We start from the raw sequence: 57222 nt of genomic DNA, 5'->3' as shown, positions 1-57222 counted from the left end.
TCCGTTGCAGCCGATCGATTTTCTGACAAATGCGAAATTGGCGGCGACGACCCTGCCCCGTCAGGAAACGATCCGCGAGGACATCCGCTCGATCATTCAGATCAATCGTCGCCTTGAACGCCTTTACAATCTGCAAAAACGTTTCAAGGATGATGGTCGGATTCTGCCTAAGCATCGCCCGCCGCGAAATGACAATCTGGAACGGCTTGATCTGCTGGAACTGATCGAAAGCGATGAGCTGGCTTACGGGCGCGGGTATCCCTATTACCATCATCTGCGCATCTACGATGCGACAGACAAGTTCGCAAATTATGTCGCGCATCTTGCAGGCTATGACCCGCAATCAGATGAGTTCAGCTTTATGCGGCTTTTCATCCGGGAATGGCGTGATGCCAAGTTCAAGACATACAAGACCGATGGCCGCTTTCCAGTCGGGGCGGAAAGCGAATTCGTCTTTCTGAACCGATACGACATCGGATACCGGCACCGCAGACTGGTGCATCTGCGCGCCCAGATCGACCAACGTCTGGCCGAAACCAGAACAAACCGGCCCGGACTGGTCCGGTTGCGCAAAACCGTCGAAACCGAGTTGCGTCGGCTGCGCCATTTGTCGCAGCCGCCGGAAAGACAGGACAAAGGCGCAGATCAGACTTTGCTGAAGGACGTACTGTCCAAGCATTTCGAGAATATCATGAGCATTCCCGGTCTTAACCAAAGGCAGGATGCGGTCAATAAACTGTATCTGGGCCACGGGCTGCCAATGAATGCGCAGATTGCCATTGATCGGGTTCTTGATGGTATCGGCAAGGAATTCTGCGCCTTGCTGGACGCCAGCAGCACGGTATTGCGCAACGCCCTGGACAATGCTGGTCAGGGTGCGGATGATCTGAATGACGTCTATCACGAATTTCATTGGCATGACGTCGATACGTTCCCGTTCCTTGAGGGGACGCCCGCTGAAGAACATGCCGAGGTCCAGATATTCCGCATCAGTCCAGCCGATAGCAGCCTGAACAAGGATCCCAAGAAACTGATGGGCATCAATCTGCACGCATTCGGCGGGTTTCTTAGCCGGGAATGGCGTGAACACGACATTCTTTGGGGGCGGCTGGATGGTGCAGATCAGATCATCAACGCCCTTCTGCCCGGCGCAGACCGGCAGGCCGAGCGCGCGGAATATATCGAACGCCTGCATACGGCGATCCTCCGGCAGGAATTCGGTGCCGCCGCAGGTGGCACACGCCAGCTTGCGCTGTTGAAGGCGAAGCTGCAGGATCCCAATTTCGATGAGCAGGCGCGCGCGCAACTGGCGGCGGCGGCCTTGGGGGCTGCAAATCCGCGCCCCATGGATCAGCGACGGTTCGTCGAATATTACCGCGATGTCAGGCCGGTGAACCCGCTGCGATCCGATCTGACCGCATGGGCAAGGCGCGCATTCGGGATTCTGTCGCGTATGACGCATGACCTGGTCAATGATGGCAGCGGCTCCCCCGGATGGCTGGCCAAGGTGGGGATGATATCCTTTGCGCTGGTTCAGGCCGACAAGCCGCGCGCATCCGGTGATCGGATCGCGGTGTTCTTGTATCTCATGCTCATTATGACCGTGGTGGGCGGTGTGATCTGCATCCTGTCACGCCTGAACCTGACCGCCATTCCGATGTGGCCCGGCGTCATCCTGTTCGTCGTCGGCGGCACGCCGCTGCTGGCCGTCACCATCGCACGCCGCTTTCTGAATCGGGCCGTGGCGAATACGCTGGAGAAGATGCAGCTTTCCGCACCAGGCATCGCCCCGGTCAGCACGGCGTCGCGGTTGCAAAGATATGGGCGTGCCATTGCGGTCGGCGCGGTGCTTGCGCTTGCAGGTCTGGGGGCGCTGACCAGCTACAAAGCCGTGACCGCCGTGATCATTGGCCCGGCGCAGGCACAGGCTGACGATCCACCCGACGCAGCCGTTGCCGCGCGATAGCGGGCGGTTGGTGGTCTGGCCGCACCCTGCCCGCGCCACAACTGGCCAAAAGGACAGCCGGGCCTTTGTCGAATCGCGTTGCCATCCCGCTCAACGATCCGTGAAGATGCGCGTGTAATCAGTTCCCGCGGCCTCGCCGCGATTTTCACGCGGAGAAGTCAATGCCCTCGATCACGATCGAAAGCGGCCGGGCGACCGAGGCCGAATATGTCATCTTTACCCTGCGCCTTTCGGAGCCGTCGCTGGATGCGGTGACGGTCGATTACGCCACGTTTTCCGGCACCGCCGACCGCAGCGAGGATGTGGGCGATCTGTCGGGGGCGCCGCAATTCGGCACGGTGACATTCGCCCCCGGCCAGACGGTCCAGACCGTCGAAATCTTTGTGAACCGCGATTATGTGGACGAACGCGACGAAAGCTTCTTCCTTGAGCTGCGCAACCCCAGCGGTGCGACGTTCCAGGGCCGCAATGCCACGCTGTCGGCCGTGGGCTGGGCGCTGGACAATGACGGCGTGGGTAGTGACCGCGCGATGGCCGTGTCCCAACCCGTCGTAACCGAAGGCACGGGCACCGCAAGTTTCACCATCAGCCTGTCGGAACCCTTCGACACGGACCGCACCTTCAGCTTTGAAACCTATGACGGCTCGGCCCGCGCGGGCAGCGATTACGTCGCGCGCACCGGGACCGTGACCTTTCTGGCCGGGCAGACCGAGGTGGTCGTCACCGTAAACCTGATGGACGACGCATCGCCCGAGGCGACCGAAAGCTTTGGCCTGCGCGTGAACGGCGCCCATGGCATCACCGGTTCGGCGGGCACGGCGCATATCCTTGATACCGACGCGGCCCAGCCCGTGATCTCGATCGAGGGCTCGGGCGCGACCGAGGCGGAATATATGTTCTTTACCGTCCGGCTGTCCGAAGCCTCGACCGATGCCGTGACGATGGATTACGATGTCCGTTCGGGCACGGCTTTGCGTGACGACGATCTGGGCGATCTGTCGGGCGCGCCGCTAAGCGGCACGGTCACATTCGCCCCCGGCGAAACCGTGCAGACCGTCGCGATCTATGTCGGCCGCGATTACGAGGACGAGATCGACGAAAGCTTCTTTCTGGAACTGCGCAACCCCAGCGGCGCGACCTTTGGTCCCGGCAATTCCAGCCTGACGGGCATCGGCTGGGCGCTGGACAATGACGGTGTGGGGCTGAACCGCAGCGTGGCCGTGTCGGGCGCGGAAATGCGCGAAGGACCGGGCGGGCGGGCAGCGGTGTTCGCGGTCGAAATCTCGACCCCTTCGGATGTGGCGATCACGCTGAATTTCCAGACGGTGGCCGGGACGGCGCTGGCGGGCAGCGATTTCGTGGCCCGCAGCGGCCAGATCACCTTTGCCCCCGGCCAGACCCGGATCGAGATTCCCGTGACGTTGCTGGGCGATCTGGCGCTTGAAGGGACCGAGCAATTCTACCTGCGCGTCGCCCCGCCCTTCCCCGGTCAGATTTCGTCGCGCACCTCGATTGCGACCGGCACGGCGACAATCCATGACGGCACGCTGCGCGGCACGGCGGGCAATGACGTGCTGCAAGGCACCGCATGGGCCGAGCGGATCGAAGGATATGCGGGCAACGACCTGCTGATCGGCGCGGGCGGCAACGACCTGCTGGCGGGCGGCGCGGGCAATGACACGCTGAACGGCGGCGCGGGTCGCGACCAGCTGATCGGCGGCACCGGCAACGACACCTATCTGGCCGATGCCAGCGACATCATCATCGAGACCGCGAATGGCGGCATCGACCGCGTGGCCTCTTCGGAAACCATCAGGCTGGCGGAATTCGTCGAAAATCTGGTGCTGACCGGCACGGGCAACATCAACGGCACCGGAAATTCGCTGGCCAATATCCTGCAGGGCAATGCCGGGCGCAACGTGCTGACCGGGGGCTATGGCAACGACACCTATATCCTTGGGGCCGGCGATACGGCGGTTGAACGAGTCACGGCCGGTTACGACACGGTGCAAAGCAACGTCTCGCAGGTTCTGGGTGCCAATATCGAGGCGCTGCAACTGCTTGGCATCGCGAATGCCAACGGCACCGGAAACGCATTGGCGAACCGCCTGATCGGCAATAGCGGCAACAACGTGCTGGACGGGATGGCCGGAAACGACGTGCTGCTGGGTGGGCTTGGCAATGACGCGCTGCGCGGCGGCGACGGGGCCGACATCCTGCAGGGCGGCGCGGGGGCCGATCTGCTGTCTGGCGGCAACGGGGCCGACAATCTGCAAGGCGGTGCCGGGCGTGACAACCTGCAGGGCGGCATGGGTTCGGACACGCTGGTCGGCGGGACCGAGGCGGACGTGCTGACCGGCGGCGCGGATCGCGATGTCTTCGTCTTCAACATGGCGGCTGAAAGCCGTCTTGGCCTTGGGCGCGACCGCATCGCGGATTTTCAGGTCGGCGTCGACGATATCGACCTGCGCGGCATGGACCCCTTCCCCGGCATCGCGGGCAATCAGGCATTCGCGTTCAGCGGCACGACGGCGGCGGCGAATTCCGTCTGGTTCGTGCAGCAATCCACCGGCGCGCTGGTGCGCGGCGACGTGAATGGCGACGGTTATGCCGATTTCGAGATCATGCTGACCGGCGTGGCACGGGTCACGGCGAACGATTTCCTGCTGTGACGCGCTGATCGTGGGCAGGCTTATCGGCCTGCCCGCCCCCCCCCTCATGTCACCCCGGCAAAGCCTGAATCAGTATAGCGGCACGGCAACGCGCAGGCGCAATCCGGCGGGACCGTTGCGGATGATCGTCAGCGATCCGCCATGCGCCTCGGCAAGGTTGCGAACGATCGAGAGACCCAGCCCCGCGCCGCCCGTGTCGCGGCTGCGCGAAGTTTCGCCCCGCACGAAAGGCTCGCCAAAGGTTTCGGTCACATCGGGCGGCAGTCCGGGGCCGTCATCCTCGACATCGACGCAGGCCATGCCATCTGCAATCAGGGGCGTGACCCGCGCGGCATGTCCGTATTTCACCGCATTTTCAATCAGGTTGCCGATCATGCGGCGCAGGGCCAGCAGATCGCCAAGGACCGGCATGGCGGGCGGGCTGCCATGCAGGGTGACGGGCATCCCGGCCCGGTCCTCGACCTCGCGCCGGGCGATGTCGGACAGGTCCAGCAACTCCTCGACCAGATCGCCCGCACCGACACGAGAGGCCAGCAGCGCGTCGTTCAAAAGCTGGATCATGTCTTCGATGTCGCGCACGGCGCGGGCACGCTGGTCGGGATCGGGGATCGCCTCGACCCGCAGGCGCAGGCGCGTGGCATAGGTCCGCACGTCATGCGAAATGCCCGCAACCAGCACAAAGCGGGCGCGCAACAGCCGGGACAGCCGCGTCTGCAGCCGGTCAAAGGCCCGGATCAGCCGGGCCAGTTCGGGGCTTTTGCGGCGCGGATCGGGCAGCACGGCGGGCGCGCCCGTCAGATCGACCCGATCGACTGCCCGCGAAAGCCCCGCCAAAGGGCGCAGTTCCAGATACATCGCGATCAGCGCGATCAGTGCGATGGCCGTGCCGATCAGCCCCGCGACCAGCCCCAGCGGCGCACCAAAGGGCGTCGTCACCAGATCAGCCATGCGCCGGATCACCAGCGTCTCGTGCTTGGGCAAGGGGATGCGCAGCTCAATCACCTCGCGCCTGCCCCAGCCGACGCGGGGCACGGTGGTGGCCGGATAGTCGGCCATGAAACGCAGCGCCTGAAAATCCCTGTCCGGCAGGGCCGCGCGATAGGCCTGCATCAGACGTTCATCCAGACGGCGGGCCTGTGGCGTGGGTGCAGCGCCGGGCGGATCGATGCGCACCTGCTGGTTCGGGCCGTTCAGCGCCGCCAGCAGCGCGGCGCGTCCGGCGGGCGGGGTCCGCGTCACCGTATCGACGATGCCCGCGACCTGCGCGGGCAGCGGTCGAAAGGTCAGGATGCGGCTGTCGCTGGGACTATAGCCCGCCAGCAGCACGCCCAGCCAGACCAGCAGCAGCATCACCACCGCCAACAGCCCCAGACGGCGGGCAAGGGTCAGCGCCATCATGCAGCAAGCGGCTGCACGGGCACGGTCAGCAGATAGCCGCCATTGCGCACCGTGGCGATCAGCGCCGTGCCGGGGCTGGCCGCATCCAGCTTGCGACGCAGACGCGAGATCAGGACGTCGATCGTCCGGTCGAAGGGATCCGCGCTGCGCCCGCGCGTGCGGTCCAAAAGCTGTTCGCGCGTCAGCACGCGGCGCGGCTGGCTGACGAAACAGGCCAGCAGATCGAATTCGGCACTGGTCAGCGCCACCGCCACGCCGTCGCGGTCGTTCAACTGACGGGCGTCCAGATCAATGACAAAGCGGTCGAAACCATAGCAGCGCCGCGCGGCGGCCCCCGGTGCCTCCATCCGGGCGCGGCGCAGCAGGGCGCGGACGCGGGCCAGCAATTCGCGCGGGCTGAAGGGTTTGACCACGTAATCATCGGCCCCGATCTCCAGCCCGACCACGCGGTCGATTTCATCGCCGCGTGCGGTCAGCATCAGGATCGGCACATTGCTTTCCGCCCGCAGGCGGCGGCAGATCGACAGCCCGTCCTCGCCGGGCAGCATCAGGTCAAGGATGATCAGATCGGGCGGCTCGGACGCACGCAGGCGGTCCATCGTGGCGGCATCCTGCGCCTCGGTCGGGCGCAGGCCGTCATTGCGCAAAAGCGCCGCGACAAGGCTGCGGATTTCGGGATCGTCCTCGACCACAAGGATGGTTGCGCCGTTTTCCATGCGGCCATTCTGCGGCAGGCCGCCACGAAAGCAAGCACCAGAGGCCGGATTTTACCTGCCCGCAAGCCCCGTTCACAAAACGCAACAATTCGACGCGCGCCGTTCGAACCGGGTTCACCGCGCCCCGCTAGAACAGCCCCATGCCGGTCGGCGGGTTTCCCACCACGCCGCCCCGGCATGTTCCCAGCGGCCGGGCGTCTTTGCATGGCGCGTCCGGCCGGGGGCATCGCCGCGATGGGGTGCCGCAAGTCGCGGGCTCACGGTTCCTTGCCGGGCGCTTCGGCCCGCATCGCGGCGATGTTCCGACCAATGACAGTTGAAAGGACAGACGCATGAACCGATACGGCCTTATCTTGCTGGCTTTGACCAGCGCGACCCCGGCACTGGCGCAGCAAAAGCTGACGCGGGACGAGGCGCTGGCGATCAAGGCGAACTGCACACAGGATGTCAGGACGCTTTGCCCCGGCATCCGCCCCGGCGATGGTGAACTGATGGCCTGCATCCAAGCGCAGGAATCGCAGCTTTCGCAGCCCTGCACCACCACGCTGGACGCGATCCGCGCCGCCAAGGCGGAATAGGGCATGCCGACCCCCATCCTGCGCAGGCGGGATGCGGGGTCGGTGCCTGCCAAGGTGATCCATGACGCATGAACCCAGACAAGCGCGCGGCCACCGCCTGCGCAACATCCTGATCCTGCTGCTGCTTTTCGGCGGAGCGGTCGCCCTGACCGTTGCGGTCCGCCCCGGTGATGCGCCGCCCGAAACCAAGGTCGCGCCGCCGATTATTCAGGTGGCCCGCCCCCTGTCCCGGCCCGTGCCGCGCTATCTGCACGCGACCGGCTGGGCCGATGCGCTGGCCCGTGTCACCGTGACCGCGCGGGTCAAGGGTGCGCTGCGGTCGGTCGAATATCGCGACGGCGCATCGGTGCAGGCGGGTCAGCCCCTGTTCCGCATCGAGGACGATCTTTACCGCGCGCAGGTGGCACAGGCCGAAGCCAGCGTGGCCGAGGCGAACGCCGCACTTGTTCAGGCGCAGCGCGATTACGACCGCCAGCGCCGTCTGGTCGAAACCTCGGCTGCGGCGCGCGCCACGGCCGAGGACGCGCAGACCCGCCGCGATGCGGCCCGCGCCCAGCTTGACGCGGCAAAAGCCACGCTGGACACCGCGCGCATCGATCTGGGCTATACCACCGTCACCGCACCTTTTTCGGGCGTCGTCACCGCGCATAGGCAGGATGTCGGCGCGCTGGTCGGCGTCGAGGGCGCGACCGAACTGGCCGAAATCATGGTGCTGGACCCCGTTCACGTCACCTTCGCGATCCCCGAAACAGAAATGCTGCGCATCCGCGCCGCGCTGCGCGGCCAGCAGATGCCCGATCTTGCCGCCATCACGGTGCAGGCCGGGACGCAGATCGACGCGGATTTTCCCCTGACCGGGCGGCTGGACTATGCCGCGCCCGCGACCTCGACCGATTCCGGCACGCTGGAATTGCGGGCGGTGTTCGACAATCCCGACCGCGCGCTTGTGCCGGGCATGTTCCTGCGCCTGCGCATCCCGCTGGACCGCCAGCCCGCGCTGATGGTCCCGGTCGCGGCCGTGGGAACCGATCAGCAGGGCCGATATGTGCTGGCCGTGGGCCCGGAAAACAGGCTTGAGCGGCGCGCCGTCACGTTGCTGGAAAAGACCGGCGATCTGCAGCCCGTGACCGGGGCGCTTGCCGAAACCGATCTGGTCGCGGCCAACGTCCTTGCGGGTGTGGCCGCAGGCCAGCAGATCGCGCCGCAGGAAAGATAGACCCATGTTCTCGCGCTTTTTCATTCAGCATCCGGTGCTGGCCAATACCATCGCGCTTGTCACCCTGCTGATCGGCATTGTCGCCGTGCTGCAACTGCCCGTGGCGCAATATCCCAATGTCGTGCCGCCGACCGTGCAGGTCACCGCGCGTTTTCCCGGCAGCAGCGCCAAGGCGGTGATGGAGACCGTGGGCCTGCCCATCGAGCGGCAGGTGAATGGCGTGCAGGGGATGCTTTACATGCAATCCACCAGCGCCAGCGATGGCAGCTATAACCTGACCGTCACATTCGACATCGGCACCGACCCCGATCAGGCGCAGATCCTGGTGCAGAACCGCGTGGCCGCAGCGCAGGCGCAATTGCCCGCCGCCGTGCAAACGCAGGGCGTGAACGTGCGCAAGCGTTCGACCTCGATCCTGGCTTTCGCGGCGCTGAATTCGGCGGATGACCGCTATGACAGCCTGTTCCTGTCGAACTATGCCAAGATCAACATGGTCGATTCTCTGGCCCGCGTGCCGGGGGTGGGCGATGTCACGATCTTCGGGGCGGGCGATTACGCGATGCGGGTCTGGCTGGACCCCGACCGCCTGCAATCCCTTGGCCTGACGCCTGCAGACGTTTCGCGCGCCATCGAAAGCCAAAGCCAGACCGCATCCGGCGGCCAGATCGGCCAGCCCCCCGTCGCCAGCGGGCAGGGCTTTCAGACCGTGCTGGATATTCAGGGCCGCCTGTCCGAACTGACCGAGTTTGAAAATATCGCCGTCAAGACCGACCCCGACACGCAGGCCGTGGTCCGGCTGGGCGATGTGGCCCGGATCGAGCTTGGCTCGAAATCCTATGGGCAGGTGTTCCGGTTGAACGGCCGCCCCTCGGCCGCGATTGCGATCAGCCAACTTCCCGAAGCGAACGCGCTGGAGGTCTATGCGGCGGTCGAGGCCGAGATCGACCGGCTGGCACAGGACTTTCCCGAAGGCCTGAGCTATTCGATCCCCTTCAACACCACCGAATTCGTCGATGCCTCGGTCCACACGGTCTACAAGACGCTGATCGAGGCATGTCTGATCGTGCTGGGCGTCATCTTGCTGTTCCTGCAGGACTGGCGGGCGATGCTGGTGCCTGCGACCACCGTGCCCGTGACGCTGGTCGGCGCTTTCGCCGCCATGGCCGCGATGGGGTTCACGATCAACATGTCCACGCTTTTCGCGCTGGTGCTGGCCATCGGCATCGTCGTCGATGATGCCATCGTCATCGTCGAGGGCACGGCGCGGCATCTGGAGGACGGGCTGGACGGCCCCGCCGCCGCCGAAACGGCGATGGGGGAACTGTTCGGCCCGATCATCGGCATCACGCTGGTCCTGATCGCGGTGTTTCTGCCCGCCGCGTTCCTGCCGGGGCTGACCGGCCAGCTATACCAGCAATTCGCGCTGGTCATCGCCGCGACCGCGCTGATCAGCGCCGTCAACGCGGTGACGCTGAAGCCCGTGCAGGCCGCCTTGTGGATGCGCCCCATCAAGCCGGTGGCGCAGCGCAACATCGTCTATCGCCTGTTCGAGCGTGGCTTTACCCGTCTGGAAAACGGCTACGCATGGTTGCTGGGCCGGTTGCTGCGCTGGCGCTGGGTGGTGACGGGGGCCGCGCTTTTGCTGGTGGCGCTGGCCTTTGCCGGGCTGTCGCGCGTGCCCGCAGGCTTTCTGCCGCCCGAGGATCAGGGCTATTTCGTGGTGACCGCGCAACTGCCGCCCGGCGCATCGCTGGAACGCAGCGACACGACCCTGCGCGAAATTCAGACGCGGCTGCAAGACATCCCCGAGGTCGAAAACGTCATCACCGTCGCGGGCGTGTCGCTGATGGATGCCAATGCGCCCGTCTCTCATGCCGGGATGGCCTATGTCGTGTTGAAGCCGTGGGACGAACGCAAGGAACGCGGCTTTCTGGAAACCTATCAGGCGCTGTCTGGCGCGTTGCATGGCCTGTCCGACGGAACCGCGACCGTGCTGCCGCCGCCGCCCATTCAGGGGATCGGCAATACCGGCGGCTTTACCATGGCGGTCGAGCTGACCGATGGCAGCGCCGATTTCGCGCGCCTGACCGCCGCTGCCCGCCAGATCACGACCCGCGCGCTCGAAGACCCGCGCATCCAGATGGCACAGGTCAACGCCAATACGGAAACGCCGCAGATGTCCGTGCAAATCGACCGCACCAAGGCCGCGAATTTCGGCGTTGCGACCGATGACATCTTCGGCGCGCTGTCGGGCTATCTGGGCGCGTCCTATGTCAACCAGTTCACCCGTTTCGGGCAGACCTTTCAGGTCTATCTGCAGGCCGATGGCGATTACCGCGACCGGATCGCGGAAATCGCGCGGCTGCGCGTGCCCAATGCGGCGGGCAATCAGGTTCCGCTGGGCAGCCTGATCACCATGTCCGAGGCGGTGGGACCATCGCTGATCTCGCTATACAATCTGCATCCTGCGGTGACGATCAGCGGGCGGGGCGCTGCCGATATAGGCTCGGGCGAGGCGATGGCGATCATGGAACAGATCGCCGCCGAAACCCTGCCCCCCGGCATGGCCACGGAATGGACCGCCATGTCCTATCAGGAGGAGGTCGCGGGCGGGCAGATCTACATCGCCTTTGGTCTGGCGCTGCTGCTGGTCTATTTCGTGCTGGCCGCGCAATATGAAAGCTGGCTGGGGCCGGTGCCGGTGATCCTGTCCGTGCCTTTGGCTTTGGCGGGGACCGTGGCGGTGATGCTGCCACTGGGGCTGCAAAACACGCTATATACCCAGATCGGGCTGATCCTGCTGATCGCTTTGGCCGCCAAGAATGCCATCCTGATCGTCGAATTCGCGCGGGATCTGCGCATCAGGCAGGGGGCGGGGCTGATGGATGCCGCGCTGACCGCAGGGCGGCTGCGCTTTCGCCCGATCCTGATGACCTCGTTGGCGTTCATCCTTGGCATGGTGCCTTTGGTGCTGGCGACGGGCGCGGGTGCGAATGCCAGCCGGTCGATCGGCATATCGGTCGTGTCGGGCATGGCGATTTCGACTGTGCTGTCGATCTTTGTGGTGCCCGCGATGTTTCTGATCGTGCGGGTGATCGAGGAACGATTGGCCGCACCCAGGAACCGGGCGGCATCAGCGGGCTAGCCCATATCGGGCCGCCCCCCACCTCGCGCCCGGATCACGAGGTCGTGCCCAGCTTTACGTCGCAATTGTCATCTGGCAGCGCTACAATTCGACTGTAATCGCACCCGCCTGATCGTGACCGAACCCGCCGTTTTCAGGACGCGGGTTTCCAGAAGCCATGGGGACCAGATGACAGCCATGCAATCCACCCGTCGCCGCTTTCTGTCCATGGGCAGCGCGTTCACCGGCGCCGCAGCCATCGCCGGGACGACCGGTCTTATCCGCCCGGCCGTGGCGCAGGGGCTTGCACCGACGCCGACCATGCGCGGGGGCAGGAATAATTACCTGCCCGGCGCGCCGATCGTCCAGCGGATCGGCGGCGGCGGTTTCTGGATGACCGGCACGGTGCGTCGCGCGGGCGACGGTGCGCCCCTTTCCGGCATCCGCATCCAGATCTGGGCCCATACCACCGAAGGGCGCGAACGTGATCCCCAAAGTCAGGGCGCGACGCTGACGGCTGCGGACGGCTCGTTCCGGCTGGAGATGCCGCAGATCGTGCCCGTCTTCGGCCAGCCGCATGGGCATCTGGCCTATGACAGCGGCGATTTCGAAACGGTCTTTCTGCGGCCCGTCATGTCAAGCGCCCGCGATACCACGTTGAGCGCGGATTTCGTTCTGCAGCCGGCCTGATCTTGCTGGATCGTTTGCGCAGAAACCTGCTTTGGCCGCTGCTTGCAGCTGCGATAGCGGTGCCGCTGGCAGTTGCAGCAACCAGTCCGCTGCTGGAATGGCGTGATCCCGTCTATATCGCCGCCGGGCTGGCGGGGGTGCTGGCCCTTGCCATTCTGCTGATCCAGCCCCTGCTGGCGGCGGGCTATCTGCCTGGTCTGCCCCGGCCACGCGGGCGGCGCCTGCATCGCTGGATCGGCGCGGCGCTGATCCTGTGCGTCGTCGTCCATGTCGGCGGCCTTTGGCTGACCAGCCCGCCCGATGTGATCGACGCCTTGCTGTTCGCCTCTCCGACGCCGTTTTCGGTCTGGGGTGTCGTTGCGATGTGGGCGTTGTTCGCGGCAGCGCTGATGGCCGCATTGCGGCGCCCGCTGCGGATGCGACCGGGCATCTGGCGGCTTGGCCATACCGCGCTGGTGTCGCTGACCGTGATCTGCACCGCCCTGCACGCAATGCTGATCGAGGGAACCATGGGAACGGCATCAAAGGCCGCCCTGTGCGCGCTGGCCATCGCCGCAACCGCCAAGGCCGTCATCGACCTGCGATCATATGCCGTGCTGAAACGCCGCGACCGTTGACGCAGCGTCAGTTTGGGCGGGGCGCTGATCCCTGACCGCCCTGCCCCGATTTTCTTACGCTTTAGGCAGGTGGCAATAATGCCCGCCGCATGTTTAAAGACGTTTCATGCATTTACATTTGTTAGAAGTTTCAGGGTCCTATGAAAGCCGTGACAAGCTTAGACCGCGTTTATCAATTTGCCCCCGATCGCGCCGATCAGGCGCTTGCCGATCTGAACCGCAGGCTTGAACGCCGCGGCAGGACCGCGATTTCCCCGCAGGAGGGCACGTGGTTTTACGACTACTCGATCGGGATCGGTGGGGATTGTGCGGAAAACGGTAACATCTGGGCCGCGCTGGCCGTCGAGGCGGATGGCCTGACGGGATATGCGCCGCTGTCGGACCTGCGCCAGCCCCTGCCCCCCGACCGCATCCCGCCCGAGATCCGTTCGGCACGTGTCCCGCCCGTCGTCGCGCGCGAAACGACCGACCATATCGCCGCCGTGCCCTATCGCCAGCTGGATGGCAACATCGCCACTTTGCTGGTCCATGCGGGCTACAGCTTCAAGAAAACCCGCTATGTGCTTGGCTTTGTCGAGGGCGAGCCGAAACCGGAAACCGCTGTGACGATCTATCGCAAAGCCAGCGGCGCGGTGATCTATGCGGGACGGATGCAGGGCGAAGGGCAGAAACGGTTTACCGCCACGCCCGAAGGCGGCACCTTTACCTATCAGAACAAGCGCATGACGCGGATGACCGCGGCCGAGATCGCCGGAATGTTCAACGCCGCCTGACCGGCACGCAGGCGCGCGGCCCCGTGTCAGATGATGCTGAGATTGCGGGCCATGATGATGGCTTCGGCGGTGGTCCTGGCCCCCAGCCGCTCTCGTGCCGAGGCAAGGCGGGCGCGTATGGCGGCCTCGGATATGCCCAGCTCATGGGCTGCCAATGCCTGCGACTTGCCCGTGGCGATCAGGCTTAGCGCCTGCCGCGCGCGGGGCGTTATGTCGCGGTCCGTCCGGTCGTGAAGCCGCGTCGTGGCCGAACGAAGCCACTTCACCTCATCGGCGGCAAAGGCGCGGTCGTCGCGGGCAAAGCTGGCGATGGTGCGCGCACCGATCGGCCCCATGGCAAATGTGACGCCATGCGCCAGACCGTGACGCGCCGCATCGGCAAATATGCCCGCGCTGTCCAGTTCGGCCAGCTCATGCCAATGGGCCGTGCCGATGTTTTCATAGGCCCACCCGACCGTCGGATCGCGCAGAAGATAGGACATGGCCGCATAGCGTTGCTGCCACAGCGCGGGATAGGCATTATACACCTTGTCCGCGCCGCCTTTGCCGATGCGGATACCGATGTAATACCCAGCGGTCGCCAGTAATGAGATTGCGCGTAAATCGCTATCGACTGAAAATCTCATTACTAAACCTTTGATATGGAGCATGTCTCCTAGCCAGCAAGACCCGTATAGATTGTCGAATTTTCAACAATTTCGCGCCAAACACGAGATAAACGGTTCACTTCGCAACCTCCGGTAGCGTCCCCTGCCCGCCCGCAGGCGCGGCAAGGCGCGGCGCTATATCAGCCGGTGCGCAATCGACAGCGCCACGGCCTGCGGACGGGTCTGCGCGTGCAGTTTGTTCATCGCCCCCGTGATGCGCTTTTTCACCGCCGATTCCGAGATTTCCAGCGATGCGGCGATATCGCCCTGCGCCAGACCGTCGCGCAGATACCGGATCGCTTCGATCTCGGCCTCGGACAGAATCGGGCGGGACTGCTCAAGCGTATCGACCCAAAAGTGAAAGGTCGCGCCCAGCACATCCATTTCGCCATCGGTCAATTCCCGATCGCTGCGCGCCACGGTCATGAAGCTGACGGTCAGCTTGTCCACCCGGCGGGTGAATGCCGCGCCGTATTTCAGACCGAAACGGCTTGCCCCCTCCATCACGCCGCGCACGTCGATGATCTGCGACATCTCGGACCAGCGGGTCGAGCGGAACTCGCGCATATGCGGTTTGCAGATCCAGAAAACCACCGGATCGCAGACCTGATAAAGATTGCTTTGATACTTGTTGATCCAGGCCTGCGGATAGCGGCTTTCAAAATGCATCGGCCCCGACCAGTTGTAGCGATGCGCAAAAGTCCAGCCAGATTTGGCAATGTCTGCGATGCGCTGCACGTTCTCGTCATATGAGGGGATAAGTGTTGGGAGCATCGGGATTAATCCTTGCACGTGTCTTTTCGGCCTGTCCCATAAGACACCCTGAAAGGATTATACTTCTCATTTTTGCTTGCCCAGCCCTAACTTAAACTGAGCTAGGAGACAGGTATGCGAGGGAAGAAACCGCGAGTACTGGCCGTTGCCAAGTTTACAAGGGATATGGCCGACAGCCTGACCCGCCATTTTGATGATTTTTCGGTTGATGGCATCGTAAGTGTCGAGGTTGTCGAGCATCGCGGCTTGTTCCTCTCCCGTCCGCCAGAGATCAGGGCCTTTCTGGGCCGCGCATCGCTGGCGGACGGCCTGGACGCCGATGTGGAAACCCCGCCCCCCGGCGCAGCAAGGCATTAGCCGCATGACGAATGCAGCACAAAGCGCGCCCTGCGATTATCAGGTATCGGTCCTGCGGTTTCCCGAAGACGTTCCCCGGTGGAATCTGGTGCATGGTTTTCTGGCCTATCGAAAACAGATCTTCGTCGATCGCATGGAGTGGGATCTGCACAATCACGAAGGCATCGAGTTCGAGCAATATGACGCCCCGAACCAGACGATCTATGTCATCGCGCATCGCGACGGGGTGATCATCGGCGGCGCACGTCTGCGCCGCACCGATGCCGAGTTCGGACAGGGCGCGATCCGCTATTCCTACATGATCCGCGATGCCTGCCGGGGGTTGCTGGACGGTATGCCCACGGACCTGTGTTGGAACACTCCTCCGGTTGATCGCGATGTCTGGGAACTGACCCGCTTTGCCGCCGATCAGGAACCGGGACTGGCCGAGGCGATCCTGCGCGCCGCAAACGACTTTATCCATGGCAAGGGGGGCTTTGACTGCCTGTTTCTGGGTCCGCCAGCATTTATGCGAATGGCAAAGAAACTGGGATGGGCACCCGAAGCGCTGGGTCCGATCAGCGGCAACCATGACGGGCGTTTTCTGGCCTTCAAATGCGCGGTCATGCCGCCTGCCGCGAACTGATCCGTTTTCGCGTTCAACAAATGGTAAGCCTGATTTGCCCCGATTGCTGTCGAAACTATACTTGGATAGGTTATGGCAGAATCGTGATGGAGGATGCTGATTTTCGTCCCCTGATTCCCCAGGCGGGAAGCCGGAACCGACAGGTTTCTTTGTCATAGCGTTGGGCAGACGCTGCTGCTTTGCCCCCTGCAAAAATCAATACAAGCTTGACTGATACGGGCCGTTTTTCCGTGTAACCGTGTGGTTCGTTGTGCCCTTGGAACCGCATTTTTGACTTAGTATCGCCTTGTGTTGGTCCCTTTAGGAAAGGGATGACGAATTTGATTACTGTGTCCACGTTCGATCAGGCCAACATTGCGCTTGTCGCATTGTCGCCGTGCTATACCGATGACGGCACCCAGATCGAGCCCGGCCCCATCGAATTCGAAGGCAGCGATGTCGCGCCGCTGATCAAGGCCATGAAAGAAACCCGCCTGCTTGAAAAGCTGGTCGCGGGTGGTTTCGGCTTTCAGCGTTTCGTGCGCCCCGTCGATGGCAAGGCCGCATTCCGGGCGTTCACGCAGCCCGTCATCGGCGAGGAAATCGTCCGGCTTGCACCGTCAAGCGAACATGACAAAGCCCTGATCCGGTCTTGGCCGCAGGGTCAGGATGCCTATGTCGCGGTAGAGTTCGTCATTGCCGATATGGCCGATGCCGATCACCGTGATCGGGCGCCGCGCGGCACCAGCCGGCTGACGCGAGATAGCTGACCACGCTGGCAATCGGCTGAGTGCAACCTATACTTTAGGATAGGTGCTTCAGCTGATCCATGACGGTCGCCATGGCAACGGCCTGCGTCGTGTTCGTGGCACCCAGCTTGGCATGAATCTGCTTCAGCCTTGCCTTGATCGTGGGCAGGCTGACATTCAGCTTTGCCGCGACCTCGGTCTGGGAAAGGCCGTCGCGCAGCAGGAACAGCACGGCACGTTCGTTCGGGGTCAGCCCGGCATCATTGTCCAGCAGGTTCGACCAAAGCGTGAATTTCGCCGACATCTCGGACATCTCTGCATCTAGAAACTCGCGATCCTTGCGAGAGACGGACAGAAACGACTGCTTGCCGCCGATTTTGCTTTGGAAGGCCGCACCATAGACCAGGCCGTGGCTGCGCGCGGCGGCCAGAATGTTCAGTTCATCCGGGATGGTGATTTCCGACCAGCGGATCATGCTGTCACTGGTCTGTGCGATCCATTTCCAGACCGGGTCATGCTGGAATGTCGGCCCCTGACCATAGATCTCTTGCCATTTTTTCGGGAAGGTATTGTCCATCAGCTTGGGGCCGAACGGCGTCAGGTTGAACGCCAGAACCCATCCGGACGGGGCAAAGGCGGACAGCCTTGCTGCCTCGGCGTCATAGTTCGGGATGAATGCGCGGATCACCGACTGCTCCCTGTTCAGCTGTCGTGAAACTTATGGATTATTCTAAAGTATATTTTCAACCCCAAGGGGCTAGCCAGATCGACCGAATCCTGTAGTTCAGTCTGCGTTCAGGCACGGAAAACCATTTACCGCAGAAAGCCAAGCTTCGCAGGATCGTCCAGATTTCCCGGCAACAGGCTATGATTTGCCAGAGGTTTAGACGGTCTTTCCAAAGCGCCGACCTGCGGAACGTGGCCCGGCGCCCGGCGCGTGTTTCATCGTCTATGCCATCATTGGCTTGGTTATTGTCGGGGTAAATTACGGTCTCTGACGTCCGAACGGCGTTCGGTGTCAGGTCTGGGATCTGACCTGACGTGTTAGAGGGAATTTCATGAAAGCCGCAAATTTCGAAACCGTAAGCCATGTCGTGCCAACAGTTGCTGACGACGACCTGAGTATCCGGATATTGCAGCTTCCGGGCGACGCCCCGCACTGGCAGTTGGTCATGAGATTTCTGGAACTGCGCAAGCAGGTCTTTGTCAATGACATGAAATGGCAGTTGTTTCACGACGAGGGCATCGAGTTCGAACAATACGACACCATCGGCACCATCTATATCATCGCGCATCGCGGCGAAAAGGTCGTCGGAGGCGCCCGGCTGAAGCGCACGGACTGCCTGATCGGCCATGGCAAATACGTCTATACCTACATGATCCGCGATGCGTGCTACGACCTGCTGCCCGGAATGCCCAACAATCTGTGCTATGACGAACCCCCGGTTGACCATGACATCTGGGAACTGACGCGGTTCACCGTATCGGGAGAGCCGGGCGTCGCTCCCGAAATCCTCAAACGGACCAATGCCTATCTGCACGGTCTGCAGGGCAAGGCATGTCTGTTCCTGGGCCCGCCCGCCTTTATGCGCATGGCCAAGAAGCTTGGATTCATGCCCGAACCGCTGGGCCCGATTTCCGGAAATGAGGACGGCAGGTTCCTTGCCTTCAAATGCGCGGTCATTCCGCCGGAGCTGGTCCCCTGATGCTTTGATCGCCGCAGGGCCCCTGCCCTGCCTGCTACCCGATGCGATAAGGCTTGGCGGCAAAATGGCCGCCGAGCCGGCAAGGCGTGTTCCGCATTCGTTCCAACACTGCCCGGCGGCCAAGCAGCTGGCCAGGCATTCCCCCTGCCCTTTCGGTAAGCATCCGGGATGGATCGAAAACATAAAGCTAGCTTAGATAGCAAAATGACGGTATTTGGTGGCGTAGAAATCAGCCCTGAATCGCCGATCTGTGGTTCTGGCCAACATTCCCGAAACGATGGTTGTGTGACCTATGGCGGCTGATGCCCCATGGGTTCATTCGCCATGCCGATGCATCATGAGTAATACCGTGCACCAGAACAGCTTGATTACCAAATGGCAGGAATGCGAGGACGCCGTTCAGGCCAAGATCAAAGAGGCGACGTTGGCCGCTGGGCTGAACCGGCGTTATTCGGATGATTGCATGCGTCTGATCGTGCCGTTGATCATGAAAAAGTTTTTGGAAAGCCACAGCTATGCAGACCGCAGCAAGCCGTCCCCTGCCCCCAGCGTGACCGACTCTGCCGCGAGCCACAGACAGCTCCGGGGCTGATGGCATCGGGATCACCACAATAGTTCACAGCTGTGAACCTGTTTGGCGGATCATCAAAGCCACCGAAAACTCATGTCGCGCTGCCTTTTTCGCCAGCTCCCTTAGATATGCACCGGGCACCCGTATCTGCGAGAATCGTTGAAGGATCGCCGCCAAGGTAACCGCCGCTACGACATGACCCATGTTGTCGATAGCGGCCCTCCAGGCCGAGGCGCAGATACCCATCATCGGGCGAACCTCCTCGGCAGCGCGGACCAAGGTTTGCCAGTCCTGAACTGGCTGGGAAGCGAATTGCTGAATCTGATCGCAAGTCGCAATGACCTCGGCAAATTCCAGATCGGCATCACCGCCCGATTTTTCTCCGCCACTTTCAGATTCAGGAATATATTTATCTTTACTGTATTGGTGCTGCTCATTTTGGATGTCAGCGGTGCTCGTATCATCTGCGATACGCAGGTTTTCCACAGCTTGCGACAGCGCAGCATCCAGCGCCTCTAGCTGTGCGATGGTCAGTTTCCGGCGCAAGGCTTTCGTCACCAAGGCAATCAATTCAGCCGTTTCGGTGTCCTGAGACAGCGACAGCAGATCGCGGCGCATCAGGCTAAGCTGTTCGCGCAGGTTACGTATCCGCAGCTGGTCGCTGCGCACGGTATTGGCGATGGCGGTGATCTCGGCAAAGCGGCACGCCAGGGGCGTCAGGTCAAAGCCGTAAGCCTGACCTTCGCGGCGGCAATGCCGTTTGCCATTCGGACTGTCGCGGCGCGCAATCAGGCCGGTCTCGACCAGCTTCGCGATATGACGCCGCATGGTGGAACAGGGCATCCCATTCAGCCGCTCGCAGATGGTCGCATTCGAGGGGAATACGACCAGCTTTGTCGGGTCGTCCAGCTTGGTGCCGGGGTGAAAGCTCAGCAAGCCCTGCAGGACCGCCAGATCGCGGTCAGACAGGCCGAAATGCGTGCGTGCGACGGCCAGTTCACGCAAAGCGTCCCATTTATCGACGGCATGTGCGGGCAGGGCGCGCGACATTTGACGCTGCACAGGCGCAGCATCCATCGCACGCCGGAATGACGTGATCGGCTGATAGAACATTTTTTATCACGAAGACAAAGAAATCCCGTTCTGCGAATCGCGATGGACTTGCAGATGCCGCGTCAACCGACTACCCTGGATTTGCTAAGATCGAAGGGGTCTCGTGAGGTGTATGCTTTGCGGGACCTTTTCTTTGGCTTGTCCGTGCCTCCTGTATGGTTTCGACTGCTCTCTCCTCAGCGCCTCTTGTAGCGGGCGTGAAGCTCTTCAAGGGCGGGGCCGGCATGTTCCAGCAGCCATTCCGCCCAATTCTCATCCGTTGTCTGCAGGTCCAGCCGCAGCCCGTCCTTTGTCCGTGTCAGCCGCGCCACGCTGTCCTGATCCAGCGTCACCTTGCGCGTTTCACGGCGCGGTGTGGGCAGCATCAACGCCTTTCGTAAACGAAGGCTTACCGCATCGAACGCAGCAACCGACGGATCGGCAACATCCGCCGCTGTATTGGCGCGGGTCTGCATGGCCAGATCGATCAGCTCCGGCTGGGGCAGGGGGCTGGCCTGCAGGTCTTTGACCAGCGATTCCCACCGCGGTCTGCCAATGCCATGCGCGGGACCGATCGCGCTGGCCAGATCGCGGCCGACCGCGCGGGATACCGAAAGCGCCATCGAGATCGCGGATTTCGTCAGGTTCAACACCTCGGCTACTTCGGCCTGCGTGCCGAAATCCGTGTCCATAAGCTCTTGGGCGAACAGCGCCTTTTCGATAAAGCTAAGATCGCGCCTGCCCGTGTTTTCAGAGGCTTGCGCCATAATGGCCGCACGGTCGTCCATGGCTGCGATCATGGCGCGCACCTTGCCCACATGGCTTGATCCGCGCACGGCCTCAAGCCGGCGGCGGCCATAGACCAGCTGATATCGGTCCGCCCGCACCGGGTCGCGCCGCACAAGGATCGGCACGGTTTGCCCCACCGCTTCGATCGAGGCGCGCAGATCGGCCACATCGGCCGGGTCCAGACGGTCGGCGCTGCGGTCGTCGGTGATCGTGTCCGGGTCCAGATCCCAGATACGGTGCGTATCGACCGCATCACGGGCCGAACGCAGTGCGCGGTTTGCCATCATGGGGGCCGCAGGGGCTGCGCCCGCCATATTGTCCAGCATCGACATGCGGCGTTTCTTGCCGTCGCTCATCCGCGCCTCCAGGTCTTTTGGATCAGGGCCGCGATTTCGTCATTCACGGCATTCAGGCTTTCCACCGCCCGGTCATAGGTTGATCGGGTGAATGCGCTGCGGTCCACCTCGTAAAGCGTCTGCTTGGTCAGTCCGGCGTCCGAAATTGCGGTGGATTTCAGCATCGGCGCATTCAGCACGTTTTCGCCATACATCGTGCGCAGGAACGCGACGATCCGGTTTTGCGGCGCGTCCGAGGGTTCATATCTGGTCAGCAGGTATCGCATCCAGTCATGCGACATGTCGGCGCCGCTATCCGCGATGACGTCCATCAGATCGGCCGTCATCCGCAGGAACTGGCTCATGGACATCACATCCAGCATTTCGGGATGGATGGTGACCAGCACCCCTGTTGCCGCAGACAGCGCCGACATGGTCAGAAAGCCCAGTTGCGGCGGGCAGTCGATCACCACCACGTCGTAATCCGCATCGACCTGAGCCAGCGCGTCGCGCACCCGAAAGAAAAACAGCCCGGCATTTCCCTGCGCCAAGGCGCGCGGGGTTTCGTGCTCGAACTCCATCAGCTCCAGATTGCCGGGAATCAGGTCCAGATTCGGGATATAGGTCTTGCGGATCACCGATCGGATTGGGGCGGGCGAATCGTAACGGATGGCGTCGTAAAGCGTCCCGCCTTCGGGCAGGTCGAATTCCGGCTGCACGCCATGCAGCGCCGTCATCGACGCCTGCGGGTCAAGATCGATCGCCAGCACGCGGTATCCGGTCAGCGCCAGTCGCTGTGCCAGATGGGCCGAGGTCGTGGTCTTGCCCGAGCCGCCCTTGAAATTCATCACGCCGATGATCTGCAGATGGTCGCCATCACGGCGTCCGGGCAGATAGTCCCCCGGTTTTCGCGCTGTCTTTTCAAGCAGTTCGCGCAAGTCCTGCAAATCCTGGGCCGAATACAGGCGGCGGTTTCCGGCGGTGGTTTCGGGCGACGGGCCCTTGCCGTCCAGATGCAGCTTGCGCAGATAGCTGTCGTTCACGCCCAGCAGGGCGGCAGCCTCGCCCGAGGTGAACTTGCGCATCTGCTTTTGTGCATCGGGTGGGAACAACGATTCACGCTGTGCCAACAGTTGCTTGGCAAGCGCCTCGGAATGTTGCCTGATGACCGAGTTGAGATCCTCGGTGAAAAGGTCGGATGTCATTCTGCCCGCTCCGCGTGTTCACGCTTTTTGTCGTTTGGATGGTATTTTTCGTGACTATTGCGCAACCCCATTCGACTCGCAAGCTTTTTCGGTCCGGGCAGGCTTGGGGTCGGGCGGCGTTTCCAATATGTTTGAAATCAATGCCGCGTTTCGCGATATGGCCGTAATTTTCCAATACATTGGAAATTCCTTGCCTGCCCTGCAGAAATCGGCGATATTTCCAATATATTGAAAACGGATGGCCATGGCCGATACGCTCGCGCTTAGACTTGGCGGATTGATCCGCGACACACGCCGCGCCCAAGGGTTGCGGCTGGTTGATCTGTCGCGCCTAAGCGGCGTCGCGCTGGCCACGCTTTCCGATCTGGAAAACGGCACACGCGACACGCGGCTGTCATCCTATCAGCGGGTGTTCGATGCTTTGGGGATCGATGCAGCCACGCTTTCGCCCGCGCCGGGCACCGATGACGGCACCAAAGGCTATGACCTGGGCGAGGCGCTGTGAAAATCCCCGTCTTTTACGACCGTTTCGAAATCGGACAGCTGGACGTGGACGGGCAGGGGGCGGTGTCATTTGCATATGATCCGCGTTGGCAGGCGGCGGCAGGGGCCTTTCCCGTTTCCTTGACGATGCCGCTGTCACGCCGCGACCACGCGCCCGAACTGGTGCATCCGTGGATCGCCAACCTGCTGCCCGAGGAAAGCCAGCTTGCCACCCTTGCCCGCCGTCTGGGCGTGGCGCGCGGCGATACCGTGGCAATCCTGCGCGAAATCGGCGGCGATACGGCCGGGGCGCTGTCCTTTTCCGCACCGTCGCTTCGCGAGGCGTGGGACTGGCTGCCCCTCACGCGGCATTACCAGACGGACGACCCCGAACTGGCCTTGGTGCGCCATTTCAACGACTTGCGCCAGCGCCCCTTTCTGATCGGAGAGGATGGCGTCCGCCTGTCGCTGGCGGGCGGCCAGCAGAAATCGGCGCTGGCGGTTCTTGGGCCGGACGGTCCCCGCCTGGGTTTGCCCGCGCCGGGCGACCGGCTGGTGATCCCCCGCAACGGTGCGCCCTCGACCGTCATCATCAAGCCCGACAATGCCAATCTGCCCGGCATCGTCGAGAATGAGGCCTATTGCCTGACCCTTGCCCGCCTGATCGGCATTCCCGCCGCGCCTGTCGCCATCGAAAGGGCAGGGGACCGCAGCGCCCTGATCGTCGCGCGATATGACCGGGCGCTGCGCGCCGACGCCACGATCCGCCGTCTGCATCAGGAGGATCTGGCACAGGTCCGCGCCATTGCGCCGGAACGCAAATATGAACGTGGCACGTTGCCCGGACCGTCGCTGAACGATCTGCTGACGGTCGGCAGCCCCGACTGGCGCGAGGCTTTCCATGCGGATGCGACCCTTGGCGGGGCGGAACGCGCGCGCCTGCTGGATCAGGTGATCTTCAACATTCTGGTCGCGAATACTGACGCCCATGCCAAGAACTATTCGCTGCTGTTGGACGGCACGCCGCGACTGGCGCCGCTTTACGATGTCTCGACCGTGCTGGGGTGGGATCACGTGAACCAGTACCACGCCCAGAACATTGCGGGGCGCAAGCGCAAGCCCGGCGACATTGCGCGCCGCCACTGGGATGCGATCGCCGAAAACGCCGGACTGAACCCCCGGCAACTGCGCCTGCGCGTGCAGGAACTGATCGACGGCATCGTCCATCATGGCCACGCCGCCGCGCGTCTGGTCAGCGAAAATCCGGCCGCCAGTCGCCCGATGGTCGAACATTTCCGCGACTTGATCGAGGTCAACGCGCTGCGCATCGCCGGTCGTCTGCACGACTGATACGCCGCTGTCGATGTGATCCGCAAAATCGTCAGGAAACGCGGATAATATCGGCTGCGCCTTGGCGTATTGATCTTAGCCGGAAACCCGCCTGACGCGCCTTTTCCGGTCGCAAATGCGCCCGTCATCATCGTCGGAGAAATAGCTTGCACAGTGGGCCCGCAGCACGGCCCGTTGCCGTTCAGCCCGGTGCCAGTTGCTCATAGCCATAGGCCATGTTCAGCAGCGCCGGTTCCGACCACAGCCTGCCAAGAAAGATCAGCCCGAACGGCGCCCCCGAGGCATAGCAGCCTGCCGGGATCGTTACCGCCGGGATGCCTGCGATGTTCAGCTCGCCCACCGTGGTTTCCCGGATCGCAAGCCCTGAATGCAGGTCGGGCAATTCGCATTGCATCTGGGGATAGACAAGGCCGTCAAGCGCGTGATTTGCAAAGACCTGATCTATCAGCCGCAGATAGACCGCCTTGAGTGCCGCGAAGGTGGGCAGGGCAGGCGGCGTTTCCGGGTCTGAAAGGGCGGCGGCAAAATCGGGCAGCTCGTGCAGATAGCCAAGGATTGCCCCTTTCGCCAGAACGTCATGGGCTGCCGTGGCCTTTATGAATTCGTGCCAGTTGCGGATCGCGGCATTCGGCCCAAGGCGGCGCAGGTAACAGGTCATGTCGTGGGGCAGGGATTCCAGCCCACGCCCGTCGAAATGCGGCGTGCCGGGGGTGATCTGGCGGTGTGTGCTGAAATCGGTTCCGGCAAACGGGTCCTCGATCAGGATTGCGCCCGCCGCCCGCAATTGCTGCTGCGCCTGTTCATAAAGCGCGCGCGTTTCGTCGCAAAGCGCATCCTTGCGCCAGCCCGGACCGTAAAGCCCCAATCGCTTGCCCCGCAGCGCGTCGGGCGACAGCCCAGCCGCAAAGCCGCCAGCCGGAATCTGGCCGACCGATGCCAACGTCTTGGGGTCTTCGTTCGAAAAACCCGAAATGGCGTCAAGGCAGACCGCGGCGTCCCGGACATTGCGGGCAATCGGCCCGACCACATCGCGATTGGACGACAGCGGCACAACGCCGGTGTTCGGGACCAGCCCGATGGTCGGCTTGATGCCCACAAGCCCCTGCGCCGCCGCCGGGTTCTGGATCGAGCCGCCGGTCTCCTCGGCCAGACCCAGCACGCATAGATGCGCGGCGACCGCTGTGGCCGTGCCCGCGCTGGACCCGCCGGGCAGGCGGTCGGGCATGGCGGCGTTCAGCGTGGGCCCGGCCCAGCTGTCATTGGCGTGGCTGCCGGTCCAGCTAAGGATGGGGATATTCGTCTTGCCCAGAATGACCGCGCCTGCGGCCTTCATCCGGGCGGCGACCGGCGCGTCGCGTTCCGGCATCAGGTCGATGCCGCCGGTGCCTGAATACAAAAGCGACCAGCCCGCCGTGGTCGGGAACCCCACCATGTCGATGGAATCCTTGATGACCACCGGCACGCCCGCCAGCGGCCCCAGCACCTCGCCCGCCGCGCGGCGACGGTCGATGTCGCGTGCCTGATCCAAGGCCGAGGGATCGGCAAAGATGATCGCGTTCAAATGCCCGTTCACCGCCTTGATCCGCGCCAGACAGGCGCGGGTCAGGTCTTCGGCGGTGAACAGGCTCTGGTCGAACGCGGCATGGATGCCCGCGACCGTCAGGCCGGGCAGATCGTCCAATGAGGCGGGCTTATCCATGATCCCGCCCTTACTTCGCAATGCCGACGATGGATTTCAGGACCGATGCGCCCAGCGTGTATTTCGGGTCCACCATATTGCCCAACCGCACGCGCCCGCATTGGGTCAGCAGCATATAGGCGTCGATTTCATCGAAGCCGAAATCGGCGGCCAGCCAGCGGATCAATTCGCGATAGGCACCGCGCGCCGCGTCCTCCATCGGGCGCGAGGAACCGACGGTCATGTAGAAATCCGCGTTCTCAAGCCGGGGCGTGCGAATGGTCCAGCCTTTGATCAGATCGACGCGGACGGTGGTGACGGTCGGGTGTTCAATGGCAACGCCGCACAGCTCGCCATCGCCCTGCGCGGCATGGCAATCGCCCAGAAACAGAAAGCCGCCCTCGGCCTGCACCGGCAGATAGACCACGGCGCCGGGCGCCACGTCCGGCAGGTCCATGTTGCCGCCATAGTAGTCGGGCACCAGCGAGCTGATCGCCTCGATCTGCGGGGCCGTGCCGATGGTGCCGATAAAGGGTTCATAGGGCAGCGTGATGCGGTCGTTCCAGACCGTGCCTTCCTCGGCGGTGATGTTGACCTTGCGCACGCGCTCGGGCAGCGGCGCGGTCAACAGCGCAGTGTCGGCGGTGGGAACCAGCCCACCGAATTCCGGCATGATGACGGTGGTGCCGCGCGGCTGCGGCCCACGCGGCACGATGCTTTCGATATAGACGGCGACGGTATCGCCCTTTTCCGCGCCATTGATCCAGATCGGGCCGTTCTGCGGGTTCAGGAACGGAAAGTTCAGGATTTCCGAAGGCTTGTCGCTTTCCGACCGGATCGCGCCTTCGAAAGCGTCATGGGTTTCGCAGGTCACGACCGTGCCGGGGTCGATGCGCAGCTTGGGCGTGATCGCGGCGCTGTAGACATAGGGGTAATCGCCCTGCTCCGCCTCGGTCAGCGAGGCTTCGGCCCGCGTCTCGCCACGGGCTATGGCCTTGCGGGCCATGATGCTGTCGTCAAACCAGCTCATTGGATGGTTCCTTTTCATGTCGGGTTCAGACGGAAAGATAGCTGCGCAGCCGGTCCTGATCGTCCAGATCGGCGCGGGTCAGCGAAGCGGTGATGCGGCCCTTGTCCATGACGTAGCAGCGCTGTGCCATGGCGCGGATCATGTCCAGGTTCTGTTCGACAAAGACCACGCCAAGCCCGGTGCGGGCGTTGAGATCGACCATGATGCGGGCGATGCCCTGGACGATATTGGGCTGTATGCCCTCGGACGGTTCGTCCAGCAGGACCATGGACGGCCCGCCCATCAGCACCCGACCGATGGCAAGCTGCTGCTGCTGGCCGCCCGACAGGGTTCCGGCGCGTTGGGAGGCGCGTTCCTGCAGGATCGGGAAATGGCCGTGGACCTGTTCCAGCATCCCGTCGATCTTGCGCCCCGATATGGACTGCCCGACCAGCAGGTTTTCCAGAACCGTCATGCGCGGGAACACGTCCCGGCCCTGCGGCACATAGCCGATGCCCAGCCGGGCGCGGCGATGGGCCGACAGGTTGTCGATCTGTTGGCCGCGCAGGTGGACGGTGCCGCGCTGGTTCGGCAATAGCCCGATCAGCGTCTTCATCAGCGTCGATTTTCCAACGCCGTTGCGGCCGATGATGGCGACGATCTCGCCCTCATTCACGTGGAAATCGACGCCTTGCAGCACGGGCTTGCCGCCGTAGCCGCCATTCAGACCGGTGACTTGCAACAGGGGGGTGTCAGGCATCGACCTCTCCCAGATAGATTTTCGCGACGCGGGGATCGGCGGTGATCTGGTCGATGCTGCCTTGGGCGAAGACCTTGCCCAGATGCAGCACCGTCACGCGCTGCGCGATCTGCCGGACAAAGGCCATGTCATGTTCGACGGCCAGCAGCGTCATCCCTTCGGCGTTCAACTGCTTCAGCATTTCGCCCGTCGCGTGGGTTTCGTCGGGCGTCATCCCGGCGGTCGGTTCGTCCAGCAGCAAAAGCCGGGGTTTCAGCCCGATCGCCATGCCGATTTCCAGCCATTGCTTTTGCCCGTGGCTAAGGTTGCCGGCCAGTTGTGCCTGCGCATGGGACAGGTTCAGGAATTCCAGCAGCCGGTCGATTTCTTCCGCCAGCAGACGCGGATCGACATGGTGTTGCAGCGCGATGACCAGATTTTGCCGCACGCTGAGTTCCTTGAAGATGCCGGGCACCTGAAACTTGACGCTGATGCCCTGACGGATGCGCTGAAAGGGCTTGGCACGGGTGATGTCCTGATCCTGAAACAGGATCTGGCCGCTATCGGGCAGGTGTTCACCAAGGATCAGCCGGAAAAAGGTGCTTTTCCCGGCGCCGTTCGGGCCGATCAGGCAGTGCATTTCCCCCGCGTCCAGCGCGAAATCCACATTGCCGGTGACGTGCAGGCCGCCGAAGCGCTTGTTCAACTGGCGGGTTTCAAGGATGTGCGTCATCAGCGTGCCTCCTTGCGGCGGGTCAGGCGCATCGCGCCTTCGACCAGCGCCATGACGATGCCGCGCGGTGCGACCAGCACGGTCACGACCAGCAGCGCGCCCATGACGACCAGCGCATATTGGCTGCCGTGGATGGTCAGCATCTGAAAGACGATCAGCACCAGCAGCGTGCCGACCAGCGTCGTGGTCAGATCGCCCCGCCCGCCGACCGCGACCCAGACAATGGGCAGTGCCGCCGCCGTCATCCCCATCGAGGCTGGGGTGATGTAATTCCCCCACGATGTGTAAAGCACCCCCGACAGCCCCGCCAAAGCCGAGCCGATGACAAAGGCCATCAGCTGATAGCGGCGAATGTCATAGCCCAGCATTTCCGCCCGCAAAGGGTTTTCGCGGATCGCGACCAGCACATTGCCAAAGCGCGAATTGACCAGAATGCGCAGGCCCAGATAGATCACGACCAGCAACGCCAGCGTCAGGTAGTAAAGCGGCAGATCGGGATATAGCACGATGGGACCACCCGGCCACGGGATCGTCAGCGACGGCATCCCGCCCATGCCGTTGAACCCGTTCAGCCGCGCCGCCCCGATGGCCCATTCCGGCCCGGCGGTCTGGGCCATGAAGCGTTCCAAGACCAGCGTGACGGACAAGGACACGATGCCCAGAAACACGCCGTTGATGCGGCCATAGAACATGAAATAGCCCAGCACCGCGGCGAACAGCGCGCTGCACGCCACCGCCAGCACCAGCGAGAACAGCGTTAGCCCATAGGCGTCGCCCAGATTGATCGTCAGGACGCCATAGCAATAGGCGGCCACGCCAAAGAATGCGGTCTGCCCAAAGCTTAAGCTGCCGCCATAGCCCCAGATCAGGCTAAGCCCCAGCGCCATGAACAGCCAGTTGAAGAAATAGACGTTGTTGCCCACGTCATAGCTGTCGGCGAACATCGGATAGGCGCAGGCCAGCGCCAGCACCACGGCGAACCCGGCCCAGAAGCGGCGGCCACGGCCCAAGGTCTGCGGCCCTTGGATCAGGGCCAGCGTGCGGCGCAGGGGGGAGGCGTTGTCCATGTCAGCCCCTTTCCCGCAGGATCTTGCCGCTGATGCCGCGCGGCAGGATGCGGATCACGATGATGACCGCGATCAGCAGGCCGATCTGTCCGGCCAACTGCCCCTGCCACGAGGTCAGCCCGGCCTTGATGACCGCAAGGATCAGCGCCGCAGGTGCGGTGCCAAGGAAGATGTCCGCGCCGCCGACGACGACGGTGACGAACGCCTCGACCATGAAGGACGCGCCCATGGTGGGAACCAGCGTCATCGTGGGGGCGTATAGCCCGCCCGCCAGCCCGGCCAGTGCCGCGCCAAGGCCGAAGGTCACGCTATAGACAAGGTTGGTGTTGACGCCCAACGCCTCGGCCACATGCGGCACCTGGATCGTGGCGCGCGACAAAAGGCCAAAGCGGGTGCGGGTGAACATCAGCCACAGCACGGCCAGCGTGGCCACGGCCGACAGCATCAGGATGATGCGATAGACGGAATAGGAATAGCCCCCCACCACGAAGCTGCCAAAGGGCGTGCCGACGCCCTGCATCGACGGCCCCAGCAGGATCAGCATCCCCTGCGTCACGATCATGGAAATGCCCCAAGTCGCGACGATGGTGTCCAAGGGGCGCTGGTAAAGCCGCCGGATCACCAGCAGCTCGACGATCATGCCCGCAATCCCCGCGCAGGCCGCGCCCAGCAGGATCGCCAGTGGCATCGGCACGCCCGCATGGGCGGCGCGGGTCGAAACATAGGCGCCGCACATGATGAATTCGCCATGCGCCAGATTGATCACGCCCATCATGCCAAAGATGACGGCCAGACCGCAGGCGCTAAGCACCAGAAAGGCAAAGGCATCGCCGAACTGGTAAAGGAAACTGAAAACAAGGTTGAGGCTGTCCACCATCCATCCCTTCTTGTGACCGTGCGCGGTTGGGCCGGGCGTGACCCGGCCCTTGCCGCATCAGCTTTTCGGCGGCGGGTTCGACGGCGTATATTGCGCGCTGGGATCGTCCTTGGTCAGATCGCAGCCGGCATCGCCCAGCCAGTAAGGCTTGATGCCGTCCCATTTCTGCGGGAACTCGATCGAGTGGTCTGCCGTGACATGCGCCAGATGGATCGTGTGGGACACGTGCTGGCTTTTCGGGTCGATGCACATCTGGCCGCCGGGGCCCTCGACGCAGACATCGCCCGCGGCGATCACCTTGCGGATCTCGGCCAGATCGGTGGATTTCGCGCGTTCCACCAGCTGCTTATACAGATAGACCGCGGCGTAGGAGTTGCTGGCTTCCTGATTGATATAGGGCTCATTCGGGAACTTGGCGTGGAATTTCTCGACGAATTCCTTGCTGGCGGGGGTGTCCAGCTCCTCGATATAGTTCACGGTGACATACATGTCTTTCAGGCTGGGGGCCTTGAACCGCTTGTGTTCATAGCCCTGTCCCACGTTCACGGATGACGCCATGGGCAGGTTCACGTTCGCCGCCCCCGCCTGTTCGTAATAGGACGCCTGCGCCGTGCCGACCAGCAGCGTCACCACGAAGTCGGGCTTGGCCCCCTGAATGTTCTGGATCGTCTGCGAGAATTGCGACACGCCCAGCGGGATGAATTCCTCACCCACCATCTTGCCGCCGTTTTCCTCGACGATCTTGCGCACCCATTCGGCCGAGATCTGGCCGAAATTGTAATCGGCGGCGATGGTATAGACGTTCGGGCCGAATTTTTCGATCATATAGGGCAGCAGCGTGGAAAACTGCTGTTCCGGCACCGCGCCGGTCACGATCATGTTGGCGTCGCACACGCCGCCTTCATACTGGTTGTTGTAAAAGGCCAGCCCGTCGAACTGGTTCACGATCGGACGATACGCCTCGCGCGAGGCGGACGAGAATCCGGCAAAGACCGCATCCACCTTGTCGCGCTGCAAGACGCGGCGCATGAATTCCTGAAAGCGGGTATTGTCGGACTGGGTGTCGTATTCGACCAGTTCCAGCGGGCGACCGTCGATGCCGCCTGCGGCGTTGATTTCCTCGGCGGCCAGTTGGATCGCATGGACCTTGCCGATGGTCGCCAGGGCGAAATCGCCCGACTGATCCTCAAGCACGCCCAGCTTGATGGGCGTGGTATCCTGCGCCAGAACGGGGCTGGCGGCAGACAACAGCAATGCGAACGCCGAAACGGCGCCTGTCAGTTTCCGGGTCATTTCTCTCTCCAATGTTGGGGGGAACGGAGGGCTTGTGGCGCTATGCCTGCCTTCTTCTGTCGTTCGTCGAGGGGTCTTCGTCGTCGTCACCAGCCGCGTGCAGCGACTGGCAATAGGTTTCCACGCTGACACGGGCACGCATCGCCTCGCGCCGCAGCCGGTCATAGGCGGCATCGCCGTCCAGACCTTCGCGCTGGACCAGCCGGACGACCGCGCGCAGCACATGGGCGCGCTTGCGGCGACGGTCGTGCAATTCGTCCAGCATGGACTGCATCCGGGTCGTCAGGTTGAATTCATTGACCGCCAGAAACAGCGCGGAATAGACCGAGCCGCCATGAACGGGCTTGGGCAGAAACGACTTGGCCCCAAGCTGGGCCAGCGCCCGCAAGCGGCTGGGGGCCTCGGACCCGACCAGACCCACGACGGGGCAGGGCGGCGGGACTTCGGTGCCGTCGGGCGATGTCCAGCCATCGGGCAGCACCAGATCGCCGTCCAGCAGCAGGATGTCTCCGGTCCGGGCATCGGGCAGCACCAGCTGCTGACCTGGCTGGACCGGCACGATTTCGGGCACCAGCGCCAGCTTGGGCAGGATCGCCGTCAAGGTGGCGACCGACGGGCCCGGCGCCGCACAGACCAGCGCGCGCGAGCCACGGAAATTCTGAACGAAACGTGTCTGCTTCATCGCACAATCCTTAGGACAGGGCTGTTCAGCGCGGGTTCGGTTTCACGCGCCCAACCGACCAGATAGGGGTCGGGGCGCACGGGTTCGGCGGCTTCGCGCAGGATGTCGAACCCGAAATCCTTGCGCGACAATCCGATACGCGGCGTCAGATAGGCGTGCATGGTGCTGCCGTCGATCCAGACCCGGCCTTGCGGCGCATCTATTGCGCAATGCGGCACCGTCGCGCGCACGGCGACGACATCTGCAGACCCGGCCCGCGCCACCGCACGGGCCAGCAGATGAACGGCGATAAAGCTTGCCTCGGCCTCGGCGGAAACCGCGGGGCCATCGGGGAAGGCCGCGCGATAGGCCGCCGTGAATTCGGCGTTCCGCGCCCCCTGCAGCGAAGCGAAATAGACGCTGGAGCTGATCTGTCCATCCGCCGCGTCACTGCCGATTTCATGCAGTTCAGGTTCCGAAAGGTTGCAGCTGGCAACCGGCAGGATGCGGGGCTGATCAATGCCGCGTTCGGCGCAAGCCCGCCGCAAGCCACGGAAAAAAGCATAGGCCGACGAACCGATCAGCGCGTTGAACACATAATCGGGGCGCAATTCCAGCACTTCGTCGATATGCGCCGCCAGATCGGTTTCGCCGACGGGGACATAGCGTTCGGCAATAACCTCGCCTCCAAGGCGATTTACCCCCTCGCGCAGGACGCGAATGCTTTCCCAGGCCCATATGTAATTCGAGCCGATGCCATAAGCCCGCCGCCCAAAGCTGTTGAACAGATAATCGATCAGCGGCGTCAGGTGCTGATTTGGCGCAGCCCCGGTATAGATCACATTGGATGTGGTCTCGAACCCTTCGTAATGGCTGGGATACCAAAGCTGCGCATCGTGCTTTTCGATCAGGGGCAAAACCTCTTTGCGGCTGGACGAGGTATAGCAACCGCAGATATGGCGAATGCCCTGATCTATCAGGGATTTTGCGCCCGCCGCATATTCCTGCAAGACGCCTTTCGGATTGACCTGCACGGGACGCAGGCGCACCGCCGAACCGGGATCGGCATTGATCTGCGCGCAAGCCAGCATGGCCCCGTTCAAAAGGGTATGGGCGACCCGACCGTAAGGTCCATCCGTGGAAAACAGCAATCCCAGTGGAAGATCGATCAATGCCAAGTGTTCGCCCAAACAGAAAAGCCCCAAGGCATGAAATGCCAAGGGGCGCGGTTGCCGTGGATATGTTTCGCAGTTTGAATACACCTGTTGGGCCCATTTGCCCGGTGCTGACTTAAACGCTACTCGGGCGCTGGCCGTGCTGTCAATACTGCCGCACATCCGTTTGGGTTGTTGTTCGGAAAGCCTTTAAATTTGGCAGAGGTGCTGCCGTAATAATCTGGCGCGCTTGCCGCTTTGCGAAACGCTGCCCTATTCGACATCCGTGTTTCCATCAGAAATCCAAGGAAATCCGCATTGGGTCATTTTTGCGATTCCGCTGGGGACGCATTTCGAATGAATGATTGACTTATTTACCGACTGGTAAGTAAGCTGATTCCAAGGAGGCCATTCAATGAGTCGCTCGACCGCCATCAAGGATTTGCCCAGACCGGCAGACGGCAGTGATCGCGCCGATAACGTGCGCCGCATCATCTATCAGCGCGCGACCGATCTGTTCCTTGAAAAAGGCTTCACCAAGACCTCGATGAATGAAATCGCCGCCGCCTGCGGTGTTTCAAAGCCGGCCATCTATCATTATTTCCGCAATAAATCGGATCTGCTCAGCACGCTTTACGCCGACATCACCCGCGACTTTTTCACCGCCGTCGAAGCCATCGCGTTCGACAAGGGCAGCGCCGAGGAGCGGTTGCGGCGGCTGGTCCGGCACCAGACGATCTACAATATCGAACATCACCGCTTTCTGACGATCTTCTGGCGCGAACGCCACCTGATCGAGCCCGAGGACCGCAAGCGTCTGGCCGAACTGGAACGCGGATTCGAAAGCTGGGTCCAGCGCGTGCTGACCGAAGGACAGGCCACGGGCGAATTTCGCAGAAGCGATGTGGTTTCGGCCGCCTATGGAATTCTTGGGATGCTGTCCTCGGTCCATCGCTGGGCGCGATATGCGGACAGCTCGGCCGAGGCGATTGCCGATAATCTGGCCGATATGATCGTCGGCGGCCTGTTGGCCGGACAGGCGGCGGAAGGAACGACCTAGACGACGCATAAGGACTGCCGCAGCGGCAGACAAGCCACCAAGCTTCTGGGGAGGAGAGCGGTGACGAACGGACTGTTGGAAGGAAAGCGCATCGTCGTGACCGGCGGTGCCAGCGGCATCGGTCGCAGCGTGGCGCAGGTTTGCGCCAGCGCTGGCGCAAGGGTCGCGGTGGCCGATCTGGATCGCGGCCTTGCCGCCGCCGCCATCGCGGAACTGCCCGGCAGCGGCCATGTCGCGGTCGCGCTGGACGTGACCGACCCCGCGGTGGTCGACACGGCATTTGCCACCTGCGCCGCGGAACTGGGCGGCATCGACGGCGTGGTGAACTGCGCAGGCATCTGGAAACCGCGCGAGGACGGCCCGATCACCCGCGTCACCGACGAGACGTGGGACAAGATCATCGCCGTCAACCTGACCGGCACCTTCAACGTGTGCCGCGCCGCCGTGCGTGTCATGGAACCACAGGGCGCGGGCAGCATTGTCACCGTCGCCTCGGTCGTGGCGATCACCGGCTGGGAAAAGCTGAACGCCTATTCGGCGTCAAAGGGCGGGGTCTTATCCTTCAGCCGGGCGCTGGCCATCGAATGTGGCACCAAGGGGATCCGCGTGAACTGCATCTGCCCCGGCGTGATCGAGACGCCGATGACGGAAAAGGTGCTGGCCTATTCGCAGCCCACCGTCCTGCCCATCGGCAGGCTGGGTCGCCCCGAAGACATCGCGCGCACCGCTGCTTTCCTGTGCTCGGACTGGGCGGGTTTCACCACCGCCTCGACCGTGGTCGTCGATGGAGGCTTCAGTGCGGCCTGAGCTGGGCGGACTGCCTTTCCTTGTCGGCGACATCGTGACCGACAATGCCCGCTGGGCGCCCGACAGCCCGGCGCTGATCTTCAAGGGCCGGGTGCGCAACTGGGCCGAATTTGCCCGCGACTGCGACCTGATCGCGCAGGGGCTGGCGGCGCTTGGCGTGGTGCGCGGCAGCCGCGTTGCCGTTCTGGACCGCAACTCGGACGATTTCGTGCTGCTGGGCTATGCCTTGGCGCGGATGGGTGCGGTGCTGATCCCGGTCAACATGCACCTGCGGCCCGCCGAGCTATCCTATATCCTTGGCAATGCGCAGGCGCTGCTGCTGCTGACCAGCCCCGAATTCCTGCCCGCCGCGCATCAGGCGCTGGCCCCCATCCCCGATCCGCCGCGCATCCTTTTGCGGGGTGGCACTGCGCCGGACACCTTGCCTTGGGCGCAGGTCGCCGAAGGCGGCCCGCCCGGCTCACCCCCCGCGACCAGCGCGCCGGAAAGCGCCGACGATCCGCATCTGGTGCTTTACACCTCGGGGACGACGGGGCGGCCCAAGGGGGCGATCATCTCGCATCGCCGCACGGTGCTGGACGCGCTGGCGGTGCTGCCGGTCTTTGGCATCCGCCCGCATGAGCGGTTCTTTTGCTACATGCCGCTGTTTCACACCGGGGCATGGGATTATCTGAAGCTTTACTTCATGCAGCGCGGCGCCGCCGTGATTGCCGAGCGGTTCGAGGCCGAAACGGCGGTGCAGCAGATCGAAACCCACCGCTGCAACGGCATGTTCGGGGTGCCGCTGGTGCTGCGCCAGATGGTGGAATCGCAGGCGTGGCAGACGGCGGACATGTCGTCGATGCGGCTGATCGCATATGCGAATTACGACCCCTCGGCGCTGATCGTGCGTATCGTCGATGCGTTCCGGGCGCGCGGGGCGGTGGAACTGGGCATCGCCAACGCCTACGGTCTGACCGAGGGCGGCCCCTATATCTGCATCAACCGCCCCGACCGCGCGCTGGAAAAGCCGCTGTCCATCGGCCATCCGGTGCCCGGCGCGCAGGTGGCGCTGCTGGACGAACGCATGCAGCCCGTTCCGCCCGGCGAGTTGGGCGAGATATGCGTGCGCGGCCCGGCGTTGATGAGCGGCTATCTGAACCGCCCCGAAGCCACGGCCGAGGCTTTCGCAGGCGGCTGGCTGCACACCGGCGATCTGGGCCGCGTCGATGCGGACGGCTTTGTCCATCTGGTCGATCGCAAAAAGGACATGATCCGCTCGGGTGGGGAAAACATCTTCGCCAAAGAGGTCGAGCAGGTTCTGGTGACCCATCCTGCCGTGCGCGATTGCGCGGTGGTGGGCCTGCCCGATGACGATTACGGCGAAAGGGTCGTCGCGGTGGTCGTCCGCGAACCCGATGCCCCGGCGGTCAGCGCCGACGACCTGTCCAGCTTCGTCCGGGCGCGGCTGGCCGGGTTCAAGACACCCCGACAGGTGGTCTTTGTGGCGGAACTGCCCAAGACCCCGGCGGGCAAGATCAAGAAGCACGAAATCCGCAAGGCAATCGCGGCCGAAGCCCCGCAGGGGGCACGGGAACAGGTCGGACACAAGACCTGACGGGCCACGCGCCTTGCGACAACAACAACAGGGAGGAGAAAAGCCATGAAGGCTTTGAGGATGGCGGCTGTCTGCCTGACAGCCCTTGGACTGACCATGGCCCACGCTGCACCGGCGCTGACCGACGAGATACTGATCGGCGAATTGCACCCGCTGACCGGGCCTGCCAGTTTCTATGGCATCCCGGAATCGCGCGGCATTCAGCTTGCGGTCGAGGAAATCAACGCGGCAGGCGGCGTCAGGGTCGGGGACCAGTCCCAGATGCTGCGCCTGATGACCGAAGATGACCACTCGACCCCCACGGCGGGCGTGGCGGCGCTGAAAAAGCTGCGTGCGGCAGATGTGCGGTTCATCATCGGCCCCTTGGGCAGCGGTGTGGCGCCTGCGCTGTTTCCGATCATCGACCGCGACAGCGGCGTGACGCAGATCGTCGATGGCACGATCGCCGAGGGCGTGACCAACGGGCGCAACATCTTTCGTAATCAGGCAGCGGTCAGCCAGTATGACCTTGCCGTGGCGGACCTGTTCCGGTCCAAGAAATACGCATCCGTCGCGATGATGACCGACCGCTTTCACGCGGGCTTCATGGGCACGCAGCCCGCCTTGTCGGAAACGCTGAAATCCCTGAACGCGACCGTCGCCGCCGAGGAATATTACAAGCTGGGCGACACCGATTTCTCTGCCGCCATGACCAAGCTGGTCAGCCTGCAACCCGAGGTGCTGCTGATCCGCGGCTATCCGGCGGAAGGCGCGCTAATCACCCGGCAGGCCCGACAACTGGGATATGAGGGGCAGGTGGTCTGGGAAATGGTCTCGCCGCCCTCGACCGTGCTCAAGAACATCTCGGCTACGGAAATGGAGGGGGTCTATAACTGCATCCCGCCCACGACCGAGGATTATATCGCGCTGGGTCAGGACAAGGCGCTGGCCTTTGACAAGGCCTATCAGGCCAAGTTCGGCACAACGCCCGGCGAACTTTCGACGCTGAGCTATGATGCCGTCTACATTCTGAAAGCCGCCTTTGAAAAGGCAGGCTCGACCGAAAATGAGGCGGTGAATGCCGCGCTGGCCGCAATGCGCCCCGAAGACGTGCCGCAGCTGATTTCGGGCTATGTCGCGCATCAGGACGGACGGCTTTTCGACGATGTGGGGCAGGTCAACCTGCGCGGCGCGGTCAGCATCTGGCAGGGCGAGGGCTGGGTGCCCGTCCCCGATCTGGCCGGCTGAACGGGGTCAGGGGGGACCGAAACCATGCTGGACCTTTTCCTGCAGCAAACCGTGAACGGGCTGGCCCTTGGCAGCACCTATGCGCTGGTGGCGCTTGGCCTGACGCTGATCTTTGGCGTGCTGCTGATCCCGAACTTTGCCCATGGCGAATTCTACATGGTCGGTGCCTTCCTGACCTATGCGCTTGTCATGGCCGGGCTGAATTTCTGGCTGGCCATGGCCTTGGGGGCGCTGGCGGTGATCGCCCTGGGGTGCCTGATCGACCTTGTCGCCTTCCGCCCGCTGCGGGGAGCGCCGCCCCTGTCGCTGATGATCTCGGCGCTGGCGGCCTCGATCATCCTGCAGCAGACCGCGACGCTGATCTGGACCAGCGAGGCGCGCACCATCCCGACGCCGGTGACGGGCGTTCTGCGCACGCCGTTCTTTATCGTGACATGGATGCAGGTCGTGGTGATGGCCAGCCTGATCCTGTCGGTCGCGGCGATCTGGGCGATCCTGAACCGCACCCGGCTGGGGCTGGCGATCCGCGCCACGGCGCAGAACCACGACGCGGCGCTGCTGATGGGGATCAGCATGGTGCAGGTGCGGCTGGCGACCTTCGCCATCGGGGCCGCGCTTGGGGCGATTGCGGGCGCGCTGCTGGGCGCGACCTTTCCCATCTATCCGACCATGGGGGTCAACCCGGTCCTGAAGGCCTTCGTGGTGCTGGTCCTTGGCGGCATTGGCAGCCTGCGTGGCGCGGTGCTGGGCGGGCTGTTCCTTGGTCTGGTCGAGGTGATGGTGGCGGGCTACCTCTCCACCGAGTTGCAGGACATCGGTGCCTTCACGCTGCTGGTGCTGGTGCTGCTGATCCGCCCGCAGGGCTTTTTCGGCACGGCGCAGGTGGAACGCTGATGGCACGCATTCCCCATATCGCGCTGATCTCGGCGGTTGCATTCGCGGCAGCGGTGGCGGTGGCCACGCAGATGAACGATTACCTGCTATATGTCGTCATCCTGTGGGCGATATTCGCCAGCCTTGCGGTGTCATTCGACGTGCTGCTGGGCTATACAGGCTATCTGTCCCTCGCGCATGGCGCGCTGTTCGGATTAGGTGCCTATACGGGCGCCATCATGACCACGCGGGCCGGTGCCGGCTTCTGGCTGGCGCTGCCGGTCGCGGGGCTGGTCACGGCAGGCGTGGCGATGGTCGTGGCGCTGATCGCATTCCGCACGCGGGGGCTTTACTTCGCCGTGCTGACGCTGGGCATCGGTCTGATCGGGCACCAGATGTTTCTGGTGGCCAGCGGGTTGACCGGCGGCGTCCTTGGCTTTGCGGGCATTCCCGGACCGGGCGTGCCGTCATGGCTGCCCATCGACCAGAACCTGTGGAACACCTGCCTTGCGCTGGCGCTGCTGCTGGTCACGTTTCTGGCGGCGCAGGTCTTTGTCCGCTCACGCCTTGGGGCCGCCTGCATCGCGGTGCGCGAGGATATGACGCTGGCGCAGGCGCTTGGCATCGGCATTTCGCGGGCACGGCTGTCGGCCTTTATCTTCAGCGGGTTTTTCACCGGGCTGGCCGGGGCGCTGTTCGCCGCGATCAACAACTTTGTCGCGCCGGAAAGCTTTACCGTCCTTGGCACCGGGTTCCAGCTGGTCGCGCTGGTCGTGGTCGGCGGCATGGGCACGCTTTGGGGGCCGATCCTTGGCGCTGCGTTGCTGACCGCGCTGCCCGAGGCGCTGCGCATGGCCTCGGGCTACAGCATGTTGGCCTATGGGGTGCTGCTGCTGGTCTTTATCCTGTTTGCGCCCAAGGGCTTTGCCGGGCTGATCCAGCGCGGGGCAGCGGTCCTGCGCAGACCCGCCACGCGCAAGCTTTCCCCCACCAAAGAGGGCGTAAGATGAGCCTGCTGTCCCTTCACAACCTTGGTGTCCGCTTCGGTGGCCTGCGCGCCGTCAGCGATGTCAGCCTGACGGTGGAACAGGGCCAGATCTTCGGGCTGCTGGGGCCGAACGGCGCGGGCAAGACCACGCTGGTCAACATGATCTCGGGGCTGATCGCGCCGACCGAAGGCAGCATCACCTTTGCGGACGAGGCGGGCGGGCCTTGGCCCATTGATCAGGCGGTGCGGCGCGGCATCGTGCGCACCTTCCAGCAGACGCGGGCCTTTCTGGGGCTGACGGTGCGGGAAAACCTGCGCATCGCGGGGATCGCGGCGGCCAGCGCGCCGCCCACCGATGAACTGATCGCGGCATTTCATCTGGAACCGGTGCTGGACCGCCCGGCGGGCGATCTGAACTATGCGACCCTGCGCCATCTGGGCATCGCGCTGGCTTTGTCGCTGCGCCCGCGCCTGCTGCTGCTGGACGAACCCGCCGTCGGCCTGACCGGGGCCGAGGTGGATCGTCTGGCGCAGTTGATCCGCGACTGGAACGGGCGCGGCGTCACCGTGCTGCTGATCGAACACAACGTCCGTTTCCTGATGGCGCTGTCGCATCGCGTGGCCGTGCTGGACCGGGGGCGGCTGCTGTTTCAGGGCACGCCCGCCGAATGCCGCGCCAATCCGCAGGTCATCGACGTCTATCTGGGCAGGAGCGCCGAACATGCTTGAGATCAGCGATCTGCGTGCCGGTTATGGACGGATGGCGGTGCTGCACGGGCTGGACCTGACCGCCATGCCGGGCCGTCCCACCGTCGTCATGGGCGCGAACGGCGTTGGCAAGACCACCCTGTGCCGCGCCATCACCGGCCTGATCCCGGTCTGGAGCGGCGGCATCCGCCTTGACGGGCATGACATCACCTGCCTTAGCCCGGCCCAGCGTGTGCGGCGCGGCATCGCGCTGGTCCCCGAGGGGCGGCAGGTCTTTCCCGACATGACCGTGCGCGACAATTTGCGGCTGGGCGCCTATCTGCGCGGTGAACCCGGCCCCTCTGATCTTGAGCAGGTCGAGGCGCTGTTTCCCATTCTGGCCGACCGCCGCCGCCAGACCGCCGGGCTTTTGTCGGGCGGTGAACAGCAGATGCTGGCCTTGGCGCGCGCGCTGATGTCGCGTCCGCGCCTGCTGATCCTGGACGAACCCAGTCAGGGCCTTGCGCCCAAGGCCGTGGCGCAGGTCGCCGAGGCGGTGCAACGCATTTCCGAAAGCGGCGTCGCGATCCTGCTGGTCGAACAGAACATGACGCTGGCCGAGACGGTCGGGGAATGGGCGGTCGTGCTGCAGGGCGGCCGCGCCGAGGTCGAAGGACCGGCAAGCACGGTGCTGAAAAGCGGTGCCGTGGAAGCAAGCTATCTGGGACACTGAACGGAGACATCCATGACCTACGAAAACAAGTTCGTGAAAGTCAGCGTCGATCGCGGCCTTGCGGTCGTCACCATCGACCGCGCCCCCGCCAATGCCGTCAGCCTTGCGGTCTATGACGAATTGCGCCGCACCTTCCATCGTCTAGGCGAGGATCCCGCAATGCGCGTGGCCGTGCTGACCGGCGCGGGCCGCGTCTTTTGCGGCGGCAATGAGGTCAGCGATTTCGTCGATCTGGATTTTGACAATGCCACCGAATACCTCGCGCATGTCCGGCTGACCTTCAACGCGCTTTACGATTGCCCGATTCCGATCATCGCCGCGATCAATGGCGGCGCGGTGGGGACGGGGATCGTGCTGGCCTCGCTTTGCGACATCCGCATCGCATCCGAACGCGCGGTCTTTGCCCTGCCGGAAATCGATGTGGGCGTTCTGGGCGGGTCGCGCCATGTCATGCGGCTGGCCGGTCAGGGGATGACGCGGCTGATGATGTATACCGGGCGCCGCATCCCCGCCGATCAGGCGCTGCGCGCCCATATCGTCGATCAGGTCGTGCCGCCCGATCAGGTGCTGCCCACCGCCATGGCACTGGCCGAGGAGATCGCCTCGAAAAGTCCGCCTGCGATCCGTCTGGCCAAGCGCGGGCTGAACGTGACCGAGGCGATGAACCTGAAGGAGGGCTACGAATTCGAATGCACCCTGACCGCCGCCGTCCGCCGCACCGATGAGGCCCGCGAAGGGGCGCTGGCCTTTCTTGAGAAACGCCAGCCCGCCTATGCGGTGCGCTGATGTTCCGGGTCGAACGCCGGGATCAGGTGGCGGTCATTCATCTGGACAATCCCCCCGTCAACGCCGTCACATTCGATCGGTGGCGCGCATTGCCGCCGCTGATCGCCGGGCTGGAGCGCGAAGGCATCGGTGCCATGGTCTTTACCGGGCTGCCCCAGCGGCATTTTTGCGCCGGAAACGATTTCCGCGAATTTGCCGTGCTTTCGCCCGATGAAACGCTGCTCGGCACGGCTGCGGTGCGCGATGCGCTGCGGGCGGTCCGGGAATCCCCGATCATCGCGGTTGCGGCGCTGCACGGTGCCGCGATGGGGTCGGGGTTCATGCTGGCATGTGCCTGCGACATCCGGCTGGCCACGCCTGACGCCCGCCTTGGTCTGCCCGAAATCAAGGTCGGGGCCATCGGCGGCTATCGCATCGCGCGGGAAGTTCTGGGACAGGCCGAAGCGCGGGCCATGGTCCTGACCGGAGAGCCGATCTCGGGCGAACGCGCCCATCAGATCGGGCTGGTGCAGGCCATGGGTCCGACCGCCGATCAGGTTCTGGCGCAGGCGCTGGACATGGCCCTGCGCATGTCGCAACTGATCCGCGGCAGGCTGCGCGCCGAACTCAAGGCGTGCATGAATGCGCAAGACGGTCAGTCATTGTGGCAAAGCTATGATCTTGAACGGGAACTGGCCGCCAGAACCATGGGCGCCGCCGCCCCGGCCCGGTCCTGAGCCCAAGGCGTGGGCCAATAGTCCCGCCGCAAGGCGGTGGGCAAGGACGGGCGCGACCGGCCCGTCCTTGCGGGTGATTATGCGGCCTTGCTGTCGATCAGCTTTTCGTCCCGCAGCAGTTTTTCGATCCGGGCCGATTGCGCCGCCGTCAACGGCCATGCCGCAGGGGGGCGGGCATGGCCGCAATCGTTGCCCAGCATCGCCAGCGCAGCTTTCACGCCGGTGACGTTGGTGCCGTTCATTTCCTCGGCCCGGACTTCCTCAAAGGCGCTCATGCGCCGGATCAGGGCGGCTGCGGCGACATAATCGCCCTTGTCCAACGCGGCGTGGATTGCCACCGAATGTTCGGGCCAGACGTTGATCAGCCCCGAGGTAAAGCCGCGCGCGCCCACGGCATAAAGCGGCGGTGCCCAGGTCTCGGCCAATCCGCCGACCCAGACGATCGAGGGGTCGGTGTTCTGGATCGCCTCGGCCAGCTTCATCGGATTGGGCGTGGCCCATTTCACGCCGACCACGCCGTCCAGTGCGCAGATGGACTGGATCGCCTTAAGGCCGATCGCGTCATTGCGCAGGTAAAGCACCATCGGCAGCCCGCCCGAGGCGTCATGCACGCGTTTGACGTAATCTTCGATCCCGCGCGGCGCGACAAAGGGATCCGGCGGCTGGTGGATCATCAGCGCATCCGCGCCCGCCTTGGCCGAGGTGGCGGCCAGACGGCAGGCATCCTTGATCGACCGCCCGATCCCGGCCAGCAGGGGCACACGGCCCGCGATCTGCTGGGCGGCGGCGGTCACGGCGCGCTCGGCCTCATCCGTGGTCAGGGCATAGAATTCGCCGGTATTGCCGTTCGACACCAGAATATGCACGCCCGCATTCACCGCCCGATCGACCACCGGCTTCAGGCGCGGCATGTCCAGTTCGTCATTCGCGTCGAACGGGGTCGCAAGGATGCCTGAAATCCCGGTCAGCGCCTTGCGCAAACGGTCGAGTGTCATGGTCAAATCTCCTGTTCAGTTCGTTTCGGCAAGGATTTCGGGAAAGAACATGTCCTGAAGCGTTTCGGGACGTTTGGGGATCAGGCCGGTATCGGCCATGTATTGCACCACTTCCAGCGTGCCCTGTGGCTTGGTCGAAAAGATGGTGCCGCGATCCTTCAGCAATGCCACGACATCCTGCTTGTCCAGCTTGTCGCCGCTGATCTGCAGATACAGTTCCGCGGCGCGTTCGGGGTCTGCCGCGATCATGGCATTCGCTTCGTTCAGGGCCGCGATGATGGCCTGAACCGCGACGGGATTGGCGTCGTGATAGGCGGTCTGGGCGAACATCACGTTGCTGTTCAGGGGGGCGTCGAACAGTTCGTTGCTGTCCATCACCTTGTGAATGCGCGGATCCTTCATCGCGATGATCGAATAGGGCGGGGTCGAGAAGTGGGTGTTCACCTCGTGCTGCGGATTAAGCAAAGCCTGCAGCGCGTCGGAATGGCCCAGCTGCACGGTCTGTTCGTCCAGCTTGTTGCGCGCCTCGGGGCCGTGCAGCTTGGCCAGCGCCATCGACAGCATCACCGCCTGGTTCGAAACCTTGACCGTCGGCACCGCGATGCGGTCGCTGGATTTGAAATCATCCAGCGTTTTCACATCCGGGTTGCGCGTCAGCAGCGGCAACGCCACGCCACCGACACCGGCGACGCCCTTGACCTTGCCGCCGGTGCGCGCCCAGATCACCCCGAAATTGGTCAGCCCGACGCTGACGAATTCGACATTGCCGGAAATCATCGCATCGACCGCCGCACCGCCATTGGCAAAGGTCAGCCAATTCGCGGTCAGGTCAGGTTCGCCCAAGGCGGCGGCGTGCTTTTCAAACAGCTTGTCGTGTTCCACCAACATCGAAGGCAGGTTGTTGACCTGCAACTGTTTGGCAAAGCGGACTTCTTCGGCCCCGGCGGCGCCCGAAGTCAGGCCCGCCGCAATCGCCACGGCCGCAAGGCGCATCACGAATTTCATTGTCTCTCTCTCCCTTGATGGCGCAAAGCGGTCAGCTTTGGACGCCCCATTTCTGGATGGTGTGGCGTTCGATGGTGCGAAAGATCAGGTTTTCGACCACCAGACCGATCACGATGACGGTCAGCAGCCCCGCGAACACCGCCGGAATGTCCAGCACGTTGCGGTTTTCAAAAATATACCAGCCTAGGCCGCCCTGACCCGAACTGACGCCAAAGACCAGTTCGGCAGCGATCAGCGTGCGCCATGCAAAGGCCCAGCCGATCTTCAGCCCGGTCAGGATTGTCGGGAACGCGGCGGGGACCAGAATGCGGAACACATAGCGCAGCCCGCGCAGGCCGTAATTCTGCCCGACCATCCGCAAGGTCTGCGACACCGAGCGAAAGCCCGAATGCGTGTTCAGCGCCACGGCCCACAAGACCGAATGGACCAGCACGAACACAAGGCTCCCGACGCCCAGACCGAACCAGATCAGCGCCAGCGGCAGCAGCGCGATGGCGGGCAGCGGGTTAAAGGTTGCGGTCAGCGTCTCCAGCAGGTCGGTGCCCAGACGGGTGTTGATCGCGACGATGGTCAGCACGGATGCCAGCGCCACACCCACGCCATAGCCGATCAGCAGCACCTTGAGCGATGCGGCGATGCGCGCCAGCAGCGTCCCATCCCCGATCGATCGCCACAGCGCCGACAGCGTGTCGGTCAGCGTGGGAAACAGCAGCTGATTGTCCAGCCGCACGGCATAGACCTGCCAGATCACAAGCAGGGCCAGCAGGATGCCGGTCTTGCGCACCGCGCCGTTCTGCCACAGGGCCTGCAGCGGGCTGATCCGAATGGCAAGGTCTTCGTCGGTCTGGTCCGTGTGATCGGCCCTCATCAGGATATTGGCGGGCATGTCAGTGATCCTCGGGTTCGTCTGCAAACAGCAGGTCGTGAATTTCGCGTTCCAGCCGCGCGGCCGATCCGTCGGCGGCGCTGACATCATCCACGCCCTCGACCTCGGCCTTGACGCGGCCGGGATGGGGCGACAGCAGCAGGATGCGATTGCCGATCTTGATCGCCTCGGCAATGGAATGGGTGACGAACAGCACGGTAAAGCGCGTCTCGTCCCACAGGCGCAGCAATTCGTCCTGACAGGTGCGGCGCGTCAGCGCGTCCAGCGCGGCAAAGGGTTCGTCCATCAGCAGCACGTCCGGCTCCATCGCCATGCCGCGTGCGATAGAGACGCGCTGTTTCATGCCGCCCGACAGCATATGCGGGTAATTGTCGATGGCGCGGGTCAGGCCGACCTTTTCGATGTAATGGCGGGCCTTAGCCTCGGCTTCCTTGGGCGACAGCTTGCCGGTGACCAGTTGCGGGAACATGACGTTGCCCAGCACGGTCTTCCACGGCAGAAGCTGGTCGAATTCCTGAAACACCATCATGCGGTCGGCGCCCGGTGCCTTGACCTGACGTCCGCCGACGGTGATGCGGCCTTCCTCGGGCGTCAGATAGCCGCCCACGGCTTTCAGCAGCGTGGATTTTCCACAGCCCGACGGACCCAGCAGCACAAAACGGTCGCCGCTATTGACCGAGAAGCTGACATTGCGCGTCGCGGTGATCTTGGCCTTTTCGGTGCGATAGCGCAGCGTCACGTTTTCGACGGCGACCAGTGGCGTGCCCGGTTCATGCGGCGTCGCGCGCGGACGCGCGGGCATGGTCAATGCATTCATGCCATTCTCCTCCCATTCGGTTGCGGCTGGCGCGGGCCGACCTGTGCGGCCCGCGCGCGCCGATCAGTCGTTCAGCGTGATCGTCTGGCTGGCCACGGTATTGCGACGGATCAGGTCGGTGTCGTATTCGACGCCGATGCCCGGTCCCTGCGGCACATACATCGTGCTGTCCGAGCCGATGCTGGACACATCGTCGGAATATCCGCAGGTATAGATTGCGGGCGACGGGTCCGACATGGCGGGCGAGACGTTGGCGACTTCATACATCGCCGTCTGCTGCATCGCGGCGATCAGGTGACGGTGGACCGGGCTGGGGCCATGCATTTCGACGGTGGTGCCGACGGATTCCGCGAAATGGATCGTCTTCAGTGCGCCGGTGATGCCCAGATCGTAATGCACGTCATGGCGCAGCAGATCGGTGCCGCCGTTCAGGAAGAAGTCGGCCTTGGCTTCGGGGGCGGTGACGTGTTCGGTCTGCAGGATGGCGATGTCCAGCGCCTCGCGCAGGGCCTTGTGTTGGGCGATGCCGACGCCCAGCGGACGCAGCGGATCCTCGAACCAGCGGAAACCGGCGTCCTGACAGGCGCGGCCGACAAAGATCGCGTCGTGGATGCTGTCAAAGACGCAGGCCGGGTCCAGCATCAGTTCGGACCGTTCGCCCAGCGTCTTGCGCATATGGGCGACGTTTTCCGCCTCTTCCCACTTGTCGCCTTCGTGCCAGGAATGCATCTTGAAGCCGGAAAACCCCTTTTCCTTCAGGCTCAGGAAAAAGTCGCTGACGGCTTCCTTGTTGGGCAGGTTGTCCAGCCGGTCGCCATTGTGGCACGAGACATAGGCCCGCACGCGGTCACGATGCCCGCCCAGCATCTTGGTCAGGCTGGCACCATAAGCCTTGCCCGCCAGATCCCACAGCGCAATATCGACAAATGACAGGCCATAGGCGTTGCCGGGGCGGCTGGCGCGACGGGCCGAGCGCCAGATCAGTTCGCGTTCGTGCCATTTGTTCCCCAGCGCGATCCGGCCCGCGACCACCGCCTGATCAAAGCTGCCGGTGGTGGCAAGGTTCGCATATTCCCCGACATGGCCGTCGGCGGTGTGAATGCGCACCATCAGGACCGGGCGCTTGTAAAGTGCGCCGGGCGTATAGACCATCGAGCCCGCCACCACGTTCGAGCTGTAGTTGCGCGCGAAATTCGGCACCTCGACGGTGAATGTCGAAACCTCGACCCGTTCGATCACCGCGCCTGCGGCGATGTCGGGTTGCATATCACTGTCCTTGGGCTGAACGACCATTCCATTCTCCTCCGATCCCTGAAGCGGGATATTTGCTTTGTTAATCGGCACTTGGCCGTCAGATGACTGGGCCTATGACCCAGGGGGCGAATTCCGGCGCGCCGAAATCCTGTTCCTCGCTTTTCGAGCGGTGGCCGCCGGCCGTGGCCAGCAGCCGGTCGAAAATACGCTTGCCGCAATCCGCGACAGACTCCTCGCCGTCCAGGATCGTGCCGCAATTGATGTCCATGTCATCGGCCATGTGGCGATACATGGGGCTGTTCGTCGCCAGCTTGACCGTGGGCACGGGCTTCGATCCAAAGACGCTGCCGCGTCCGGTGGTGAAAGCCACGACATTGGCGCCGGACGCGATCTGCCCGGTCACCTGCACCGGGTCGTAGCCCGGCCCGTCCATGAACACCAAGCCGCGCATCGTGGCGGGTTCGGCATATTCGATGACCTGTTCCAGATTGGTGCGACCGGCCTTGGCGATGGCGCCCAGCGATTTTTCGATGATCGTGGTCAGGCCGCCCGCCTTGTTGCCCGGCGTCGGGTTGGCGTTCAGCGACACGCCATGCGCGGCGGCATAGCTTTCCCACCAGCGGATGCGGTCAACCAGCCTTTCGCCGACCGCCTGTGTCGCGGCGCGGCGGGTCAGCAGGTGTTCGGCGCCAAAGGTTTCCGGCGTTTCCGACAGGATCACCGTGCCGCCATGACGCACCACCAGATCGCTGGCCGCGCCAAGCGCCGGATTGGCCGTGATCCCCGAATAGCTGTCCGAGCCACCGCAGATCAGCGCCACCTTGAGTTCGCTGGCGGGAACCCATTCGCGGTTGACGGCATTCGGCTCGGCCAGAATGGCGCGGATGTCCTCGACCGCGCGGGCGATGGTCTTGCGCGCGCCGCCTTCGCCCTGAATCGTCAGCCGCCGCAAGGCCGGGTTGCCGCCGTCGAACAGCCCGCCGACCTGATTGACCTCGCAACCAAGGCCCAGCACGATCACATGCGAGAAATTCGGATGGCGCGCATATCCCTCCAGCGTGCGGCGCAGCAGTTGCAGCGGCTCTCCCGCGCTCATGCCGCAGCCGGTCTTGTGGGTCAGCGCCACGACGCCATCGACATTGGGGAATTCGGCAAGGGGATCATATCCCGCCATCTCGTTACGCTCGAACGCGCGGGCCACGGACAGCGCGACATGGGCCGAACAGTTCACTGTGGTCAGGATGCCCACGTAATTGCGGGTGCCGACCCGCCCATCGGGGCGACGATAGCCCAGAAACCCGCGCCCCGTCAGATGCGGGGCGGGCGATTGGCGATCCGCGCCGATGGCGTGGTCGCGGGTGAATTCGCCCAAGCCCAGATTGTGTTCATGCACATGCGCCCCGACCGCGATCGGCGCCGAGGCGAAGCCGATGATCTGGCCATAGCGCAGGATCTTGTCGCCCGCCGCATGGGGCTTCAGCGCGACCTTGTGACCGGCCGGAACCCGCGATGCGACGACCAGCCCGCCTTGCAATGCCGTTCCGGCTGCAATCTCGTGCCGCGCGATCCCGACCGAGTCGTCGGGGTGCAGCACGATCAGCGGCTGGTCGATGATAGTGGCTCGTGTATCTGGCATGTTCGCTTCGCCTGGTCTTCTCATGGCCAAGACGTAGCGGCTGCGATCAATTCAAGTCCAATTTTCCTTCTCTATTGAATGATACCATAAACGCATCAGTCTTGCGGCAGGCTTGCGCCGAACTCCTTCAGCAGTTCGTCGCGCACCCGCATGACGGCGGCGGCGGGCGACAGGGCGCGGCTCCATCCCAGATAATATTCGCTGATCGCGTGGCTGGGCAGTTCGATGGGGCGCAGCACGACGTTCGGAAACAGGATATGGCGCGAGGAATCGGGGACAAGCGCGATACCCTCGGAGGCATTGACCAGCGACAAAAGCGTGATGCTTTGCCCCAGGAACTGCACGAAATTCGGCCTGACCCCTTCGGTCAGGAACATGCTGTTCAGCATTTCGTAGCTATACCAGCCGTTTGACGGGGCATACATGATGAAGTCCTGCCCGTGCAGATCCTGCAGGCTGAACTGCGGCTTGTCCGCCATGGGATGATCGCGGGGCAGGGCCAGCACATAAGGTTCGCGCACGATGCGCGACACATGCAGTCGGCTCGTGTCGCGCGGCAGGCGCATCAGGCCCAGATCGATCTGTCCCGCAGGCAGGGCTTCGGCCTGATCTATCGTCAGCATCTCGCGCAGGACCAGATCGACACCGGGCAGGCTTTTGCGGACCGCCGCGATGACGACCGGCAACAGCCCCAGCGCGACAACGGGCACGAACCCAAGGATGACGCTACCCTCTTGTCCCGACTGCGCGCGCCGTGCCGAAAGCGCCGCCGCTTCGGCCCGGCGCAGCAAGTCCTGCGCTTCGGGCAAAAAACGTCGCCCCGCCTCGGTCAGGCGGATCGCGCGGCCGCTGCGGTCGAACAATTCGACGCCGATGTCGCGTTCAAGCAGCTGGATTTGCCGGGTCAGCGGCGGCTGCGTCATGTTCAGTGTCTCTGCCGCGCGGCGAAAGCTCATCTCGGTGGCGATGGCGACGAAGCTGCGCAGCTGGTTCAGTTCGAACATGGACCCCCCTTCGAACGATCAATGCAAATTTTGTATCATTTGCATCATGTAAAGCAATGGACCTGAAATCAGTGGTGCGCCTAGATATGGTCGAAGCTTTGGGGTGATCACCATGCCAAAGCGCCGCGCCGGGAGGGGTGCGGCCTTTTCGGGGCAGGTCTGAATGCCCATGGGGGAGTATGACATGATGCAATTGAATTTGCGCGGGGCGACGGCGATCGGCCTCGTGCTGGGCGCGCTGTCGCTGGCACCGGCCTTCGCACAGGATGCGGCAAAAATCACGATCGTGCTTCCCGAGGAGCCGCCATCGCTGGAGCCTTGCGACGCCAAGCATTCCAGCATCGGTCGCGTGGTGATCCGCAATATCACCGAACCGCTGACCATGCTGGACCCGCAATCGGGCGAAGTGGTGCCGATGCTGGCGACCGAATGGCAGCAGGTCGATGCCGACACCTGGCGTTTCAAGCTGCGTCAGGGCGTTACCTTTTCGGACGGCACGCCTTTCGATGCCAAGGCGGTGATCGCGGCATTCAAGCGGCTGGACCGCACAGATGTGGTCTGCAACACCAAGCAGCAGACGATGGGCGGCGTCGATCTGACCGTGACCGAAATCGACCCGCATGAGGTCGAGATCACGTCCTCGAAACCCTCGCCGATCCTGCCGACGATGATCACGGTGGTGCAGATGTCCGCGCCGTCGATGGACATGAACGGTGCCAGCCGCCAACCCGTGGGCACCGGCCCCTATAAGTTCCAAAGCTGGCAGCCGGGGCAGCAGATCACGCTGGCCCGCCGCGATGATTACTGGGGCGATGCGCCGGTCATCACCGATGCCAGCTTCGTCTGGCGTTCGGAATCCGCCGTCCGCGCCGCCATGGTCGCGCAGGGCGAGGCGGATGTCGCGCTGATCATCGCTGAAACCGACGCGACCGATCCCAAGATGGATTACGCCTATCCCAATGGCGAAACGACCCGTCTGCGCATCGCGACCAATGTGCCGCCGCTGAACGATGTGCGCGTGCGCAAGGCGCTGAACATGGCGCTGGATCTTGATGCGCTAAAACCCATCGTCGGGGACGAAGTGACGCGCGCCGAACAGCTTGTGCCACAGAACACCGACGGTTTCGACGCCGGGCTGAAGCCCTATCCCTATGATCCGGCGGGCGCCAGGGCATTGCTGGACGAAGCCCGCGCCGAAGGTGTGCCGGTCGATACCCAGATCGACATCATCGGGCGGGACGGCATCTATGTCGGTGCCGCCGAGATGTTGCAGGCGATGCAGGCCATGTGGGCCGAGGTCGGGCTGAACGTGAATATCCGCATGTTCGATACCGGCAACTGGCTGCGTTACCAGAACCGCCCATTTCCCGAACCCGACGCGCCGCTGCTGGGGCAGGATCAGCATGACAACCTGCTGGGCGATGCCAGCTTCACGCTGTTCAACAAGTATCACAGCAACGGCGTCAACTCGATGCTGTGGGACGATCAGGTCGATCAGCTGATCATCAAGGGCGAAAACGCCACCGGGGCCGAACGCACGCAGGCTTTCCAGCAGGCATTCCGGCGCATCCACGACGATCTGGCCGCCGATATCTTCATGTATCACATGGTGGGCTATACCCGTGTCGGCCCCCGCATCGACTGGAAACCGACCATCGCCACCAATAGCGAGATCGCGATTTCCGAGATGAAGCTGGCGAAGTGATTTCGCCCCGGCCGCGCGCACCCCGCGCGGCCCGCAAGGGAGGCCATCATGGCAATCTTTCGAAGATCCTTCCTGACGCTGGTTTCGCTGCTTGTGTTGCTGATCCTGGTGTTCTTTCTGTCGCGTCTGACGGGCGACCCGTCCTATCTGTTCCTGCCCGTCAACGCCACGCCCGAGGCCCGCGCGGCATTCGCGCAGGCGAACGGCTTTGACCAGCCGCTGGTCACGCAGTTCATCACCTATGTGCAGAACATGCTGACCGGGGATTTCGGCACGTCGCTGCGCCAACAGCGCCCGGCCATCGACATCGCGCTTGAGGCGTTTCCGATCACGCTGAAACTGGCGGGCGTCACGCTGGCCATCGCCATCGCGGGCGCGCTGGTCATGGGGTCGCTTGCGGCATGGAAACCGCGCGGGCTGGTGGACCGGACGGTGGGGCTGACCTCGCTTGCGGGGGCCTCGGCGCCGGATTTCTGGGTGGCGATCACGCTGGTGCTGATCTTTTCGGTCAGCCTTGGCATCCTGCCCACGTCGGGGATGGGCGGGATCGCCTATTGGATCCTGCCGGTGATCGTGCTGGGCCTGCGCCCCTTTGGCTTGCTGGTGCAGGTGGTGCGGGGTGCGATGATTGCCGCGCTGTCATCGCCCTATGTCAAGACCGCGCGCGCCAAGGGCGCGTCCGAGACGCGGGTGATCTTTGTCCATGCGCTGCGCAATTCGATGTTGCCGGTCATCACCGTCGCGGGCGACATCGCCGCAAGCCTGATGAATGGCGCGGTCATCGTCGAAACCATCTTCGGCTGGCCCGGCATCGGCGGCGTGATGATCAATGCCATCCTGCAACGCGACTTCGCCGTGATCCAGGCGACCATTCTGGTCACCGCCATCGCGATCCTGATCCTGAACATCGTCGTGGACCTTCTCTACGGCGTCCTTGACCCAAGGGTGCGCGCAGCATGAGCCAGATCGACCATTCATCGACCCCGCTGGCACGCCCGGCCAAGGGCCGCGGCACGATGCGCATCCTGCGCGCATTGGTGCAGGACCGCGCAGCGATGATCGCCGCCTGCTTTCTGGTGCTGCTGATCCTGTCCGCGACGCTGGGGGCCAGCTTGCTTGCCAGCCACGCCTCGGGCGTCAACATGGCCATGCGCAACGCGCCGCCGCAGCTTTCGGGCGGCTGGGCCTATCTTCTGGGCGGCGACAATCTGGGCCGCAGCCTGCTGGCGCGGCTGGTCGTCGGATCGCGCACCACGCTGGGGATCGCGGCATCTGCCGTCATCTGCTCGATGGTGATCGGCGCGACGCTGGGGCTGATCGCCGGCCTGCGGTCGGGGATCGTGGGCGACGTCATCATGCGCGTCACCGATGTGATCATGTCCTTTCCGGCACTGCTGACCGCGCTGATCGTGCTGTATCTGCTGGGGCCCAGCGTTGCGAACCTGGTGCTGGTTCTGGCGATCACCCGCATCCCCGTCTATCTGCGCACCGTCCGCGCCGAGGTGCTGGAAATCCGCCGCAGGCCCTTTGTGAACGCCGCGCGCTCGATGGGTGCGTCGGAATTCTGGGTGGTGCGCCACCACCTGCTGCCGCTGATCCTGCCGACGCTGCTGACCATCGCCTCGGTCGATTTCGCGGCTGTCATCATCGCGGAATCGGGCCTGTCCTTCCTTGGGCTTGGCATCCAGCCCCCGACATTCACCTGGGGCGCCATGGTCGCGACGGGCCGGGCCTATCTGACACAGGCTTGGTGGGTCACGTTCTTTCCGGGCCTTGCGATCATGCTGACCACGCTGTCGCTGACGCTTTTGTCGAACTGGCTGCGGCTGGTGACCGATCCCAACCAACGCTGGCGCTTTGCGAAAGGTGGAAAATGAACATGGCATCCGATCCCACCCCCCTGCTGCGCGTCGAGGGGCTGCGCGTCAGCTTCACCTCGGATGACGGGCGCGTCACGGCCGTCGAAGATGTCGGTTTCGACATCATGCGCGGCGAAACCCTTGTGATCCTTGGCGAATCCGGGTCTGGCAAAAGCGTCAGCGCCTCGGTCATCATGGATATCCTTGACCGCCCCGCAGGCCGGGTCGAGGCGGGCAGGGTCCGGCTGGGCGACACCGATCTGCTGGCCCTGCCGCGCGCAAAGCGGCGGGCCATCAACGGGGCGCGGCTGGCGATGATCTTTCAGGATCCGCTGTCCTATCTGAACCCCGCCTATAGCATCGGCTGGCAGATCGCCGAGACGCTGCGCATCCACGCCACGCCCGGCATCAATCCCAAGGCGCGCACGGTCGAACTGCTGACCCGCGTGGGCATTCCCGACCCGGAACAGCGCCAGCACTGGTTTCCGCACCAGTTTTCCGGCGGGCAGCGGCAAAGGGTGATGATCGCCATGGCCTTGGCGCTGTCGCCCGAACTGCTGATCGCGGATGAACCGACCACCGCGCTGGACGTGACGGTGCAGCGCCAGATTCTGGATCTGCTGAAGGAATTGCAGGCCGAAACCGGCATGTCGATCCTGATGATCACGCATGACCTGTCGGTCGCCGCCCGCATGGCGGACCGCGCCATTGTCATGCGGCGTGGGCGCGTCGTGGAAACCGGGCGGCTGGACCGCATCGCCGCCAGTCCCAGCCACCCCTATACGCGCGAATTGCTATCCGCGATTCCGCGTCTGGAAAGCGACAAGCGCGGCGGCAAGTCGCCCACCACAGACGGGCCGCCGCTGCTGGAGGTGCGCGATCTGTGCAAGGATTATCACGTCGCAGGCAGGGGGTTCGGGTCCGCGCGCGCGATGCGGGCGCTGAACGGTGTGGGCTTCACGCTGATGCCGGGCACGGTTCTGGGCGTCGTGGGGGAATCGGGGTCCGGGAAATCCACGCTGGCGCGGGTGCTGATGCGGCTGGAAAGCGTGACCTCGGGTCAGGCGCTATATGGCGGGCAGGACATCCTGAAACTGCAGGGCTCTGCGCTGAACCGTTTCCGCCGCGAGGTGCAGATGGTGTTTCAGGATCCCTTCGGCTCGTTGAACCCGACGATGGAGATCGAGCGCATCATCTGTGAACCGCTGGCGCTGCATCCCGACATTCTGCCGCGCCGCCAATGGCGTGACCGCGCCGCCGAATTGCTGGAGATGGTCGGGCTGGAGCCTGCGCATCTGTCGCGGCTGCCGCACCAGTTTTCCGGCGGCCAGCGTCAGCGTATCGCCATCGCGCGGGCGCTGGCACTGAACCCCCGCCTGATCATCTGCGACGAGGCGGTATCAGCGCTGGACGTGTCCATTCAGGCGCAGGTGATCGAGCTGCTGGCCGATCTGCGCCGCAAGCTGGGTCTGTCCTTCATCTTCATCACCCATGACCTGCCGGTCGTGCGCAGCTTTGCCGATGATATTCTGGTGATGAAAGGCGGCGCCGTCGTCGAGGCGGGCGATACCGACACGCTGTTTGCCAACCCCTCCCATCCCTATACGCGCGATCTTCTGTCCGCCTCGGCCATCCCGGAATGGATGTCGCAGGCGGTGCGCGCGTCCATTGCCTGAAGGATCAGCCATGCCCCTATTCGCACATGACGAACTGCGCATTCTTGCCCGCGATCTGCTGGTTGCCGCAGGTCTGCCCCAGCCCCGCGCCGCCGCCATGGCCGATGTGATGGTGACCACCGACCTGATGGGGCACCGCACCCACGGCATCGCCTTTCTGCCCAGCTATCTGGACCGGGTGCAATCCGGCGTCATCGCGCAAAGCGGCGAAATTCAGGTAATCTCGGAAAGCCCGGCGCATCTGGCCTGGCACACGCCGCGCCTGCCCGGCGCATGGGTCATGCAAGAAGCCATCGCAGCCTTGCTGGGCAAGCTGGAAACCCAGCCCGTCGTCACCGCGACCATCGCCAATTGTTCGCATATCGGCAGCCTGCAGACCTATCTGAAGGACATAGGCGAGCGGAAATTTCTGGCGCAGCTGATGGTCACCGATCCCGGCGTCATCTCGGTCGCGCCCTTTGGCGGGGCGGATCCGGTGCTGACTTCGAACCCGATTGCGGCGGCCATCCCGACGCATGATCAGCCCATCCTGATAGATCAAAGCACGTCGCTGGTGTCGAATGCGATGATCGCGGGCTATGGCCGCCGGGGCGAAGCCTTGCCGGGCGACTGGATTCTGGACGGGCAGGGGCAGCCGTCGCGCGATGCCGCCGTGATGGAACAGGATCCGCCGGGCACGATCCTGCCGCTGGGCGGGCTGGATTTCGGCTATAAGGGCTTTGGCTTCGGCCTGATGGTCGAGGCATGGGGGCTGGCGCTGTCCGGCCACGGGCGGCGCACGCCACAGGCGCGGGGCGGGCAGGGCGTCTGTCTGCAGATCATCGACTCCGCCGCCTTTGCCGGGCGCGAGGCGTTTCTGGACGAAACGACCGAACTCGTGCGCCGTTGCCATGCCTCGCGGCCCAGCGGATCGCAGCCGGTGCGGTTGCCGGGTGAACGCGCCTATGCGGAACATGCCCGTCAAATGGCCGAAGGGATCGAGATTTCCGAGGCACTGGCACAGACCTTGCGGGACCGCTCGAAAGCTGCGGGCATTACGCCACCTGCCGCGTTTTCCCGCGCCGCCTGACCCGCGCCGTTCTGGATCAGCACGGGTCGCGCCGCCGCGAATTTTGCCTGCCAAGGCATGGCCGCGCGACCGGGCTGGCATCCATGTCTTTGCTAAAGAAAGGTTTTTTATGTTGGATCGTGAAACATACACCCCGCACGGCAAGCATCTGATCGCGGGTTCCTGGGTTGGGGGCGGCGCGACATTTGCGTCTGAGCCGGCCTCTGGCCCATCGCACCC

54 protein-coding genes (1 of these 54 only partly in view) are annotated in these 57222 nt (G+C 63.7%); 30 read left to right on the top strand and 24 right to left on the bottom strand.

What is annotated here, in order from left to right:
• Window positions 1-1966: the 3' portion of a patatin-like protein gene (locus FN835_RS17105; protein ID WP_142664450.1), read on the top strand. The gene continues 998 nt to the left of window position 1, outside the view; only the last 1966 of its 2964 coding nucleotides appear in the window; its start codon lies beyond the left edge, outside the window; the stop codon is at window positions 1964-1966.
• Between the two features lie 161 nt (window positions 1967-2127).
• Entirely contained in the window at window positions 2128-4638 is a 2511-nt protein-coding gene (locus FN835_RS17100) for a Calx-beta domain-containing protein (RefSeq protein WP_142664449.1), read from the top strand.
• A gap of 69 nt (window positions 4639-4707) precedes the next feature.
• Here the strand turns inward: FN835_RS17100 and FN835_RS17095 are convergent, their stop codons facing one another.
• Window positions 4708-6036 (bottom strand): sensor histidine kinase, encoded by a 1329-nt coding sequence (locus FN835_RS17095; RefSeq protein WP_142664448.1) that lies wholly within the window; start codon window positions 6034-6036, stop codon window positions 4708-4710.
• Window positions 6033-6752 (bottom strand): response regulator, encoded by a 720-nt coding sequence (locus FN835_RS17090; protein WP_142664447.1) that lies wholly within the window; start codon window positions 6750-6752, stop codon window positions 6033-6035. Before FN835_RS17090 ends, FN835_RS17095 begins: the two co-directional genes overlap by 4 nt.
• Window positions 6753-7084: 332 nt before the next feature.
• Here FN835_RS17090 and FN835_RS17085 point away from each other — a divergent pair, with 332 nt between their 5' ends.
• From FN835_RS17085 to FN835_RS17060, 6 genes are all read left to right on the top strand, one after another.
• On the top strand, window positions 7085-7330 hold the full coding sequence (locus tag FN835_RS17085) for a hypothetical protein (RefSeq protein WP_142664446.1): 246 nt from the start codon (window positions 7085-7087) through the stop codon (window positions 7328-7330).
• A gap of 61 nt (window positions 7331-7391) precedes the next feature.
• On the top strand, window positions 7392-8546 hold the full coding sequence (locus FN835_RS17080; protein ID WP_142664445.1) for an efflux RND transporter periplasmic adaptor subunit: 1155 nt from the start codon (window positions 7392-7394) through the stop codon (window positions 8544-8546).
• Between the two features lie 4 nt (window positions 8547-8550).
• Entirely contained in the window at window positions 8551-11691 is a 3141-nt protein-coding gene (locus FN835_RS17075; protein WP_142664444.1) for an efflux RND transporter permease subunit, read from the top strand.
• 168 nt (window positions 11692-11859) lie between these two features.
• Window positions 11860-12360: a peptidase associated/transthyretin-like domain-containing protein gene (locus FN835_RS17070; RefSeq protein WP_142664443.1), complete on the top strand. Its 501-nt coding sequence runs from the start codon at window positions 11860-11862 to the stop codon at window positions 12358-12360.
• A 59-nt stretch (window positions 12361-12419) separates the two neighbouring features.
• Window positions 12420-12977: a ferric reductase-like transmembrane domain-containing protein gene (locus FN835_RS17065; RefSeq protein ID WP_246098784.1), complete on the top strand. Its 558-nt coding sequence runs from the start codon at window positions 12420-12422 to the stop codon at window positions 12975-12977.
• Window positions 12978-13117: 140 nt separating this feature from the next.
• Window positions 13118-13750, top strand: a complete 633-nt coding sequence (locus tag FN835_RS17060) for a hypothetical protein (protein WP_142664442.1) — start codon at window positions 13118-13120, stop codon at window positions 13748-13750.
• Between the two features lie 26 nt (window positions 13751-13776).
• Here the strand turns inward: FN835_RS17060 and FN835_RS17055 are convergent, their stop codons facing one another.
• Both FN835_RS17055 and FN835_RS17050 read right to left on the bottom strand, forming a co-directional pair.
• Window positions 13777-14376, bottom strand: a complete 600-nt coding sequence (locus tag FN835_RS17055; RefSeq protein WP_185958732.1) for a helix-turn-helix transcriptional regulator — start codon at window positions 14374-14376, stop codon at window positions 13777-13779.
• Window positions 14377-14532: 156 nt separating this feature from the next.
• Window positions 14533-15171 carry a helix-turn-helix transcriptional regulator gene (locus FN835_RS17050; protein ID WP_142664440.1) on the bottom strand — a complete coding sequence of 213 codons (639 nt, stop codon included), beginning with the start codon at window positions 15169-15171 and terminating at the stop codon, window positions 14533-14535.
• Window positions 15172-15336: 165 nt separating this feature from the next.
• On the opposite strand from FN835_RS17050, the gene FN835_RS17045 reads away from it, so the two are divergent.
• The 3 genes from FN835_RS17045 to FN835_RS17035 all read left to right on the top strand — a co-directional run bounded on the left by FN835_RS17045 (window position 15337) and on the right by FN835_RS17035 (window position 16902).
• Complete coding sequence (locus tag FN835_RS17045) at window positions 15337-15528, top strand: hypothetical protein (RefSeq protein WP_185958731.1); 192 nt, start codon at window positions 15337-15339, stop codon at window positions 15526-15528.
• A gap of 4 nt (window positions 15529-15532) precedes the next feature.
• The gene (locus FN835_RS17040; RefSeq protein ID WP_185958730.1) at window positions 15533-16153 is read left to right on the top strand and encodes an acyl-homoserine-lactone synthase; all 621 of its coding nucleotides are present in this window, start codon (window positions 15533-15535) and stop codon (window positions 16151-16153) included.
• Window positions 16154-16464: 311 nt separating this feature from the next.
• A complete protein-coding gene (locus FN835_RS17035; RefSeq protein ID WP_142664437.1) occupies window positions 16465-16902 on the top strand; it encodes a hypothetical protein in 438 nt (145 codons plus the stop codon).
• Between the two features lie 34 nt (window positions 16903-16936).
• Here FN835_RS17035 and FN835_RS17030 read toward each other — a convergent pair whose 3' ends face one another.
• Entirely contained in the window at window positions 16937-17569 is a 633-nt protein-coding gene (locus tag FN835_RS17030; RefSeq protein ID WP_142664436.1) for a helix-turn-helix transcriptional regulator, read from the bottom strand.
• Window positions 17570-17939: 370 nt separating this feature from the next.
• Between FN835_RS17030 and FN835_RS17025 the strand changes: the two genes are divergently transcribed.
• Window positions 17940-18587 (top strand): acyl-homoserine-lactone synthase, encoded by a 648-nt coding sequence (locus FN835_RS17025; RefSeq protein WP_142664435.1) that lies wholly within the window; start codon window positions 17940-17942, stop codon window positions 18585-18587.
• Window positions 18588-18924: 337 nt separating this feature from the next.
• Complete coding sequence (locus FN835_RS17020) at window positions 18925-19179, top strand: hypothetical protein (protein ID WP_142664434.1); 255 nt, start codon at window positions 18925-18927, stop codon at window positions 19177-19179.
• A 24-nt stretch (window positions 19180-19203) separates the two neighbouring features.
• Here FN835_RS17020 and repC read toward each other — a convergent pair whose 3' ends face one another.
• The 3 genes from repC to repA all read right to left on the bottom strand — a co-directional run bounded on the left by repC (window position 19204) and on the right by repA (window position 22579).
• Complete coding sequence (gene repC, locus FN835_RS17015; RefSeq protein WP_142664433.1) at window positions 19204-20271, bottom strand: plasmid replication protein RepC; 1068 nt, start codon at window positions 20269-20271, stop codon at window positions 19204-19206.
• A 176-nt stretch (window positions 20272-20447) separates the two neighbouring features.
• Window positions 20448-21395 carry a plasmid partitioning protein RepB gene (repB, locus tag FN835_RS17010; protein WP_142664432.1) on the bottom strand — a complete coding sequence of 316 codons (948 nt, stop codon included), beginning with the start codon at window positions 21393-21395 and terminating at the stop codon, window positions 20448-20450.
• Window positions 21392-22579 (bottom strand): plasmid partitioning protein RepA, encoded by a 1188-nt coding sequence (gene repA / locus FN835_RS17005; protein ID WP_142664431.1) that lies wholly within the window; start codon window positions 22577-22579, stop codon window positions 21392-21394. Before repA ends, repB begins: the two co-directional genes overlap by 4 nt.
• A gap of 244 nt (window positions 22580-22823) precedes the next feature.
• Here repA and FN835_RS17000 point away from each other — a divergent pair, with 244 nt between their 5' ends.
• Together FN835_RS17000 and FN835_RS16995 are read left to right on the top strand one after the other, a co-directional pair.
• Window positions 22824-23084, top strand: a complete 261-nt coding sequence (locus FN835_RS17000; RefSeq protein ID WP_142664430.1) for a helix-turn-helix domain-containing protein — start codon at window positions 22824-22826, stop codon at window positions 23082-23084.
• Entirely contained in the window at window positions 23081-24412 is a 1332-nt protein-coding gene (locus FN835_RS16995) for a type II toxin-antitoxin system HipA family toxin (RefSeq protein WP_142664429.1), read from the top strand. Before FN835_RS17000 ends, FN835_RS16995 begins: the two co-directional genes overlap by 4 nt.
• A 181-nt stretch (window positions 24413-24593) precedes the next feature.
• Here the strand turns inward: FN835_RS16995 and FN835_RS16990 are convergent, their stop codons facing one another.
• Genes FN835_RS16990 through FN835_RS16950 form a run of 9 tightly spaced genes read right to left on the bottom strand, consistent with a single transcriptional unit; the run spans window position 24594 to window position 33641 of the window.
• Window positions 24594-26111 (bottom strand): amidase, encoded by a 1518-nt coding sequence (locus tag FN835_RS16990; RefSeq protein WP_142664428.1) that lies wholly within the window; start codon window positions 26109-26111, stop codon window positions 24594-24596.
• A gap of 10 nt (window positions 26112-26121) precedes the next feature.
• Window positions 26122-27120 (bottom strand): acetamidase/formamidase family protein, encoded by a 999-nt coding sequence (locus FN835_RS16985; RefSeq protein WP_142664427.1) that lies wholly within the window; start codon window positions 27118-27120, stop codon window positions 26122-26124.
• Window positions 27121-27145: 25 nt separating this feature from the next.
• Window positions 27146-27859, bottom strand: a complete 714-nt coding sequence (locus FN835_RS16980; protein WP_142664426.1) for an ABC transporter ATP-binding protein — start codon at window positions 27857-27859, stop codon at window positions 27146-27148.
• On the bottom strand, window positions 27852-28571 hold the full coding sequence (locus FN835_RS16975; protein WP_142664425.1) for an ABC transporter ATP-binding protein: 720 nt from the start codon (window positions 28569-28571) through the stop codon (window positions 27852-27854). The genes FN835_RS16980 and FN835_RS16975 overlap by 8 nt, the downstream gene beginning before the upstream one ends.
• Window positions 28571-29638, bottom strand: coding sequence for an ABC transporter permease subunit (locus FN835_RS16970; RefSeq protein ID WP_142664424.1), 1068 nt, complete (start codon window positions 29636-29638; stop codon window positions 28571-28573). The genes FN835_RS16975 and FN835_RS16970 overlap by 1 nt, the downstream gene beginning before the upstream one ends.
• 1 nt (window position 29639) lies before the next feature.
• Complete coding sequence (locus FN835_RS16965; RefSeq protein WP_142664423.1) at window positions 29640-30515, bottom strand: ABC transporter permease subunit; 876 nt, start codon at window positions 30513-30515, stop codon at window positions 29640-29642.
• Between the two features lie 57 nt (window positions 30516-30572).
• Window positions 30573-31808 (bottom strand): urea ABC transporter substrate-binding protein, encoded by a 1236-nt coding sequence (locus tag FN835_RS16960; protein WP_142664422.1) that lies wholly within the window; start codon window positions 31806-31808, stop codon window positions 30573-30575.
• Window positions 31809-31848: 40 nt separating this feature from the next.
• Window positions 31849-32490 (bottom strand): ANTAR domain-containing response regulator, encoded by a 642-nt coding sequence (locus FN835_RS16955; protein ID WP_142664421.1) that lies wholly within the window; start codon window positions 32488-32490, stop codon window positions 31849-31851.
• The gene (locus FN835_RS16950; protein ID WP_221930461.1) at window positions 32487-33641 is read right to left on the bottom strand and encodes a transporter substrate-binding domain-containing protein; all 1155 of its coding nucleotides are present in this window, start codon (window positions 33639-33641) and stop codon (window positions 32487-32489) included. Before FN835_RS16950 ends, FN835_RS16955 begins: the two co-directional genes overlap by 4 nt.
• A gap of 397 nt (window positions 33642-34038) precedes the next feature.
• Here FN835_RS16950 and FN835_RS16945 point away from each other — a divergent pair, with 397 nt between their 5' ends.
• The 10 genes from FN835_RS16945 to FN835_RS16900 are packed head-to-tail and all read left to right on the top strand — an operon-like array spanning window position 34039 to window position 43097.
• A complete protein-coding gene (locus tag FN835_RS16945; RefSeq protein WP_142664419.1) occupies window positions 34039-34683 on the top strand; it encodes a TetR/AcrR family transcriptional regulator in 645 nt (214 codons plus the stop codon).
• A gap of 60 nt (window positions 34684-34743) precedes the next feature.
• Complete coding sequence (locus FN835_RS16940) at window positions 34744-35490, top strand: SDR family NAD(P)-dependent oxidoreductase (protein ID WP_142664418.1); 747 nt, start codon at window positions 34744-34746, stop codon at window positions 35488-35490.
• On the top strand, window positions 35480-37087 hold the full coding sequence (locus FN835_RS16935; RefSeq protein WP_142664417.1) for a class I adenylate-forming enzyme family protein: 1608 nt from the start codon (window positions 35480-35482) through the stop codon (window positions 37085-37087). The genes FN835_RS16940 and FN835_RS16935 overlap by 11 nt, the downstream gene beginning before the upstream one ends.
• Window positions 37088-37132: 45 nt before the next feature.
• Window positions 37133-38314 carry an ABC transporter substrate-binding protein gene (locus FN835_RS16930; protein ID WP_246098783.1) on the top strand — a complete coding sequence of 394 codons (1182 nt, stop codon included), beginning with the start codon at window positions 37133-37135 and terminating at the stop codon, window positions 38312-38314.
• A gap of 24 nt (window positions 38315-38338) precedes the next feature.
• Window positions 38339-39208: a branched-chain amino acid ABC transporter permease gene (locus FN835_RS16925; protein ID WP_142664416.1), complete on the top strand. Its 870-nt coding sequence runs from the start codon at window positions 38339-38341 to the stop codon at window positions 39206-39208.
• Window positions 39208-40197 carry a branched-chain amino acid ABC transporter permease gene (locus FN835_RS16920; RefSeq protein ID WP_142664415.1) on the top strand — a complete coding sequence of 330 codons (990 nt, stop codon included), beginning with the start codon at window positions 39208-39210 and terminating at the stop codon, window positions 40195-40197. The genes FN835_RS16925 and FN835_RS16920 overlap by 1 nt, the downstream gene beginning before the upstream one ends.
• Window positions 40194-40904: an ABC transporter ATP-binding protein gene (locus FN835_RS16915; RefSeq protein WP_142664414.1), complete on the top strand. Its 711-nt coding sequence runs from the start codon at window positions 40194-40196 to the stop codon at window positions 40902-40904. Before FN835_RS16920 ends, FN835_RS16915 begins: the two co-directional genes overlap by 4 nt.
• A complete protein-coding gene (locus tag FN835_RS16910) occupies window positions 40897-41595 on the top strand; it encodes an ABC transporter ATP-binding protein (protein WP_142664413.1) in 699 nt (232 codons plus the stop codon). The genes FN835_RS16915 and FN835_RS16910 overlap by 8 nt, the downstream gene beginning before the upstream one ends.
• Before the next feature lie 12 nt (window positions 41596-41607).
• Window positions 41608-42381 (top strand): enoyl-CoA hydratase-related protein, encoded by a 774-nt coding sequence (locus tag FN835_RS16905; RefSeq protein WP_142664412.1) that lies wholly within the window; start codon window positions 41608-41610, stop codon window positions 42379-42381.
• Complete coding sequence (locus FN835_RS16900; RefSeq protein ID WP_142664411.1) at window positions 42381-43097, top strand: enoyl-CoA hydratase/isomerase family protein; 717 nt, start codon at window positions 42381-42383, stop codon at window positions 43095-43097. The genes FN835_RS16905 and FN835_RS16900 overlap by 1 nt, the downstream gene beginning before the upstream one ends.
• 77 nt (window positions 43098-43174) lie before the next feature.
• Here the strand turns inward: FN835_RS16900 and FN835_RS16895 are convergent, their stop codons facing one another.
• The 7 genes from FN835_RS16895 to FN835_RS16865 form a co-directional block, all read right to left on the bottom strand.
• Window positions 43175-44092, bottom strand: coding sequence for a dihydrodipicolinate synthase family protein (locus FN835_RS16895; RefSeq protein WP_142664410.1), 918 nt, complete (start codon window positions 44090-44092; stop codon window positions 43175-43177).
• A gap of 15 nt (window positions 44093-44107) precedes the next feature.
• Window positions 44108-45097: an ABC transporter substrate-binding protein gene (locus FN835_RS16890; protein ID WP_142664409.1), complete on the bottom strand. Its 990-nt coding sequence runs from the start codon at window positions 45095-45097 to the stop codon at window positions 44108-44110.
• A 31-nt stretch (window positions 45098-45128) separates the two neighbouring features.
• Entirely contained in the window at window positions 45129-45983 is an 855-nt protein-coding gene (locus tag FN835_RS16885; protein WP_142664408.1) for an ABC transporter permease, read from the bottom strand.
• 1 nt (window position 45984) lies between these two features.
• Window positions 45985-46800: an ABC transporter ATP-binding protein gene (locus tag FN835_RS16880; protein WP_246098782.1), complete on the bottom strand. Its 816-nt coding sequence runs from the start codon at window positions 46798-46800 to the stop codon at window positions 45985-45987.
• A 63-nt stretch (window positions 46801-46863) separates the two neighbouring features.
• Entirely contained in the window at window positions 46864-48066 is a 1203-nt protein-coding gene (locus tag FN835_RS16875; protein WP_142664407.1) for an enolase C-terminal domain-like protein, read from the bottom strand.
• Window positions 48067-48151: 85 nt separating this feature from the next.
• Complete coding sequence (locus FN835_RS16870) at window positions 48152-49690, bottom strand: UxaA family hydrolase (RefSeq protein ID WP_221930460.1); 1539 nt, start codon at window positions 49688-49690, stop codon at window positions 48152-48154.
• A 95-nt stretch (window positions 49691-49785) separates the two neighbouring features.
• A complete protein-coding gene (locus FN835_RS16865; RefSeq protein WP_142664406.1) occupies window positions 49786-50694 on the bottom strand; it encodes a LysR family transcriptional regulator in 909 nt (302 codons plus the stop codon).
• Window positions 50695-50878: 184 nt separating this feature from the next.
• Between FN835_RS16865 and FN835_RS16860 the strand changes: the two genes are divergently transcribed.
• Genes FN835_RS16860 through FN835_RS16840 form a run of 5 tightly spaced genes read left to right on the top strand, consistent with a single transcriptional unit; the run spans window position 50879 to window position 57003 of the window.
• The gene (locus tag FN835_RS16860; RefSeq protein ID WP_185958729.1) at window positions 50879-52399 is read left to right on the top strand and encodes an ABC transporter substrate-binding protein; all 1521 of its coding nucleotides are present in this window, start codon (window positions 50879-50881) and stop codon (window positions 52397-52399) included.
• Window positions 52400-52447: 48 nt separating this feature from the next.
• Window positions 52448-53359, top strand: a complete 912-nt coding sequence (locus FN835_RS16855; protein ID WP_142664404.1) for an ABC transporter permease — start codon at window positions 52448-52450, stop codon at window positions 53357-53359.
• Entirely contained in the window at window positions 53356-54276 is a 921-nt protein-coding gene (locus FN835_RS16850) for an ABC transporter permease (protein WP_142664403.1), read from the top strand. Before FN835_RS16855 ends, FN835_RS16850 begins: the two co-directional genes overlap by 4 nt.
• Before the next feature lie 2 nt (window positions 54277-54278).
• Window positions 54279-55934: an ABC transporter ATP-binding protein gene (locus FN835_RS16845; RefSeq protein WP_142664402.1), complete on the top strand. Its 1656-nt coding sequence runs from the start codon at window positions 54279-54281 to the stop codon at window positions 55932-55934.
• Between the two features lie 10 nt (window positions 55935-55944).
• Window positions 55945-57003, top strand: coding sequence for an Ldh family oxidoreductase (locus FN835_RS16840; RefSeq protein WP_142664401.1), 1059 nt, complete (start codon window positions 55945-55947; stop codon window positions 57001-57003).
• The last annotated feature ends 219 nt before the right edge of the window (window positions 57004-57222 follow it).

The organism is Paracoccus laeviglucosivorans (assembly GCF_900182695.1).
Classification (GTDB): domain Bacteria; phylum Pseudomonadota; class Alphaproteobacteria; order Rhodobacterales; family Rhodobacteraceae; genus Paracoccus; species Paracoccus laeviglucosivorans.
Note: the sequence above shows the minus strand (reverse complement) of the source record. Positions and strands in the feature narration are given on the sequence as shown.

Bases quoted from the DNA above. Each gene is read 5' to 3' on its own strand.
- FN835_RS16845 (WP_142664402.1), top strand. From the start codon at position 54,279: ATGGCATCCGATCCCACCCCCCTGCTGCGCGTCGAGGGGCTGCGCGTC.
- FN835_RS16945 (WP_142664419.1), top strand. From the start codon at position 34,039: ATGAGTCGCTCGACCGCCATCAAGGATTTGCCCAGACCGGCAGACGGC.
- FN835_RS16915 (WP_142664414.1), top strand. From the start codon at position 40,194: ATGAGCCTGCTGTCCCTTCACAACCTTGGTGTCCGCTTCGGTGGCCTG.
- FN835_RS16895 (WP_142664410.1), bottom strand. From the start codon at position 44,092: ATGACACTCGACCGTTTGCGCAAGGCGCTGACCGGGATTTCAGGCATC.
- FN835_RS17020 (WP_142664434.1), top strand. From the start codon at position 18,925: ATGAGTAATACCGTGCACCAGAACAGCTTGATTACCAAATGGCAGGAA.
- FN835_RS16970 (WP_142664424.1), bottom strand. From the start codon at position 29,638: ATGGACAACGCCTCCCCCCTGCGCCGCACGCTGGCCCTGATCCAAGGG.
- repA (WP_142664431.1), bottom strand. From the start codon at position 22,579: ATGACATCCGACCTTTTCACCGAGGATCTCAACTCGGTCATCAGGCAA.
- FN835_RS17035 (WP_142664437.1), top strand. From the start codon at position 16,465: ATGACGAATTTGATTACTGTGTCCACGTTCGATCAGGCCAACATTGCG.
- FN835_RS17085 (WP_142664446.1), top strand. From the start codon at position 7,085: ATGAACCGATACGGCCTTATCTTGCTGGCTTTGACCAGCGCGACCCCG.
- FN835_RS17075 (WP_142664444.1), top strand. From the start codon at position 8,551: ATGTTCTCGCGCTTTTTCATTCAGCATCCGGTGCTGGCCAATACCATC.
- FN835_RS16885 (WP_142664408.1), bottom strand. From the start codon at position 45,983: ATGCCCGCCAATATCCTGATGAGGGCCGATCACACGGACCAGACCGAC.
- FN835_RS17000 (WP_142664430.1), top strand. From the start codon at position 22,824: ATGGCCGATACGCTCGCGCTTAGACTTGGCGGATTGATCCGCGACACA.
- FN835_RS16880 (WP_246098782.1), bottom strand. From the start codon at position 46,800: ATGAATGCATTGACCATGCCCGCGCGTCCGCGCGCGACGCCGCATGAA.
- FN835_RS17050 (WP_142664440.1), bottom strand. From the start codon at position 15,171: ATGCTCCCAACACTTATCCCCTCATATGACGAGAACGTGCAGCGCATC.
- FN835_RS16890 (WP_142664409.1), bottom strand. From the start codon at position 45,097: ATGAAATTCGTGATGCGCCTTGCGGCCGTGGCGATTGCGGCGGGCCTG.
- FN835_RS17060 (WP_142664442.1), top strand. From the start codon at position 13,118: ATGAAAGCCGTGACAAGCTTAGACCGCGTTTATCAATTTGCCCCCGAT.
- FN835_RS16955 (WP_142664421.1), bottom strand. From the start codon at position 32,490: ATGAAGCAGACACGTTTCGTTCAGAATTTCCGTGGCTCGCGCGCGCTG.
- FN835_RS16900 (WP_142664411.1), top strand. From the start codon at position 42,381: ATGTTCCGGGTCGAACGCCGGGATCAGGTGGCGGTCATTCATCTGGAC.
- FN835_RS17100 (WP_142664449.1), top strand. From the start codon at position 2,128: ATGCCCTCGATCACGATCGAAAGCGGCCGGGCGACCGAGGCCGAATAT.
- FN835_RS17055 (WP_185958732.1), bottom strand. From the start codon at position 14,376: ATGAGATTTTCAGTCGATAGCGATTTACGCGCAATCTCATTACTGGCG.
- FN835_RS16980 (WP_142664426.1), bottom strand. From the start codon at position 27,859: ATGCCTGACACCCCCCTGTTGCAAGTCACCGGTCTGAATGGCGGCTAC.
- FN835_RS16865 (WP_142664406.1), bottom strand. From the start codon at position 50,694: ATGTTCGAACTGAACCAGCTGCGCAGCTTCGTCGCCATCGCCACCGAG.
- FN835_RS16985 (WP_142664427.1), bottom strand. From the start codon at position 27,120: ATGAGCTGGTTTGACGACAGCATCATGGCCCGCAAGGCCATAGCCCGT.
- FN835_RS16850 (WP_142664403.1), top strand. From the start codon at position 53,356: ATGAGCCAGATCGACCATTCATCGACCCCGCTGGCACGCCCGGCCAAG.
- FN835_RS16920 (WP_142664415.1), top strand. From the start codon at position 39,208: ATGGCACGCATTCCCCATATCGCGCTGATCTCGGCGGTTGCATTCGCG.
- repC (WP_142664433.1), bottom strand. From the start codon at position 20,271: ATGTTCTATCAGCCGATCACGTCATTCCGGCGTGCGATGGATGCTGCG.
- FN835_RS16990 (WP_142664428.1), bottom strand. From the start codon at position 26,111: ATGGATAAGCCCGCCTCATTGGACGATCTGCCCGGCCTGACGGTCGCG.
- repB (WP_142664432.1), bottom strand. From the start codon at position 21,395: ATGAGCGACGGCAAGAAACGCCGCATGTCGATGCTGGACAATATGGCG.
- FN835_RS16975 (WP_142664425.1), bottom strand. From the start codon at position 28,571: ATGACGCACATCCTTGAAACCCGCCAGTTGAACAAGCGCTTCGGCGGC.
- FN835_RS17045 (WP_185958731.1), top strand. From the start codon at position 15,337: ATGGCCGACAGCCTGACCCGCCATTTTGATGATTTTTCGGTTGATGGC.
- FN835_RS16860 (WP_185958729.1), top strand. From the start codon at position 50,879: ATGATGCAATTGAATTTGCGCGGGGCGACGGCGATCGGCCTCGTGCTG.
- FN835_RS16905 (WP_142664412.1), top strand. From the start codon at position 41,608: ATGACCTACGAAAACAAGTTCGTGAAAGTCAGCGTCGATCGCGGCCTT.
- FN835_RS16925 (WP_142664416.1), top strand. From the start codon at position 38,339: ATGCTGGACCTTTTCCTGCAGCAAACCGTGAACGGGCTGGCCCTTGGC.
- FN835_RS17025 (WP_142664435.1), top strand. From the start codon at position 17,940: ATGAAAGCCGCAAATTTCGAAACCGTAAGCCATGTCGTGCCAACAGTT.
- FN835_RS17040 (WP_185958730.1), top strand. From the start codon at position 15,533: ATGACGAATGCAGCACAAAGCGCGCCCTGCGATTATCAGGTATCGGTC.
- FN835_RS16965 (WP_142664423.1), bottom strand. From the start codon at position 30,515: ATGGTGGACAGCCTCAACCTTGTTTTCAGTTTCCTTTACCAGTTCGGC.
- FN835_RS17080 (WP_142664445.1), top strand. From the start codon at position 7,392: ATGACGCATGAACCCAGACAAGCGCGCGGCCACCGCCTGCGCAACATC.
- FN835_RS17095 (WP_142664448.1), bottom strand. From the start codon at position 6,036: ATGATGGCGCTGACCCTTGCCCGCCGTCTGGGGCTGTTGGCGGTGGTG.
- FN835_RS16910 (WP_142664413.1), top strand. From the start codon at position 40,897: ATGCTTGAGATCAGCGATCTGCGTGCCGGTTATGGACGGATGGCGGTG.
- FN835_RS17070 (WP_142664443.1), top strand. From the start codon at position 11,860: ATGACAGCCATGCAATCCACCCGTCGCCGCTTTCTGTCCATGGGCAGC.
- FN835_RS16960 (WP_142664422.1), bottom strand. From the start codon at position 31,808: ATGACCCGGAAACTGACAGGCGCCGTTTCGGCGTTCGCATTGCTGTTG.
- FN835_RS16840 (WP_142664401.1), top strand. From the start codon at position 55,945: ATGCCCCTATTCGCACATGACGAACTGCGCATTCTTGCCCGCGATCTG.
- FN835_RS16870 (WP_221930460.1), bottom strand. From the start codon at position 49,690: ATGCCAGATACACGAGCCACTATCATCGACCAGCCGCTGATCGTGCTG.
- FN835_RS16930 (WP_246098783.1), top strand. From the start codon at position 37,133: ATGAAGGCTTTGAGGATGGCGGCTGTCTGCCTGACAGCCCTTGGACTG.
- FN835_RS16875 (WP_142664407.1), bottom strand. From the start codon at position 48,066: ATGCAACCCGACATCGCCGCAGGCGCGGTGATCGAACGGGTCGAGGTT.
- FN835_RS17090 (WP_142664447.1), bottom strand. From the start codon at position 6,752: ATGGAAAACGGCGCAACCATCCTTGTGGTCGAGGACGATCCCGAAATC.
- FN835_RS16855 (WP_142664404.1), top strand. From the start codon at position 52,448: ATGGCAATCTTTCGAAGATCCTTCCTGACGCTGGTTTCGCTGCTTGTG.